This is a genomic window from Arthrobacter sp. TmtSoilC79 (assembly GCF_059739405.1).
On record NZ_AP046051.1, the window covers coordinates 1,299,791 to 1,356,426 of the forward strand.

47 protein-coding genes and 2 tRNA genes (1 of these 49 cut by a window edge) are annotated in these 56,636 nt (G+C 63.2%); 30 read left to right on the forward strand and 19 right to left on the reverse strand.

The genetic code is table 11. The annotated features are described in order from the left end of the window. Positions 1-192 carry the 5' end (the start) of a DNA-3-methyladenine glycosylase family protein gene (locus AC6JA3_RS06045; RefSeq protein WP_347782919.1) on the reverse strand. It extends 780 nt beyond the left edge of the window, so 192 of the gene's 972 nt are visible here — the first part of the coding sequence; its start codon is at positions 190-192; its stop codon lies beyond the left edge, outside the window. A 141-nt stretch (positions 193-333) separates the two neighbouring features. Here AC6JA3_RS06045 and AC6JA3_RS06050 point away from each other — a divergent pair, with 141 nt between their 5' ends. From AC6JA3_RS06050 to AC6JA3_RS06065, 4 genes are all read left to right on the forward strand, one after another. Beyond that, a complete protein-coding gene (locus AC6JA3_RS06050) occupies positions 334-726 on the forward strand; it encodes a VOC family protein (RefSeq protein WP_026539728.1) in 393 nt (130 codons plus the stop codon). Positions 727-777: 51 nt separating this feature from the next. Further along, positions 778-2,163 carry a cystathionine beta-synthase gene (locus AC6JA3_RS06055; RefSeq protein WP_347782921.1) on the forward strand — a complete coding sequence of 462 codons (1,386 nt, stop codon included), beginning with the start codon at positions 778-780 and terminating at the stop codon, positions 2,161-2,163. Between the two features lie 75 nt (positions 2,164-2,238). Continuing rightward, entirely contained in the window at positions 2,239-3,408 is a 1,170-nt protein-coding gene (locus AC6JA3_RS06060; RefSeq protein ID WP_347782922.1) for a cystathionine gamma-synthase, read from the forward strand. A gap of 4 nt (positions 3,409-3,412) precedes the next feature. Next, positions 3,413-4,675: a glycosyltransferase 87 family protein gene (locus AC6JA3_RS06065; RefSeq protein ID WP_347782924.1), complete on the forward strand. Its 1,263-nt coding sequence runs from the start codon at positions 3,413-3,415 to the stop codon at positions 4,673-4,675. An 87-nt stretch (positions 4,676-4,762) separates the two neighbouring features. On the opposite strand, the gene AC6JA3_RS06070 is transcribed toward AC6JA3_RS06065, so the two are convergent. After that, positions 4,763-6,880 carry a phosphocholine-specific phospholipase C gene (locus AC6JA3_RS06070; RefSeq protein ID WP_497920001.1) on the reverse strand — a complete coding sequence of 706 codons (2,118 nt, stop codon included), beginning with the start codon at positions 6,878-6,880 and terminating at the stop codon, positions 4,763-4,765. Positions 6,881-7,066: 186 nt separating this feature from the next. Here AC6JA3_RS06070 and AC6JA3_RS06075 point away from each other — a divergent pair, with 186 nt between their 5' ends. Together AC6JA3_RS06075 and AC6JA3_RS06080 are read left to right on the forward strand one after the other, a co-directional pair. Continuing rightward, positions 7,067-7,600 (forward strand): winged helix-turn-helix transcriptional regulator, encoded by a 534-nt coding sequence (locus tag AC6JA3_RS06075; RefSeq protein ID WP_347782927.1) that lies wholly within the window; start codon positions 7,067-7,069, stop codon positions 7,598-7,600. Next, positions 7,597-9,000 (forward strand): MFS transporter, encoded by a 1,404-nt coding sequence (locus tag AC6JA3_RS06080; RefSeq protein ID WP_026546342.1) that lies wholly within the window; start codon positions 7,597-7,599, stop codon positions 8,998-9,000. Before AC6JA3_RS06075 ends, AC6JA3_RS06080 begins: the two co-directional genes overlap by 4 nt. A 132-nt stretch (positions 9,001-9,132) precedes the next feature. On the opposite strand, the gene AC6JA3_RS06085 is transcribed toward AC6JA3_RS06080, so the two are convergent. From AC6JA3_RS06085 to AC6JA3_RS06100, 4 genes are read right to left on the reverse strand one after another with little or no spacing between them, the layout of a single operon-like run. Continuing rightward, complete coding sequence (locus AC6JA3_RS06085; RefSeq protein ID WP_347782930.1) at positions 9,133-12,219, reverse strand: glycoside hydrolase family 2 TIM barrel-domain containing protein; 3,087 nt, start codon at positions 12,217-12,219, stop codon at positions 9,133-9,135. Next, on the reverse strand, positions 12,219-13,133 hold the full coding sequence (locus AC6JA3_RS06090) for a carbohydrate ABC transporter permease (protein ID WP_026539736.1): 915 nt from the start codon (positions 13,131-13,133) through the stop codon (positions 12,219-12,221). The genes AC6JA3_RS06085 and AC6JA3_RS06090 overlap by 1 nt, the downstream gene beginning before the upstream one ends. Continuing rightward, the gene (locus AC6JA3_RS06095; protein WP_026539737.1) at positions 13,130-14,098 is read right to left on the reverse strand and encodes a carbohydrate ABC transporter permease; all 969 of its coding nucleotides are present in this window, start codon (positions 14,096-14,098) and stop codon (positions 13,130-13,132) included. The genes AC6JA3_RS06090 and AC6JA3_RS06095 overlap by 4 nt, the downstream gene beginning before the upstream one ends. Then, positions 14,095-15,429 carry an ABC transporter substrate-binding protein gene (locus tag AC6JA3_RS06100; protein ID WP_347782931.1) on the reverse strand — a complete coding sequence of 445 codons (1,335 nt, stop codon included), beginning with the start codon at positions 15,427-15,429 and terminating at the stop codon, positions 14,095-14,097. Before AC6JA3_RS06100 ends, AC6JA3_RS06095 begins: the two co-directional genes overlap by 4 nt. Before the next feature lie 149 nt (positions 15,430-15,578). Between AC6JA3_RS06100 and AC6JA3_RS06105 the strand changes: the two genes are divergently transcribed. Then, a complete protein-coding gene (locus AC6JA3_RS06105) occupies positions 15,579-16,190 on the forward strand; it encodes a TetR/AcrR family transcriptional regulator (RefSeq protein ID WP_026539739.1) in 612 nt (203 codons plus the stop codon). A gap of 263 nt (positions 16,191-16,453) precedes the next feature. Here AC6JA3_RS06105 and AC6JA3_RS06110 read toward each other — a convergent pair whose 3' ends face one another. The 3 genes from AC6JA3_RS06110 to AC6JA3_RS06120 all read right to left on the reverse strand — a co-directional run bounded on the left by AC6JA3_RS06110 (position 16,454) and on the right by AC6JA3_RS06120 (position 20,928). Further along, positions 16,454-18,808 (reverse strand): N,N-dimethylformamidase beta subunit family domain-containing protein, encoded by a 2,355-nt coding sequence (locus AC6JA3_RS06110; protein WP_026539740.1) that lies wholly within the window; start codon positions 18,806-18,808, stop codon positions 16,454-16,456. 4 nt (positions 18,809-18,812) lie between these two features. After that, complete coding sequence (locus AC6JA3_RS06115) at positions 18,813-19,160, reverse strand: N,N-dimethylformamidase alpha subunit family protein (protein ID WP_026539741.1); 348 nt, start codon at positions 19,158-19,160, stop codon at positions 18,813-18,815. A gap of 361 nt (positions 19,161-19,521) precedes the next feature. Next, positions 19,522-20,928, reverse strand: coding sequence for an APC family permease (locus AC6JA3_RS06120; protein ID WP_347782934.1), 1,407 nt, complete (start codon positions 20,926-20,928; stop codon positions 19,522-19,524). A gap of 776 nt (positions 20,929-21,704) precedes the next feature. Between AC6JA3_RS06120 and AC6JA3_RS06125 the strand changes: the two genes are divergently transcribed. Beyond that, on the forward strand, positions 21,705-22,715 hold the full coding sequence (locus tag AC6JA3_RS06125) for a helix-turn-helix transcriptional regulator (protein WP_026539743.1): 1,011 nt from the start codon (positions 21,705-21,707) through the stop codon (positions 22,713-22,715). Positions 22,716-22,928: 213 nt separating this feature from the next. Here the strand turns inward: AC6JA3_RS06125 and AC6JA3_RS06130 are convergent, their stop codons facing one another. Continuing rightward, complete coding sequence (locus AC6JA3_RS06130) at positions 22,929-24,104, reverse strand: acyl-CoA dehydrogenase family protein (protein ID WP_347782936.1); 1,176 nt, start codon at positions 24,102-24,104, stop codon at positions 22,929-22,931. Positions 24,105-24,236: 132 nt separating this feature from the next. On the opposite strand from AC6JA3_RS06130, the gene AC6JA3_RS06135 reads away from it, so the two are divergent. Beyond that, positions 24,237-25,616, forward strand: coding sequence for a glycosyltransferase 87 family protein (locus AC6JA3_RS06135; RefSeq protein WP_347782938.1), 1,380 nt, complete (start codon positions 24,237-24,239; stop codon positions 25,614-25,616). Between the two features lie 240 nt (positions 25,617-25,856). On the opposite strand, the gene AC6JA3_RS06140 is transcribed toward AC6JA3_RS06135, so the two are convergent. From AC6JA3_RS06140 to AC6JA3_RS06150, 3 genes are read right to left on the reverse strand one after another with little or no spacing between them, the layout of a single operon-like run. Continuing rightward, on the reverse strand, positions 25,857-27,383 hold the full coding sequence (locus tag AC6JA3_RS06140; protein ID WP_026539745.1) for an APC family permease: 1,527 nt from the start codon (positions 27,381-27,383) through the stop codon (positions 25,857-25,859). Beyond that, positions 27,380-28,585, reverse strand: a complete 1,206-nt coding sequence (locus AC6JA3_RS06145; protein WP_026539746.1) for a glutathionylspermidine synthase family protein — start codon at positions 28,583-28,585, stop codon at positions 27,380-27,382. Before AC6JA3_RS06145 ends, AC6JA3_RS06140 begins: the two co-directional genes overlap by 4 nt. A gap of 2 nt (positions 28,586-28,587) precedes the next feature. Then, the gene (locus tag AC6JA3_RS06150) at positions 28,588-29,367 is read right to left on the reverse strand and encodes a hypothetical protein (protein WP_026546335.1); all 780 of its coding nucleotides are present in this window, start codon (positions 29,365-29,367) and stop codon (positions 28,588-28,590) included. Positions 29,368-29,519: 152 nt separating this feature from the next. Between AC6JA3_RS06150 and AC6JA3_RS06155 the strand changes: the two genes are divergently transcribed. From AC6JA3_RS06155 to AC6JA3_RS06195, 9 genes are all read left to right on the forward strand, one after another. Beyond that, a complete protein-coding gene (locus AC6JA3_RS06155) occupies positions 29,520-31,034 on the forward strand; it encodes a sensor histidine kinase (RefSeq protein ID WP_223943490.1) in 1,515 nt (504 codons plus the stop codon). After that, positions 31,031-31,705, forward strand: coding sequence for a response regulator (locus AC6JA3_RS06160; RefSeq protein WP_026546333.1), 675 nt, complete (start codon positions 31,031-31,033; stop codon positions 31,703-31,705). The genes AC6JA3_RS06155 and AC6JA3_RS06160 overlap by 4 nt, the downstream gene beginning before the upstream one ends. 60 nt (positions 31,706-31,765) lie before the next feature. Next, complete coding sequence (locus tag AC6JA3_RS06165) at positions 31,766-32,419, forward strand: MOSC domain-containing protein (protein WP_347782939.1); 654 nt, start codon at positions 31,766-31,768, stop codon at positions 32,417-32,419. A gap of 392 nt (positions 32,420-32,811) precedes the next feature. After that, positions 32,812-35,031 (forward strand): DEAD/DEAH box helicase, encoded by a 2,220-nt coding sequence (locus AC6JA3_RS06170; protein WP_026546331.1) that lies wholly within the window; start codon positions 32,812-32,814, stop codon positions 35,029-35,031. 212 nt (positions 35,032-35,243) lie between these two features. After that, positions 35,244-35,762, forward strand: coding sequence for a LysM peptidoglycan-binding domain-containing protein (locus AC6JA3_RS06175; protein WP_026539752.1), 519 nt, complete (start codon positions 35,244-35,246; stop codon positions 35,760-35,762). A gap of 162 nt (positions 35,763-35,924) precedes the next feature. Then, a tRNA-Thr gene (locus AC6JA3_RS06180) sits at positions 35,925-35,996 on the forward strand. A 62-nt stretch (positions 35,997-36,058) separates the two neighbouring features. Beyond that, positions 36,059-36,132 (forward strand) — tRNA-Met (locus AC6JA3_RS06185). A 65-nt stretch (positions 36,133-36,197) separates the two neighbouring features. After that, positions 36,198-36,854: an SDR family oxidoreductase gene (locus tag AC6JA3_RS06190; protein WP_347782941.1), complete on the forward strand. Its 657-nt coding sequence runs from the start codon at positions 36,198-36,200 to the stop codon at positions 36,852-36,854. Positions 36,855-36,970: 116 nt separating this feature from the next. After that, positions 36,971-38,542 carry a Na+/H+ antiporter gene (locus tag AC6JA3_RS06195; RefSeq protein WP_026539754.1) on the forward strand — a complete coding sequence of 524 codons (1,572 nt, stop codon included), beginning with the start codon at positions 36,971-36,973 and terminating at the stop codon, positions 38,540-38,542. A gap of 35 nt (positions 38,543-38,577) precedes the next feature. Here the strand turns inward: AC6JA3_RS06195 and AC6JA3_RS06200 are convergent, their stop codons facing one another. Beyond that, positions 38,578-39,810, reverse strand: coding sequence for an ROK family protein (locus tag AC6JA3_RS06200; RefSeq protein WP_347782943.1), 1,233 nt, complete (start codon positions 39,808-39,810; stop codon positions 38,578-38,580). Between the two features lie 272 nt (positions 39,811-40,082). Here AC6JA3_RS06200 and AC6JA3_RS06205 point away from each other — a divergent pair, with 272 nt between their 5' ends. The 5 genes from AC6JA3_RS06205 to AC6JA3_RS06225 all read left to right on the forward strand — a co-directional run bounded on the left by AC6JA3_RS06205 (position 40,083) and on the right by AC6JA3_RS06225 (position 46,047). Continuing rightward, positions 40,083-41,360 (forward strand): ABC transporter substrate-binding protein, encoded by a 1,278-nt coding sequence (locus tag AC6JA3_RS06205; protein WP_347782945.1) that lies wholly within the window; start codon positions 40,083-40,085, stop codon positions 41,358-41,360. 23 nt (positions 41,361-41,383) lie between these two features. Beyond that, the gene (locus AC6JA3_RS06210; protein WP_347782947.1) at positions 41,384-42,358 is read left to right on the forward strand and encodes a carbohydrate ABC transporter permease; all 975 of its coding nucleotides are present in this window, start codon (positions 41,384-41,386) and stop codon (positions 42,356-42,358) included. Then, positions 42,358-43,233 (forward strand): carbohydrate ABC transporter permease, encoded by an 876-nt coding sequence (locus AC6JA3_RS06215; RefSeq protein ID WP_347782949.1) that lies wholly within the window; start codon positions 42,358-42,360, stop codon positions 43,231-43,233. Before AC6JA3_RS06210 ends, AC6JA3_RS06215 begins: the two co-directional genes overlap by 1 nt. A gap of 76 nt (positions 43,234-43,309) precedes the next feature. Further along, positions 43,310-45,064, forward strand: a complete 1,755-nt coding sequence (locus tag AC6JA3_RS06220; RefSeq protein ID WP_347782951.1) for a glycoside hydrolase family 13 protein — start codon at positions 43,310-43,312, stop codon at positions 45,062-45,064. A gap of 23 nt (positions 45,065-45,087) precedes the next feature. Beyond that, positions 45,088-46,047 (forward strand): aldo/keto reductase, encoded by a 960-nt coding sequence (locus tag AC6JA3_RS06225; RefSeq protein WP_347782952.1) that lies wholly within the window; start codon positions 45,088-45,090, stop codon positions 46,045-46,047. A gap of 96 nt (positions 46,048-46,143) precedes the next feature. On the opposite strand, the gene AC6JA3_RS06230 is transcribed toward AC6JA3_RS06225, so the two are convergent. The 4 genes from AC6JA3_RS06230 to AC6JA3_RS06245 form a co-directional block, all read right to left on the reverse strand. Further along, entirely contained in the window at positions 46,144-47,076 is a 933-nt protein-coding gene (locus AC6JA3_RS06230; protein ID WP_347782954.1) for a TauD/TfdA dioxygenase family protein, read from the reverse strand. An 87-nt stretch (positions 47,077-47,163) separates the two neighbouring features. Further along, complete coding sequence (locus AC6JA3_RS06235; protein WP_347782955.1) at positions 47,164-48,075, reverse strand: ABC transporter permease; 912 nt, start codon at positions 48,073-48,075, stop codon at positions 47,164-47,166. Next, positions 48,075-48,962: an ABC transporter ATP-binding protein gene (locus tag AC6JA3_RS06240; RefSeq protein WP_026539763.1), complete on the reverse strand. Its 888-nt coding sequence runs from the start codon at positions 48,960-48,962 to the stop codon at positions 48,075-48,077. Before AC6JA3_RS06240 ends, AC6JA3_RS06235 begins: the two co-directional genes overlap by 1 nt. Before the next feature lie 2 nt (positions 48,963-48,964). Then, positions 48,965-49,990, reverse strand: a complete 1,026-nt coding sequence (locus AC6JA3_RS06245) for an ABC transporter substrate-binding protein (protein WP_223943482.1) — start codon at positions 49,988-49,990, stop codon at positions 48,965-48,967. Positions 49,991-50,360: 370 nt separating this feature from the next. On the opposite strand from AC6JA3_RS06245, the gene AC6JA3_RS06250 reads away from it, so the two are divergent. The 7 genes from AC6JA3_RS06250 (at position 50,361) to AC6JA3_RS06280 (ending at position 55,930) form a co-directional block, all read left to right on the forward strand. Further along, positions 50,361-51,224: an HpcH/HpaI aldolase/citrate lyase family protein gene (locus tag AC6JA3_RS06250; RefSeq protein WP_026546322.1), complete on the forward strand. Its 864-nt coding sequence runs from the start codon at positions 50,361-50,363 to the stop codon at positions 51,222-51,224. Between the two features lie 2 nt (positions 51,225-51,226). After that, positions 51,227-52,138 carry a DUF2797 domain-containing protein gene (locus AC6JA3_RS06255; protein ID WP_026546321.1) on the forward strand — a complete coding sequence of 304 codons (912 nt, stop codon included), beginning with the start codon at positions 51,227-51,229 and terminating at the stop codon, positions 52,136-52,138. A gap of 159 nt (positions 52,139-52,297) precedes the next feature. Then, positions 52,298-52,522, forward strand: coding sequence for a DUF3188 domain-containing protein (locus AC6JA3_RS06260; RefSeq protein WP_091549890.1), 225 nt, complete (start codon positions 52,298-52,300; stop codon positions 52,520-52,522). A gap of 74 nt (positions 52,523-52,596) precedes the next feature. After that, positions 52,597-53,046 carry an FAS1-like dehydratase domain-containing protein gene (locus AC6JA3_RS06265; protein ID WP_026539768.1) on the forward strand — a complete coding sequence of 150 codons (450 nt, stop codon included), beginning with the start codon at positions 52,597-52,599 and terminating at the stop codon, positions 53,044-53,046. 2 nt (positions 53,047-53,048) lie between these two features. After that, positions 53,049-53,486, forward strand: coding sequence for a MaoC family dehydratase (locus AC6JA3_RS06270; protein WP_026539769.1), 438 nt, complete (start codon positions 53,049-53,051; stop codon positions 53,484-53,486). Continuing rightward, the gene (locus tag AC6JA3_RS06275) at positions 53,483-54,853 is read left to right on the forward strand and encodes an MFS transporter (RefSeq protein ID WP_223943481.1); all 1,371 of its coding nucleotides are present in this window, start codon (positions 53,483-53,485) and stop codon (positions 54,851-54,853) included. Before AC6JA3_RS06270 ends, AC6JA3_RS06275 begins: the two co-directional genes overlap by 4 nt. A gap of 9 nt (positions 54,854-54,862) precedes the next feature. Next, on the forward strand, positions 54,863-55,930 hold the full coding sequence (locus tag AC6JA3_RS06280; protein WP_026546318.1) for a UDP-N-acetylmuramate dehydrogenase: 1,068 nt from the start codon (positions 54,863-54,865) through the stop codon (positions 55,928-55,930). A 177-nt stretch (positions 55,931-56,107) separates the two neighbouring features. Here AC6JA3_RS06280 and AC6JA3_RS06285 read toward each other — a convergent pair whose 3' ends face one another. Next, on the reverse strand, positions 56,108-56,587 hold the full coding sequence (locus AC6JA3_RS06285; RefSeq protein ID WP_026539772.1) for a hypothetical protein: 480 nt from the start codon (positions 56,585-56,587) through the stop codon (positions 56,108-56,110). Positions 56,588-56,636: the final 49 nt, after the last annotated feature.

The window sequence follows — 56,636 nt, forward strand, 5'->3', positions numbered from 1 at the left end:
CAGCGAGACCGGCCCGGAATCCGCGGTGAACGCCATCCAGAAGCCGTTGGACTGCGCGGCGAAGGACGGGTCCCCGTTGCCCCGCATGAGCGGAAACATGGTCTGGTCCAAGCGGAAGGCGCCGCCCGGATGCCACCTGACGGCTGCGTCCGCCGCGGCCGCAACAACGGGCGGGGCGTCTGCGATGGTCATGTTTTTATGGTCCCACGTCCGGCTGACAATCTGCTGTCCGGACCCCTTACGGCAGGCATCCGCCCGGGTCTAGACTCCCTGGTGTGGCGTGGGTGGGCCGCGCCATACGCCATGAAAAACCAGGTACAAGGAGCGCGAACCATGGCCGCTATAGTGCACTTCGAGATTCCTACCGACAACACAGACCGGGCAAACACCTTCTACCAAAGTGCCTTCGGCTGGAACCTGAGCCCCATGCAGGGGATGGATTACACGATCGCCATTACGGCACCCTCCGATGAACAAACAGGTACGCCAACGGAGCCGGGGGCCATCAACGGGGCACTCTTTCCCCGGACGGACGCGCTTAAGACCCCGATCCTGACCATCGACGTTGAGGACATCGATGCAGCGCTGGCACACGTGGAATCAGCCGGCGGCACCGTGGTCCAAGCCAAGGACGCGGTGCCCACCATGGGCTGGTATGCCTACTTCAAGGACACTGAGGGCAATGTCCTGGGTGTGTGGCAGACCGACACGTCCGCAGGCACCTAGCCAACGGGGCGAAAGCAAGCCGGGCACCGGGCAGGCGGTAACTTTGTACTTATGAAGTACGCCCAGTCCGTGTTGGACCTCATCGGCAATACGCCCCTCATCAAACTCAACCACGTTACGGAGGGCATCAAAGCCACCGTCCTGGTGAAGCTCGAGTACGTCAATCCCGGCGGATCCATCAAGGACCGGATCGCCGTGAGGATGATCGAGGATGCGGAAAAGGACGGCCGGCTCCAGCCGGGCGGAACCATAGTTGAGCCGACGTCGGGAAACACTGGAGTGGGCTTGGCGCTGGTAGCCCAGCAAAAAGGCTACAAGTGCATTTTCGTGGTGCCTGACAAGGTGGGCGAGGACAAACGCGCCGTCCTGCAGGCGTACGGCGCCGAGGTCGTGGTGACGCCCACGGCAGTGGCTCCGGACAGCCCGCAAAGCTACTACGGCGTTTCAGACCGCCTGGTCAGCGAAATCCCCGGGGCTTTCAAACCTGACCAATTCTCCAACCCTGCCGCCCCCGGCAGCCACTACGAGTCCACGGGCCCGGAAATCTGGCAGGACACTGACGGCCGGGTCACGCACGTGGTCATCGGCGCCGGAACCGGCGGCACCATCACCGGCACTGGCCGCTACCTCAAGGAAGTCTCCGCCGACCGTGCGGAGTCCGACGGCGGCCCGGTCAGGATCATCGGCGCGGATCCGGAAGGTTCGGTCTATTCCGGCGGCACCGGCCGTCCCTACTTTGTGGAGGGCGTGGGCGAGGACATGTGGCCCGCCAACTACGATCCCTCCGTTGCCGATGATGTGATCGCAGTTTCCGATGCCGACTCGTTCTCCATGACCCGCCGCCTTGCCCGGGAAGAGGGCCTGTTAGTTGGCGGTTCCTCCGGCATGGCCGTCGTAGCAGCACTGCAGGCCGCCAAAGACCTGGACGAGTCCGCTCTTGTAGTGGTGATCCTGCCGGATTCCGGCCGCGGCTACCTGGCCAAGATCTTCAACGACCAGTGGATGCGCTCCTACGGCTTCCTCTCCGGCGGGGAAGAGTCCTCGGTGGGGGAGGTCCTCAAATCCAAGACGGGCGAAATGCCCGACCTCGTCCACATCCACCCCAACGAGTCCGTCCGTGACGTCATCAACATCATGAACGAGTTCGGCGTCTCCCACATCCCGGTCCTGTCGCAGGAACCGCCGGTGGTCATGGGTGAGGTCTTGGGGGCCGTGGATGAGCGCAGCCTCACCAGCAAACTGTTCCGTGGTGAAGCGAAGCTGATGGACAAGATCTCCGAACACATGGGTGCACGCCTTCCGGTAATAGGCTCCCTGGAAACCATTTCGGCAGCGCGCGAGCTGCTGTCCGACGTCGATACCGTCATGGTGACGTTCGCGGGTGCCCCGGTGGGCATCCTGACCCGCCATGACCTCCTGGCCTACCTGAGCAACTAGGCGCAACCCACGCCAAGGCGTCCGGTCCCAGCCGGCGCCGTGAACCATCCGTCCCACGAACCACGAGGAGCTTCCATGTCTGCCACCAACAACGCCGGGTTCAACACGCGCGCCGTCCACGCCGGACAGGCCTTCGAGCCCAGGACCGGTGCTGTGGTGCCTCCGCTGCACTTCAGTTCCACCTATGCCCAGGACGGGATCGGCAACCTGCGGTCCGGTTACGAGTACGGCCGCGGCGGGAACCCGACCCGCGATGCCCTGCAGGAGCAGCTGGCCGCGTTGGAAGGTGGCACGGCCGCATTCTCGTTCGGCTCCGGCCTGGCGGCCGAGGACTCATTGATCCGTGCCGTGGCGCGCCCTGGAGACCACATCGTCCTGGGCAACGACGCCTACGGGGGCACGTACCGCCTCATTAACCGGGTCCTGGGTGACTGGGGCATCGGCAACACCCCGGTGGACATGTCGGATCTCGACGCCGTCGCGGCCGCCGTTGCTGCCAACAACACCAGGATCGTCTGGGTGGAGACGCCATCCAACCCCATGATGAAGATCACCGACATTGAAGCGCTCGCCGCTGTAGCGCACGACGCCGGTGCCCTCCTGGTGGTGGACAACACCTTCGCATCCCCCTACTTGCAGACCCCGCTCGCCCTGGGTGCCGACGTGGTTGTCCACTCCACCACGAAGTACATCGGCGGCCACTCCGACGTGGTGGGCGGTGCCATTGTGGTCAAGGACGCCGGGCTCGCGGAGAAGCTCGGTTTTATCCAGTTCGCCGTGGGCGCGGTCTCGGGTCCCATGGATGCGTTTCTCACCACCCGTGGGCTGAAGACTTTGGGCGTTCGCATGGACCGCCACAGCGATAACGGCCAGGCAGTGGCCGAGTGGCTGCTGCAGCGCCCCGAGGTGGAAGCAGTGCTCTACCCGGGACTGCCTGACCACCCCGGCCACGAGCTCGCTGCCAAGCAGATGAAGAAGTTCGGCGGCATGGTCTCCGTGCAGTTCAAGGGCGGCGAGGCAGCGGCACGCACGGTGGCCGAATCAACCTCGGTATTCACGCTGGCCGAGTCCCTGGGCGGCATCGAGTCCCTGATGAACTACCCGTCGGAGATGACCCACGCCTCGGTGAAGGGCACCGAGTTGGCCGTACCCGTCAATCTCCTGCGCCTGTCCTGCGGGATCGAGGAAGCCGAGGACCTGATCGCTGACCTTGAACAGGCCTTTGCCAAGATCAGCAACGGCTGACACTGTGGCTTCTCCTTCACAAACGGTGGCTTCCACCACGCAGCGGGGCTGGATCCTCACTGTGGCCGGTGCCCTGACCCTCGCCGTGGCTGTGTGGTTCCTCTATACGGACTACGAGCCTGCGCTGAATGACTTCGAGGTCTACTTTTACGGCGGTGGCAAGGTCCTGGAAGGCGGCGACCTTTACGCGTTCCGGGAGGGGCTGCCGTTCACCTATCCGCCGTTCGCAGCGTTGCTCTTTACGGTGTTGGCGGCAATGGGCTTCTTTGGGGGCAGCATGGTGTTCATCCTTGCTGCCTTGGTGGGCGCCGCTGTGGTTGCCGCCTGGCTGGCGCGGCACTACTTCGGCGTGAAGACCTGGCGTGAGGCGTTTGCCGACTACCGCTTCCGGACCACGGCTTTGGTGGGGGCAGGTGCCATCCTGCTGTTGGGACCTTGGCGGGATACTTTTGTCTTCGGGCAGATCAATATCATCCTGATGGGCGTGATCCTGGTTGATTTCGCCCTCCACGGCAAGGTCCGCGCAGGTGAAATCCGGTGGCCCGCAGGCTTGTTGATTGGCCTGGCGGCAGGAGTGAAGCTGACTCCTTTGGCCTTTGGACTGTATTTCCTGGTGCGCCGCGACTTCAAGGCCCTGGGGTGGATGGCTGCGGGTTTCTTTGGCTCCATCGCCCTCGCCTGGGCTGTGCTGCCCCAGGCCTCCGTGGACTTCTGGACCAAGATCCTGCCCGACACCGGCCGTATTGGCGGACCGGCGTACGTTGACAACCTTTCGGTCAAGGGACTCCTGCTGCACTTTGGAATGCCGGACTCTACCCTCACCAACGTGGTGTGGATGGTCCTGTCCCTCGGGCTGGTGGTCCTTGCCGGCCTCATCATCAAGTGGGCGGTGGACGCTGAGGAGAACTTCATTGCAGTATCGGCAACCGCCATTTTGATGCTCCTGATCAGCCCTGTCTCCTGGTCCCACCACTGGGTCTGGGTTGCTGTCGCCCTGCCCAGCATGGCTTTCGCCATGCACCGGGTACCGTCACGATCGGGCCGGATGCGCACCGCCGGATGGGTGATCGTGGCGTGCTCCACGGTGGCTTTCTTCATGACGCCCAAGAACCTTGCCGTATGGGCGGGCGCTGCCGAGTGGGGCAAGGACCCGCAGACCCAATGGCAGCTCATGATTTCCAGCCTGGGTGTGGTGTGCGGAATTGCCATGCTGGTCTATTGGGCTGTGGCATATCATCCCTCGCGGACGCGAAAGCCCGTAGCCTAGCCCTGCATCCGGCCCCTGTCCGCCCGCCCCACCCGGGGCAAAATGTGCGGTTTGCGCGGCGAACAAGGGGCGGAGCAGTTGGAGCCCCTAGCCTGAGATGCCGTCCCGGCCGTCTTCCTCACGCCCGGTCAGGCGCCTCCTGAACGAGGCGTCATCGGCCGAGGTGAGCTGGAGGTCGTACCAACCCTCCACGGTGTCCCAGCCAATCTTCCTGGATTGTCCGGGCTTGAGCTTCACGGTCTGGTGGTCCTCGGCGTACTGAAGGGATTCCATCTTCACGGTCACCGGTACCGTCCCGTTGTTGCCCAGCTCCAGTTCCACGGCTTTCCTGCCGCGGCGACCGGTCACGGTGACGTCGACGCCGGACGCGGCGCCCGCCGTCGTGCCTTTCAGTTCGTACTGGTACCGGTTGGGGCCGGTGACGACGACGTCGAACGCGCCGGCGGTGACGGGGAGTTCCACCTTCTGGCTTCCAAGCACGTCCACGTGCCGGGGTTCTGTGACCTCGCCGGCGTAGCCGTACACCGTGAAGTGGGTGGAGCGGGTTCCTTGGTTGGTCAGTGTCAGGGCCAGGGCTCCGGTTTGGACGGTGGCCGAAACCCGGGGCCGGTAGGGGAGCGGGCGGGCCGGGCGGCTGCCCGTTTCCTGGACGGGGGCTACCTGCTCGGAAGGGGGATTCGGGCGCCAGCGGCTGATCTTGGCAGGCACTGCCGCTGGGTGGTCAAGGACGGGGGGAGTACCGGGGGACGTGAAGTTGAAAACGCCGGTCAGGTCACCGCAGACCTCGCGGCGCCAGGGCGAGATATTCGGTTCCGCAACGCCGGTCCAGCGTTCCAGGAAGCGGAGCACCGAGGTGTGGTCGAAGATTTCCGAACTGACGTAACCGCCAACGGTCCACGGCGAAACCACGGTCATGGGTACGCGGGGTCCCAACCCGATGGGCCGGGCGGTGGTCCAGTCCGTGGACTCGCCCGACGCCGGTCGCGGCTGGACGGGAGGCGGGACGTGGTCAAAGTAGCCGTCGTTTTCGTCGAAGTTCAGGAAAATTGCCGTGCTGTCCCAGGTGTCCGGGTTGTTGGCCACGATGTCCAGCAGGCGGTACACAAAGTTTGCGCTGCCCACAGGAGTGGAAGCGCCCGGGTGCTCGGAATCGGCTGCCGAGGGCACCAGCCAGCTGACCTGAGGCAACGTTCCATCGGAAATGTCCGTGCCGAGGCGTTCCAGAAGGGTGTTGGGACGGCCACGCCACATGGCTTTGTCGAACAGTGCGCGCTCGGCATCCGTGAGGGCGGCGCGGCCCTTCTCCAATTGCGCGAGGAGCCGGTCCTGCTCGGCGGGTGTTTTGTCCTGGAGCCGGTCATAGAACTCCTCGGTGGTGCGAAGGTTTCCGTCCACTTGGGCAAGCATCTTTCGGCCGATTGCCTTGAAGGTCTGGAAGTACTCGACCGCGTTGTCCGTGAAATTGTCCCAATCCTGGTAAATCTTCCACCCGACCCCTTGCTGCTCAAGGCGTTCAGGGTAAGTGGTCCAGTCATAGCCACCGTGGTCGTAGCCGTAGGCCGCATTGGTGACGGCTCGTTTGGAGCTGCCTGGCTCAGTGCCCGTGGTGCCGCTCCAGAGGAAGTTGCGGTTGGGGTTGGTGGAGCCGTTGACGGAGCAGTGGTAGGCATCGCAGATGGTGAAGGTGTCGGCGAGCTCGTATTGCAGTGGAATGTCCTGGCGTTCGTAGAACGTCATGGTGGAAGCGCTCTTGGCTGGAACCCACTGATCGCACCAGCCGTTGTTCCACGCCGTCGTGGTTCCGTTGAAGGAGTGGTCCAGATCGCCCAGGTACTGGATGTCCGTACCGGGCCTGCCGGCGAGTTCGGCGGCCTTCCGCAGGGAAAAGGGCAGCACGTCCCCGCCGGTGGCACGTGGCTGTTCGAACATGGACTTGCCGCTGCGCAGGCGGGTGACGGCGTGGTCCCCATAGCCCCGCACGCCACGCAACGAGCCGAAGTAGTGATCAAAGGAGCGGTTCTCCTGCATCAGGATGATGACGTGCTTGATGGACTGGAGGCTCCCCGGCGGGGTTGGTTTGGCCATGGCAGCCTGGACCGATGGCGGCAGGAGGGAACCGGTGGCTGCGAGCGCCGTCGCTGCAGCTGCGGTGCCGAGGAAGCTGCGGCGGGACAGTCCGGACGCATCGGTTGAACGATTAACCATTTCAGGGTTGTTCGAGGACATTCAGGGGTGCCTTTCGTGGTCAGAGGTGACCGGGCCAGCCTAATCAGCGCTGGTGAACCCGAGGTGAAAGCGGAGCAAACCGGCGGGGTGTGTCGCGTACGTCACATTCGGGGAGGGGCTCTGGATACCTTGGCTTTCTTGAGAGAAGTCAGCTACTTTGGCCTCATGCCTCTTCGTTCTGACTGGTCAGCACGCCCGTGCAGCCTGGCCCGTGGCCTCGATGTCCTTGGCGACCCCTGGGGAAGCCTGGTCCTGCGTGAGGTCTTCTTGGGCAACGGCCGGTACGAGGCCATCAAGCAACAGCTGGAGGTTGCGGACAACGTCCTGAGCAAGAGGCTCGGCTGGCTTGTCGAGTCAGGCCTGCTGGCCCAGCACCCTTATCATGACGGCACCCGCACCCGGCAGGAATATGTCCTCACGCCCAAGGGCGAGGACGCCCTGCCCGTCCTGAACGCCATTATCATCTGGGCCGGGAAGAATCTGGACGCACCACATGATGGGCCGCACATGAAGGTCATCCACACAGACTGCGGGGAGGCAACAACGTCAGCTGACACGTGCACCCACTGTGGTGTCCACCTGACTGCAGCCAACACCAGCTGGCACAGCTTCAAGCGCAGCAACCATCCCTTGCCACTGGCCGTGGCACCACAAGAAAACCACACGAGCGATTCCCCTGAAACGGAGATCCCCGCATGACAGCTCCCGACGTCACCGGGGCACCGCCGGAAAAGAAGGCATCCACCAGCAAGCGCCGTCGGCTCCACCCGGCCTGGTTCGTGGCCGCAGTGGCATTCCTCGCTTTGGTGGGAGCTGCGGGTTTCCGTGCAGCGCCGGGCGTGCTGATGGTCCCGCTGCAGGAGGAATTCGGCTGGTCCACCACGGTGTTGTCGCTGGCGGTCAGCATCAATCTGGTCCTCTTCGGGCTGACGGCACCTTTCGCTGCAGCGCTGATGGAGCGCTTCGGCATCCGCCGGGTCACCTCGTTGGCGCTGTGCCTCATCGGCCTGGGCTCGGCGCTCACGGTGTTCGTGAACCAGTCCTGGCAGATCCTGCTCACCTGGGGGTTGCTGATCGGCCTCGGCACAGGCTCCATGGCACTGGTGTTCGCGGCCACCATCGCCAACACGTGGTTCGCCAAGAGCAGGGGACTGGTGATCGGTATCCTGACCGCAGGCAGTGCCGCCGGGCAGCTGGTGTTCCTGCCCTTCATCGCTGCGCTGGCCCAGAACCCGGGCTGGCGGGGAGCCTCACTGCTCATCGCCGCCGGTGCGCTCGCCGTGGTCCCGCTGGTGCTGCGGTGGCTGCGTAACTCACCCGCCGACGTCGGGGTCCTGCCGTACGGGGCGGAGGAACCCGGTTTGAGCAAAGCCGGGGGCAACCACGGCGACGCCGGATCCACCCCGGCGCCAGCTGGCACGCCGGCCGCTGTGGCTGCGTCGCCGGTACCGGTCCCGCCGAAGGACTCCGCCAATGCCGCCGTCCGGGCCCTGCAAGTCCTGAAGCGGGCCAGCAAGGTGCGCACTTTCTGGGCTCTGGCTGCCGGGTTCGCTATCTGCGGAGCAACCACCAACGGACTGATCGGCACGCACTTCATCCCTTCGGCGCACGATCACGGCATGCCCGAGACCACTGCTGCCGGTTTGTTGGCCGTCGTCGGGATTTTCGACATCGTGGGGACCATCGCCTCAGGGTGGCTGACCGATCGCTTCAATCCCAAGATCCTGCTGGCCGTGTACTACCAGTTCCGCGGGATCGGGCTGCTGGTGTTGCCGCTGCTCCTGGGCTCCTCTGTTGAGCCGAGCATGATCATCTTCGTGGTGGTTTATGGGCTCGACTGGGTGGCCACTGTGCCTCCCACCGCTGCGATCTGCCGCTCGGTGTTCGGCGCGGACGGCTCGGTTGTTTTTGGTTGGGTGTTCGCCGCCCACCAACTCGGTGCAGCCGTGGCCGCCTTGATGGCCGGCTTCATCAGGGATGCCACCGGGCACTACAACTACGCCTGGATGGGAGCAGCTGCCATGTGCACCGTGGCCGCGGTCATCAGTGCCACCATCCGGAAGGACGCCGTGAAGAAGGAACCCGCCGCGGTTGCCTGACCTGCCTGGATCCTCGGTTGCCTGACCCGCCGCGGTTGCCTGACTTGCCCGGTGCCCGAATGCCGTTGTGAGGCCCGCTCTGCGCGCTATTCGCTCGATAAACCATGCAGAGCGGGCCTCACAACAGGGGTTTTAGCCGGTCGCGGTGATACGGAACGTCAAGGTCCGCGCTTCCGGACGCAACGCGTAGTCCGGCCACACATCCGGCCCGCAAGCCCTGGACCCAAGGCCGTGCTGGGCAGCATCCAGGTAGAGGTAGCTGTGGTGGCTTCCCGGCAACTCGTGCGGGTGATCCGCCGCTGAGACTTCCTGCGCAGTGTGCCGGGTGAGCGTAAAACCGGGCAAGCGGCCGCGGGAGTCCGGGACGGCGTCGAGTTTCAGCCACGGGGAACCTGCCTGCTGCAGGTCAAGCGACCGGACAGCACTGCGGTGTCCCGATTCCTGCGGTTTGGCGTAAGGCACCGTGAGCTCGTCAATGCCCGCTGAGTACCGTCCCACCAGGGTGGCGTGCATGCTGTCGGGGTACGATTCCCGAGGTCCCGTGCCGAACCAGGATGCCCCGTCAACGGATGCAGGAAGCTCAAAACGGAGCCCCACGCGAGGCCAAATGATGTCCCAGCCAGTGCTGGGGACGATGTCCACGCGCAGGAACAGTTCCCCGCCGGAGAGCTGCCAGTTTTCCTCGACCGTGACCCATTGGGAAGCATCGGCGGCGGCGTAGCGGGTCTGGACCACCACCTCGGATCCGCCGGCTGAAACCTTCTCCACCCTTGCCGTGAGCCGGTCCAGGCCGGCAGCACGCCAGACGGTTTCCATGGATGGGGCAGCAGTGCCGTTTCCGTTGTTGAGCCACGGATCGGCGTGGTCGTAGCTCCCGCGACCGGCGCCGGCGTCGTTGTCCGTAGGGGCACGCCACAGTTCCAGCCGTGGTCCGGACACGGGCAGCCCTGCGAGGGAGGCCAGCCGGCCCGCCTCGAAGACGGCCGGGCCCAAGGAAAGGGTCCCTTCCACGTCCACGTCCGCACGCGCCGCGGATGTCCCGGGACGCGGAACCCTCAATGCTGCAGGGGCTTCGGTCATCTCCAGCTGCGCCGCCGAGACGACGTGCCCGGCCTCAGCCCAGCCTGTGTCCTTGCGGAGGACAGCCTCCACAGTCAGCCAGTACTCACCCGCTTCCACGGCAGCGAAATCCGGGAGCTCAATCCGTGCAGTGCTGCCGGGGGCAAGCTGGCCGCCTTCCTGTGTGAGGACGTCCAGTTCGCCGGAATCAAGCCGGACACCATCCAGCTCAGTGCGCCAACGCAGGACTACGTCCGATGCATCTGCCGTATGCCGCAGGTTGGCGACGGAGACGAAACGGCGGGTACCGGCGTCGGACGCTTCCGTGGAGAAGCCCAACCGCAGGGGAGCGACGATCTGTTTGTATTCATGGAGGCCAGGGCTGGGCGCCGAATCGGAGAGGACCATGCCGTCCATGACGAAGTTGCCGTCGTGGACAACCTCGCCGAAGTCCCCGCCGTAGGCGAAGAATTCAGTGCCACCGGCCGTGGTGGTGCGGATGCCGTGATCACGCCATTCCCACACGAACCCGCCATGAAGCCGCGGGAAGCGGTCCACCAGGTCCTCGTACTGGTCGATCGCACCCGGACCGTTTCCCATGGCATGGACGTACTCGCACAGGATGAACGGTTTGGTACGCTGCCGGGCGGACTCCGCCGCGGAACACCCGAGCAGGAGTGATCGGGAGTCATCCCGGCCGATCGCCTCAGTTTCCGGAACCGAAGAGTACATCCGCGAGTAAACGTCCGTGTACGCACCGGTGTAGTCACCTTCGTAGTGGACGGGCCTGCCGGTGTCCCGGGCATGGGCCCACGCGGACATCGCTGCCAGGTTGGCGCCGGTCCCGGACTCGTTGCCCAAGGACCACATGATGATTGAGGGGTGGTTCTTGTCCCGCTCCACCGTGCGTTCCATCCGGTCCACGTACGCCTCACGCCACGCCGGATCGTCGCTGGGATTGCCCACCCAGCCATGCCGTTCAAAGCCGTGCGTCTCCAGGTCGCATTCGAGGATCACCCAGAATCCCATCTCGTCGGCGATGTCCAGCAAGCGCGGGTGCGGTGGGTAGTGGCTGGTGCGGATCGCATTGACATTGAACTGCTTCATCAGGGCGAGGTCGGCACGGGCAAAGTCTTCGTCAAACACGCGGCCGCGGTCGGGATGGGTTTCATGGCGGTTCACACCGTGGAACACCACACGCCGTCCATTTACCAGGAACCGGTCACCCTTGATCTCCACTGTGCGGAAGCCGAGCCGAAGCGAGATGGTCTCACCCTCGCTGTGCACGGTTGCGTTATAGAGGCGCGGAACCTCGGCGGACCAAGGTTCGACGGCGGTGATCGCCACCGGGGCGACGTCGGCCGGGGAGTTCCAGACGACGTCGACGTCCAGTTCCGGAACGGACAGCCGGACCGGGTAGGCGGCCTCGTCCGCAGTGATCTCCGGGTCGATGACCCCGGCACCCGCGGTGTAGGAGGTCCGGAGCCAGACGTCGTCGATGCCCTTGTTGGGGCGGACCTGGAGTGTGACGTCGCGGAAGATGCCGGGCATCCACCACTGGTCCTGGTCCTCAACGTAGCTCGATGCCGACCATTGGTGGACGCGGACCGCAATCACGTTATGCCCGGTGCGAAGGGCCCCGGTCACATCGAATTCCTGGGCCAGCCTGCTGCCGGTGCCTACACCGACTTCGATGCCGTTGAGCCACACCTTGTAACGGGATTCGACGCCGTCAAAACGCAGCACCGTCTTCTGGGCGTTGTTCCAGCCTTCCGGCACTTCGAACGAGCGGCGGTAGTCACCAGTCGGGTTCTCATCCGGGACGTGCGGGGCATTGGTGGGGAAGGGGAACTGCACGTTTGTGTAGATCGGGCGCCCGTAAGCACCCTCGCCCTCCAGGACCCAGTGCGCGGGAACCGGGATCCGGTCCCAGCCGGAGTCGTCCAGGGTTTCCTTGCCGATTCCTTCGACGGCCTCGCCCGGGGGAAGGACGCCACGCCCGCCTGCTGTGCCGGGAGCCCCGGGGAGAAGCCGGAACCGCCACTGGCCGTTGAGGGACAGGGTGGGGGCGTCAGTGTGCAGCCAGGAGCGGGCCGGGATCCTGTTCCCGGTACCCGGACCGGTATCGGTGATGTAGTGGACCTCGGGTGACGGGATCATTACTTGACGGCTCCTTCTGTCAGCCCACCGCGCCAGAAGCGCTGCAGGACGATCATGGCGATGCTGAGGGGAATGATGGAGAGCAGCACTCCGCCGGTGGTCAGTTCATAGAATTCAGGCAAACGGTCAACCTGGCTCAGCCAGTTGTTCAGTCCGAGCGTGATGGGGTAGAGCTCCGAGTCGGACAACATGACCAGGGGAAGGAAATAGTTGTTCCAAATGCCCACCAACTGGAACAGGAAAACGGTGACCAAGGCGGGGGTCAGTACCTTGAGCCCGATGGTGTGGAAAATCCGGAGTTCTCCGGCGCCGTCAATCCTGGCCGCCTCGATCAGCGAAGTATCCACGGTGGCCTGGGCATAGATCCTGCACAGGAACAGGCCGAAGGGGGAGACCAGCGAGGGCAGCAAGACACTCCAGTAGGTGTTCGCCAGGCCCATCTGGCTGAACAGCAGGAAGAGCGGCAAGGCAGTGGCCGTGCCGGGCACCAGCACGCCGCCCAGGATGGTGCCGAAGACCAGGTTCCGTCCCCGGAACTGGTACTTGGCCAGCGCGTAGCCACCAGCGGCAGCAAAATAGGTGGCCAGGAGTGCTCCGACGCCTGCGTAGATCGCGGAGTTCAGGAACCAGCGGCCAAAAATGCCGTTGTCGTAGCTGACCACGCGGCCTATGTTCTCCCACAAGGAGAACGTCGGGGCGAACCAGAAACCGTTGGTGGAGAAGAGATCGGCCGTGGACTTCGTGGAGGCCACGAAGACCCAGTACACGGGAATGAGGAAGTACAAGGCCACCACCACCAGAAGTGAAGTGACAATGATGGTCGATGACCGGCGTCGTCCGGCGGAGCGGTCAGGGCCTGCGGAAGGTTTGCTGCGGACGGCGGTGGAGGTGGGCTTCGTGGCGGTGGCGGTCATGAGGACTTCCTGTTCGTCAGTGCGAGGAAGGCGAAGGACAGGGCAAAGGCGGCCACGGCGATGATGACCGACTGGGCTGCGGCGACGTTGTAGTCGTTGTAGGCAAAGGCCGTGGTGTAAGCACTGAGGTTTGGCGTGTACTGGCTGTCGATGGCCGGAGCCACAGTCTTGAGTACCTGTGCCTCCGCGAAGAGCTGCAGGGTTCCGATGATGGAGAACACTGTGGTGAGCATGAGCGCGGGACGAATGAGGGGCAGCTGGATGCTGCGCGCCACGCGCCAGGTGGAAGCACCGTCCACCTTGGCTGCCTCATAGAGTTCCACCGGAATGGCCTTCAGCTGCGCCACGATGATCAGCATGTTGTAGCCCGTGTAGCTCCACGTGACGATGTTGGCGATGGACCACAGCACACTGTTCGCACCGAGGAAATCGGGAGTCAGGCCCACCACTTTGGCGGCATCGAAAAGAGGACTGAGGCCGGGGACATACAGGAAGGACCACAGGATGGTCGCGATGACACCGGGGACGCCGTAAGGCAGGAAGTAGGCGGCACGGAAGAACCCAGGCCATTTTGCCGAGGCCGACTCGAGCATGAGGGCCAACGCGGTGCACAGGACGATCATGACCGGCACCTGGACAACTCCGAACAGGAGCATCCTGCCAATTGAGGCAACGAAGCTGCCGTCAGCCAGGGCCTGGGCATAGTTGCTGAAACCGGCAAACTCACTGCTCACGCCTGCTTCGCCGAAGAGCCCGCTGCGGGTCACTTTGGTGAAACTGGACATAATGGCCACCACGATGGGCAGCAGGAACGTGAGGACGAAGAGGGCCAGGAATGGTGCCAGCAGCACCCAGGGAGCCCGGGCGGCGGCGCCGTTCCGCTTGCCGGCCTGTTTGATCTGTTTGCCTGAGCGGTTTGCGGTGGCGGGACGCTGCACGGTAGGTGAAGTGCGGGTGGTCGTCATGCCGTTTCCTTCCGGATGGTAAGGCCCTTGTTCTTGAAAACGCTGATGATCTGCTGCTCCGAAGCGGCAACGGAATCCACCAATGACGTCCCAAACGCCTTCTTGCGGAAACCGTCGCTCAGGATGTTGAAGGACTGCTGGGTAACCGGCCACCAGGACCAGTCCGGGTTCTGCTGCTTGGTGGCAGGGACGAATACTTCCTCGTTGTAGCGTTGGCCACCGAAGAACGCCGAGGGCTGTTGGCGATCGGTACCGATGAAGTCGGGGTTGGGGGACCAACCAATGCCGCTGTTCTTGATCTGGGCGTCGATGCCTTCCTTGGACGTGGTCAGCCACACCGCGAACTCAAGTGCTTCCTTGGGGTGCTTGCTGTTGGCCAGGACCGCCGCCGTGGAACCGCCGAGGTAACTTGAGCCGAAGCCCGTATCGCCCCACGTGGGCATCGGGGCGGCCCGCCACTTTCCTTCGGCACCACTGACTCCCTGGACCAGGGCATCGCCCCAGCTGCCGGTGATGGTAGAGGCAATGCCACCCTTGGCCGCGGCCGCGAACCACCCCGGTGAGAAGGCGCCGTACGCGGTAGTGACGAGGTCGGCGTCGATCGCTTTATCGAAGAAGCGCGCCGTGTTGAGCGTCGCCTCATCGGTCATGTTAATGACCCACCCGTCCTCCTCCGGGCGCAGCCACTGCGCGCCGGCCTGTCCGGCGAAGGAAGCAAACGGGGAGGCGTCACTGATGGGAAAGCAGTCCAGGTAGCTGTCCACGGAACGAAGTTCAGCGGCCAACGCGGCCCACTCGTCCCAGGTTTTCGGGTTGCTGCCGCCTACCTTGTCCAGGATTGCCGGCTGGTAGAACATGCCCATGGGGCCGGCGTCCTGGGGGATGCCATAGACGCCTCCGGTGTAGCTGACCTGCTTCCACAAGGTGGGGTCGTAGAGGTGGGCATGTTCGTTGGCGCCGTAGCGGGAGATATCCACCAGGCCATTGACCAGAATGAACTCGGGGATGGACCGGAATTCGACCTGCGCAAGATCAGGCCCACCCCCTGCTGCCAGGGCAGAGTAAAGCTTCTGGTATCCGCCGGAGTTGCCGCCGGGGATCCACACCACATCCACCTGGATGTTCGAATGCGCAGCGTTCCAGACGTCGGCGACCTTTTGGAAATCCTTGAGCCAGGCCCAGTAGGTGAGCCGGACGGGCTCTCCTGCTGCGGGGATAGTGGGCGCGGCGTTGACGGACTGCGTTCCAGGAGTTGCGCATCCGGCCAGCAGGCCCATGGCTGCTGTGCCCAGGCCTGCGCCCAGGAGTTGTCTTCGCGTGAATGGGGTCATGAGCCTTCACCTCTTCGTGTCAGGTTGACGATGACGCAGGCCTGGATCCGAGGGTCCCGCCGCGGCAAGTGTGACCACGGTAACAGAAAATTCGAGTAGCTACTCGAATTTCATTTTCGACCCGTAACACGCATGTACACTGGCTAGCCATGACCACAAAGGACGTGGGCCGCGCAGCGCGGCGGGGCCCCTACGCAAAATCCGAAGAACGGCGCCGCACCATCCTGGACGCTGCCCACGAGGTGTTTGCTGCCCACGGGTACCGTGGCGGATCGTTGCAGGATGTCGCTGACAAGGTGGGTCTGAGCCAAACCAGCCTGCTGCACTATTTCCCGTCAAAACGCGATCTGCTGATGGCAGTCCTTGAGCGCCGCGATGAAATCACCGGCGACGCTTTCCCCGACGACATGGAAGAGGGCCTGGTTGACTCGGTCATCCGAACGGCGCTCTTCAACGAAAACATTCCGGGCGTGGTGGAGCTCTACATCGTCCTCTGCGCGGAGTCCGTCACCGATTCCCACCCCGGGCGGGTGTACTTCACCGAACGGTTCGACCGCCTGCGCAAGAGTTACGCGCTGCGCTTTGCCGAACTCGCCGCCCAGGGCAGGCTCCGTCCCGGAGTTGATCCTGATGAAGCTGCCATGTCCCTGGTTGCACTCTGGGACGGGCTCCAGACCCAGTGGTTGCTGGCCCCTGACGAGGTAGACGTGGCGAAGGGCTTGCGCGGCTACTTCAACCTGGTGGTCCTCCCCGAACCCTGACCCAACCCAGCTGTGAGTCTTGACAGTGGCTGGTCTGGGACAGGCTGGCAGGATGTGCGGAGGCCGTTCTGCCCATCTGATGTGACTCACACACAACTGACCCGCACGGTGGACTTAAACAGATTTGCCGGGTCTCTTCAGCTCAGACGGGGAAAGCTGGCTGACTATTCGCGCCTGAGGGCGGCGCATTCGAAGAAGGAGCCGCCCTCAGGCGTCGCGTTGCTGTCCTGTTAGGGCAGTAGAGATTCTCTCTGGTGGACGGGTTAGCTGCCGGTTCCCTGAAGCGTTTTTGTTTCGTTGAGTTCTACATCAAGTGGCTGAGCACGACGGAACCGCCTCAGAACATTCCCTGTCATCCTGGCTACGTTGTTGTCGTAGTTGTTGTGGGAGAGGGACGCCGTGTAGGCGATGGACCCGACAGAGAAAAATCCGCCGCCCCCTTCCAAGGAGCAATAGACGATGTCTGACCTAACGCCTGGTTGTTCGGTCGCGCCGATTCCGGGAATGGATTCGTACACTTCCTCTGCGGCCAGGAGGTACGCGTCCGACAGTGGGCCTGATGTTGCGAGGACCAGTGTTCCGGGGGGCGATCCAAGGCCGGGCTGGTAGCAGTCGACTTCGGCGCCGGCGGCGCCGCCTCCCATGATCCCGAACTCGCCGATGCGCTCGTCTGCGCCGATTCCGTCGAAGATGAATGCTGCCGATGGGTTGTGGCTGTCTTCAAGTCGTTCGTAGTAAGTGCAGCGGTCAAAGCCCTGCGCAGCGAAACCCACCCCGGCGAGCTTCTGCGGAGGAAGGCCTTTGTTCCTCCAGATGCCGGCGAGTTCCCCGGACGTGGCGTGGCGTTTGTCCCCATAAGGTGACTGGTGGGGGCGGGTGCCACCGTCGGAGCGTCGGAGTTCCATCAGGTATGGCTTGTCAGGGTCGAAGGAGACGGTGGCATAGAACCCGTTGCCTCCCAGGTACATCAGCCTTCCGCCGTTGGAGGTGAATTCCTCCAGGGCGGTGAGTTCGTTGCGTGTGACGTACTCTGGGTGGCTGCCGGTGATGACTACCCGGTAGTCGCTGAGAAGGCTGTAACCTTCGCGGTCGAGGTCTTCATCGGTGATGGCGTCGTAGTGGCAGTTCTCGGTTTCGAGCCAGTGAACGATGCACAGGTCTGCGGGCAGTCCCCATACGCCTTCGGCTTGGAACCAGGCCCGGTGTTTGGGTTGGAGGGTGAGGATGGGTTTGCGGACGCTTCCGAAGACAACTCCCGTGCCGTCGTTGTGGATTTCATAGCAGGAGCGGCCGAACTCGGGATGGTCCTGGAGGGTGAGGTCTTCGCGGTCCAGTATGGGCGTGCGGCTCACAATGATCTCGGCGCCGTCGGCTTCGAAGGCAATGCGGTCGTTGGCGTACGCGAGGTATGTTGCTGTGGAGAACAGCACGGCGACGTCGTTCTTCTTTTCGCCTGCCCGGACGAAGAAGGGAAGGTACTGTTCTGCGCCTTCGGCGGTGAGTTTGGCTGCGTATACGCCGCTTGGCAGGTTATGGGGAACGTCGAGTGTGAATGCTGTGGGCCAGCCAGCGTCGGTGATGTCGTCGTCGTGGAAGTGGATTGCGTCGTATTCATCGGGGGCAAGCCGGAAGTCGTCCACCAGTCCCGTGAAGGAGTGTCCTGCGACGGCCCGGGTTGGCGCGTTGTGACATGTTCCGTGGAGCTGGTTTGGTGATTCGTCGATTACATCCCACAGGAGCAGTCCGTCGTCACGGCGGCTGCGTCCAAAGTGCCAGTCCGCAAGGGTCTCGGTTCGGGTGGGCGTGCGTCGTTGGATGGAGACGTCGCCGATCTTGCCGTTGAAGCCGTTGGCTGCAAGCCATCGTTCGCCGTCTCGACGCGCTCCGGCGCCGATCCGGAACGGGGCTTTGGGTGCGGTGGCTGCGGGGGTGGCGTCTGCGACCTTGTCGTCGGCCGCCAGAGGCAGTGCTTGGTCGGTGTACCGGTTCATGATGTTGGACAACGGTGCCTGGGTCAGGCGGATCTGCCCAGCTGCGGTGTCCACCTCGACGCGGAGGCTGTACCAGTGGTGCCCTTCCAAGGGGTTCTCAAGAGCCACTGACTTCACGGCTCCCTGTTCGCTCCAGAGGAAGGTGGGCCGGCCGGCGTCCAGAACAAGTGCGTAGCCATTGGAAGATTCTTCATCCCAGTTGCCCAGGATGACCTGCCGGTCGCTGCCTCCTCCGAATGAGTTCTGAGTGACGTGGTAGGCGCCGTAATTGCCCGAGCGCGAGCTCAGGGGCAAGGTGGGGTACACCTTGGCTTTGATGACCAATCCGTTCAGGTCTGTCACCAGCGAGGACGGGTCCGCCACCTCGACATAGGATCCGGGCTGGCACGCGTATTGCGTGCCCTGTTTTTCACCATCGAATTCTGATGCCACCGGCGTCTCCAGGAAGCCAGGCCCGGCTTCCCCGGTGAACCCGTGCCGTAGACGGACAAGTGAGGCTTGGTACGCGGAGGGTCCCTCGCAGCTGACGTGGAAGGAAATGCTTTCACCCGGGCGGGCGGCGAAGCGGTCGGTGTACCCGAAGATTTTCGGTTCGACGCGGATCTCGGTTGTGGCTCCGGCAGTCATGATTTCAGCTCTCCAAAAAGTTCTTGCGGCGCAACGCGAACACTCCGCGCAACGCGTTTTCATAGGTGTGGAAGGTTGAGGGCAGGAGAACGAGGTTTCCGGGGGCTCCCACTGTGATCCTGCCGATTCCCCACGGACCATTGGGCCCGAGGTTCAGGATGATCTCTTTATCGGTGACCGGCGCGTTGCCCAAGGCCCGCACGACACGTGCGGTCTTGTCGTCATGAGGTCCCAGCGGGGAACGGTCGTATGCCGCTGATACTTCATCGGTGAAGTCGCCGCGAAGCCGCGCGGAGAACCGCTGTTCAAAAATGCTCATAAGTTCGGATGAGCGGTCCGCGCTGGTACGCATCAGTTCGCTCCCCTCCGGCAACAATTTGCTTGGCCACTTGGTGGGCTGGTCCGCGGATTCAAGAGGGTTCTCGCTTTCGTTCGGAGTTGGGATTGCTGGAGCGGGTTGGCTTCGGGAACTCCCCGGTTACCATCGCTGGAGCGTTGTGTGTTCTAGGTAACTTCAACGTTAGGACCGGGGTGGCGGGATGAATATCGGTAGTTTTGCGTAGTCCAGAGCCTCGTTTTGAGGTGGAGGAGCCCTGGTTCTGAAGGGAACTTGGGGCAATCGACGCCCCGACATGCCCGAAGGCACCGGGGCTGCCAAGGCGGCAGCCCCGGTGCTTTCACCCCTTCGGTGAACGGCAATCGCCACGTGGGGTCTAGAGACCGTCCTCGGTTGCGAGGGTGCGGCCGGTGCGCTTCAGAATGAGGGCGACGATCGTTCCTATGATCAGCCAGGAGATGCCAATGACTTTGGCCAGGACGTTGGTGCTGTAGAGGGCGTATCCGAGCACGGCAATGCCAAGGATGGGTGAGATCCAGTGGATGAAGTACTTCTTGCTGGACCGCCGGATTCCGAAGTGAATGATGACGCTGATGTGCAGCAGGATGTAGGCCGTGAGGGCCCCGAAAGTGACCATCGTGACGATGAGTTCGATCTGGCCTACGGCCAGGACCCCGATAACGGCGGTGAGGATGGTTACGACGATCATTGCAGCGGCCGGAACTTTGTGTTTCTGGGTTACCACTGCCAAACGTCGGGGCAGCTGCCCGTCGCGGGCCATGGCGAAAATCATCTTTGAGGTGGTCGCGTGGGATACCAGCACGTTGGCAAAGAGCGCTATCAAGGCTGTGATCAGCGTGAAGACGATCTTGAACCAAGGTGCCACTACTGTTTCGCTGATGTAGTAGAAGGCGTTGTTCACAGCGTCACCCTCGGCGAAGGGTTCGTTGGTCGGAACGAAAAGGGCCGCGAAATAGACCTGCGCGACGAACATGGCGATGACTAGCCAGAGCACGATCATGGTCGCTTTCGAGACCGCTTTTCCGCCGCCCTTGGCTTCTTCGTTGAGCGTCGAGATCGCATCAAAGCCGATGTAGCTAAGGGCAGCGACCGGGATGGCCGTGAACACGAGCTCCCAGGAGAAGAATTCAGGCTGATAGAAGGGTGCGAGGCTGAACTGCGCCCGCCCTTGGGTAATCGCTATCAGGGCTCCGGCCACGAACACTGCGAGAGCGGCTCCTTGAATGATCAAAAAGATCATGTTCATCCGTGCCGTGACGACGATGCCGCGGAGGTTGATGAAGGCCACCACGGCGATAAAGCCGATGACCCAGACCCAGCCTGGAACTTCAGGCATGAGTGCTCCCATGGCGGATGCAGCCAGGATGCACAGCAGCGCCGGTAGAAGGAGATAGTCAAGGAGGATGGCCCATCCAGAGAGGAAGCCAACGAATTTGGTGGTCCCCAAGCGCACATAGGAGTACACGGACCCTGCCACGGGGTATTCCTTGGCCATTTCTTTATAGCTGACGGCGCTAAAGAACATGGCGATACCGGCGACCAGGTAAACCAAGGCGGCCATGCCGTGGGAGAAGTTGAAGATGGTACCGAAAACGGCCACGGGGGCCAACGGCACCATGAAGATGAGCCCATAGACAACGACGTCCGTGAGGGTCATGGTGCGATTGAGCTCTTGCTTGTAGCCAAGAGCCCCTAGTTTCTGCTGCTCGACGTCGCTGATCCCGGCGTCACTTGCCGGGGTAGCGTGACTGTCAGTTTTCATGGGCTATCTGTGCCTCTCGGAAGAAATCCTAGCCGCAAATTCGGCTATGCGGATTCTGTGGGTGGATCGGTGAAACGAGCGATGGATGGGCGCTCTGTGCTGTGCTGCGTCCTCGTGGGCCGAGGGTGGGGATTGGAACTGTGTTTGCTGCAGTGGGTCGTCTGATTCCGTTGCGGGTGGGACGACTAAGGGAACAAATTCTTCGATGTTGGAGGACTTAGCCGCAGGGCGTAGAGTCCTGCCTGCGGTGTTGCGGTAAGGGAGGACGATCCGGGATTTCCATCGCTCTGGATCTGAACGGCGGTCGAGCAGGTGGATGGCACCGCTCCGTGGTGGTTCCGATGCCGCCGGCTGTGCATCTGTGGTGATCAGGCACGGACGTTGAAACGGTCCGCTTGCCCGTGGATCTCAAGGCAGGACACTTGCTGTCCCCTTCGTGCCTGGTCCGTCGCCGGCATTGCTTCTGCCACTGCAGCGGACCTGCCGCGTTAGCCTACTAAGGGGGCACTCCAGCTCACACCCGCTGTGGGTTTCAAGAAGGAGTTTTGGCTCATTGCTTGTCACTTTGTACTCTTTCATGACTCGGGTGACACTCATCACTCCGTACAATCAAGCCTAGGAATACAGAGTCCTTGGCAACATCGGTATTTGTACGTACGCGCTACAACGCCAGGCAGCCTTGGAATCGCAGATGCTGAACAGATCAGCTATTTAAGAGACGGCCGTATAATTGACCCGTACCCGGAGGACAGGATCCTCCCGTCTTGGAGGCGTCCATGGTCAGCGGAAAGTCCCACATTCTTCTTAGGGCAGCTTTCGCTGCCGGCGCAGCCCAATACCAGCGAGATGGCGCCGATGAGATCCTGCACGTTCTGGCCGACGGAACCAAGCATGACGCCGCCGCCCTCATCTTCTGGAACCGTGTGCTGTCTAAACACGACGTACTGGCCAACAATGGTTATCAGCCAGAAACTCTTACCGCACTGGGTGACCCCTATGCTTCAACCAAAGCCCACAGAAAGCTGCTTAAGCTTCACCAACCGCTACGTATCGATGATCTGAATTACGACTACCGTGGGACCCAGCTCTACCGAAACGTGCTGGCACCGGCGGGCTTCGCGGATGGCATGAGTGCCTGCCTTATTTCCGACGATGGCCAATATGCCGGGATGCTTCACCTTTCCGCCTCCCATTTTCACGGTTTCGACGATGATGCCCGCGACCTTATCGGCGCCCTGTCCCCGATCGTCGCAGAGCTATGCCGAAAGCAATCGTCCGGCTACCCAATTCTGCGACTCCCCGAAGACTGCAAAGCAGCGCTCTTTGACGGCCAGGATGGACCAAGGCCCGTAATTTCCCGAGAGATGAGCGCCGTCGTATTTGACACCCACTTCAAGGACTTCGCCTCCAATTTCCTAGCCGGGCCGGCAGCCACCGTCTCCGGGCTCTGGACCTCAGAGCGCGGGACTGTGGCACTGGAGATCACTCGCACTGCCGGCGTGGCATCCGGCAAGGGTGACGTCGCTTTGATCGTTGAAACTCCAATGGAGCTTCCCTTCGGGCTGACAACACGTGAAGCCGAGGTTACCGATCGCATTGCTTGGGGTCGCTCCAACCAACAGATCGCATCAGAACTGGGCATCTCCATTCGTACCGTTACGACTCACGTGGAGAACATCCTCGTGAAGATGGCCCAGGAATCCCGATCCGGTGTCGCTGCAGCAGCGATTAGCGCCGGCATCCGGAGGCTTGACTCACACAGTACCCACCCCGTGACGATCAACTGACCGACGCAGATCAGTGTGTGCGCGGACTCCTGGCCGGGATGCCGACGCCCATTTCCGGGCGAGGGGCGCGGACGCACCTCGCACGCCATATCTACTGCACGCTCAGGGGCTCAGCGTTAGCAACACCAACGCCTTGACAGACATACAAGAGTCTGGGTCGCCGACGCCGTTTGAGGGCTCAGAACGGCCTCAGCTGCCACTTACTTGAGTGGGTCAGCCGCGGAAGGCCCCGATGCCGGTGATGTGCTGGCCCAGGATCAAGGTGTGCACTTCATCCGTGCCCTCATAGGTCCGCACGGATTCCAGGTTGTTGGCGTGCCGCAGGGGAGAGTAATCGAGCGTGACACCGTTGCCGCCAAGAATAGTGCGGGCTTCCCGGGCGATCTTGATGGCCTCGCGGACGTTGTTCAACTTGCCCAGGGAAATCTGCTGGGGTTCGAGGCGGCCGGCGTCCTTCAGGCGGCCCAGGTGCAGCGCAAGCATGGTGCCCTTCTGGATCTCCACGAGCATGTTCACCAGCTTCTCCTGGGTGAGCTGGTAGCCGGCCAGCGGTCGGCCGAACTGTAGCCGGGTTCCGGCGTATTCCAACGCGGCTTCGTACGAGTCGCGGGCAGCCCCCATCGCACCCCAGGCAATCCCGTAACGGGCCTCGTTCAGGCAGGTGAATGGTCCGCGAAGTCCAGCGGCACCCGGGAGGATGGCCTCCGGACCCAGCTCGACGCCGTCGAACGTTACGTCGCATTGAACCGAAGCCCGCATGGAGAGTTTGGGTTCGATCGGCGTCGCTGCGACCCCGGCAGTTCCGGCGGGCACAAGGAAGCCACGGATGCCCTCGCCAGTGTTCGCCCAGACCACCATGATGTCCGCGATCGAGGCGAGCCCGATCCAACGCTTTGCACCATCCAGGACCCAGCCGTCAGTCGTTTCACGGGCGAAGGTGGTCATGGATGACGGGTCGGAGCCCGCGCTGGGTTCGGTCAGCGCGAAGCACCCGATCAGTTCGCCGGCGGCCATCCGCGGCAGCCACTGCTCCTTCTGTTCCTCGGAGCCCCACCGATGAATGGCCGTCATGGCGAGGGAACCCTGCACTGAGACGAACGTACGGATCCCCGAATCCCCGGCCTCCAGTTCCATGGCGGCCAGGCCATAGTCGACGGCGGTCCGGCCCGGGCAGCCGTAACCCTCCAGATGCATGCCCAGGACGCCGAGCTCGCCCAACTCCGGGGCGATCTCGCGGGGAAAATGGGCGTCCTCGTACCAGCGCGCGATGTTCGGACGGATGCGCTGCGCGGTGAAATCACGGACTTTTTCACGAAGAGCCAGCTCGTCCGCGGTCAGCAGTGAGTCCAGGGCCAGGACGTCGGAGGTGTTCGTCGTTGAATCGCTCATTCCAGCATCCTAGGGTGCCGGCCGGCGCAGTGGGTCATGGCAAGCCGCCGGCACACGGAGCCCCTTCAGTAGTATGGAGGCGGGGGCAGCACACTTCCCCCGTTGCGCTTTGGTTAACTTGGGGGATTTTGCATGACACTGCCTGACGTCGATTTAAGGTCCAAGGCGGAAGCCGCACCACCGCGCACCGGGGCTTCGCGGTCCTCTGTTGCCCTTCGCCTGCTGCCGCTGGTTGTCTTGGCGATCCCGGTCTGGATGATGCTCGCGGACTGGGCCAAACAAGGCCTGGACTTCAGTGTCTACTGGTTCGGTGGAAGTATCCTCAACCAGTCAGGAACCTCTCCTTCGGACCTTTACGGTCCAACCGTCGCCTCGGCAGGAGGCCCGCAACTGCCGTTCACGTATCCGCCGTTCGCCGCACTGGTCTTCGGTTTGCTGGCACGGTTGCCACAAGCGTCGGCACTGCTGGTGTTCAACGTCGCCGGTGTGGCCCTGGCTGCCTGGGTGGCGGTCACGATCGTCCGGTACTGGTCTTCCAAACCCGATCTGCGCAGCGCCCTGTCCTCGACCAAGAGCTGCTGGATTGCAGCCGGACTGTTCCTCGCGGTCCTGCTCCTGGGACCTTGGCGCGAAACCCTGGCGTTCGGACAGATCAACATCATCCTTATGGGCATGATGGTGATCGACCTCCTGGGCGGGTTGTCCAAACGGCTGCCAAAGAGGCTTTCCACTGGGTGGGGGTTCCGGGGTACAGGCTTCCTGGTGGGGGTCGCCGCGGGCATCAAGCTGACGCCGTTGGTTTTCGGCCTGTACTTCCTGATGCGCAAGGACTGGCGCGGGTTGGCGAACATGGCTGTGGGTTTCGCCGGCACGGTGTTGCTCGGCTGGTTGCTGAGGCCCGCTGAATCCCTGCAGTTCTGGCTGGAAATCCTTCCCGACACTTCCAGGATTGGCGGCGCCGGCTACGTGGACAACCTTTCGATCAAAGGCGCCCTCCTGCATTTCGGTGTCCCGCACGACGCCGTCAACCTTCCGTGGATGGCATTGAGCCTGGCCACGGTAGTCCTGGCGGCGGTGTTGGTCAGGACGGCCAGCGCCCAGGGCGCCCGCGTTATCGCCATTTCGACGACGGCACTTGCCATGCTGCTCATCAGCCCGGTCTCGTGGTCCCACCACTGGGTTTGGATGGCCATTGTCCTGCCGGCGTTCGCCTGGACCATCAAGGAGACGCCCGCCCGCTACAAGGTCCAACGCGCAGTGATGGGTGCCGTGCTGGCCGTTTCAACGCTGGTGTTCTTCTTCTCACCCAAAACCATCGGCACCGTCCTGGGTTCCCCCGACCTGAATGTCCAGACGCCCGGTCTGTGGATCATGGCCTCGAGTGCGGGCGTATTCTGTGCCGTGGCCATCCTGGTGTGCTGGTTCGTGGTGCTGCGGCGCCACGCCGTCAGGATCGAGGATGTCCCGGATGTGCCCACCCGGCTGCGTCAGTGGGCCTCGCGGCAACGCTGAGCCTGCCCGCCTTCGGAAACGAATGCTAAGCCTGCTCTCGTTCAGGAACGGAAGCAATCGCACGGCAGGGAGTACGGAACGGTAGGGAGTACAGAGGAGTACAGAAAGGGCCGGAAACCACGCAATGCGGTTTCCGGCCCTTCTTGTCTAAAGCGGCCCGGTCTGTTGAGGATGCCCAGGCCCTCCGGGATGTCCGGGCCATCCATGATGTCCGGGCAGGTGCAGCCCGTAGAGAAACGGCTACTCGCCGCGGACCACCGCAACCTCGGGACGCTCACCGGTGAAGTAGCCGCGGGTGGACGGAGCGAAGCGGCAGACAACGGCCAGCACCACGCCCAGGGCCAGCAGCAGTACGCCGCTGACGAACGCTCCACCGATGCCGAAGATCTGCGTATCCCCGTAAGCGGGGTCCCACATCTGCACGGCCGAGATGAAGAACGCAGCGGTCAAGGACAGCGCGCCCAGGAACGGCAGGATGCCACGGAACCAGAGGTTGCGGGCAGAGTCCCGGAGCGTGGAGCGGAAGAACCACACGCAGGAGAACCCGGTCAGGGCGTAGTAGAACGCGATGAACAAGCTGATGGCGCTGATGGAATCGGACAGCAGGTTTTCGCTGAGGAAGCTCATGGCCACGTAGTACACCACGGCCACCGCTCCCATGACCTGAGTGGAGAAGCCCGGGGTCATGAAACGCTCGTGGACTTTGCCAAAACGGGCCGGCAGCGCACCGTGCACTCCCATGGACAACGTTCCGCGCGCGGTGGGCAAAATGGTGGTTTGGGTGGAGGACAGGACCGACGCCAGCACAGCCACAACAATCAGCCAGCCCCACGGGCCCAGCACGACGTCCTTCATGGCCAGGAAGACGTCGTCCTGGTTGGCCTCGTTGCCCAGGCCAATGCCGTCGGTACCGATCGTGGCGTACATCATGACCAGCAGGGCCACGGAAACGTAGATCGCCACGAGCACCGATGCTGAGATAACAGCGCCACGGCCGGGCGTCTTGGCAGGGTTTTCCGTCTCTTCATTTAGCGCCAGGCAGGTATCCCAGCCCCAGTAGATGAAGAGGGCCAGCAGGACCCCGTGGACTACGGCACCGGGATCGGCAAATGCGCCGGCCGGGTTGAACCATTCGAAGTCGAAGGCCTGTCCCTCAGGGGCGCCACCGGCGATCCTGAAGACGATGGCCACCGCGAAGATGCCCAGCGAAATGTACTGGATGTAGGTCAGGGTGCGCTGTACGTGTTCGCCCAGCCGGATGCCGCGGTGGTTCACGTACGTCATGAACACGATGAACAACACCCCTGTGGCTGTAACCAGCCAGGTGTTATCGGCCAGGGAACCGTCACCGATCAGCAGCCACAGGTACTTGCCGGCAATTTGCGCCAGGTTGGCCAGAACCACGATTCCGGCAAGGGCCACGCCCCAGCCGCCAAGCCAGCCGGCCCAGGGGCCGAACGCTTTGCGGGCCCAGAAAAACGTGGTGCCGCAGTCAGGCATGGCACTGTTGAGTTCGCGGAAGGCATAGGCGATGAACAGGACCGGGATGAAACCGAGGATCAGGATCAACGGAGTGTAGTTACCGTTGACGGCAACGATGAGGCCAAGGGTAGCCGCCAGGGAATAGACCGGCGCCGTGGAGGCCAGCCCCAGCATGACGGAGTCTCCAAGGTCAAGGATCCCGGCGTGGAGGCCTTTGGAAGGTACGACGGCGGTACGGTCGCCGCCCGCTGGGCCGCCACCCGGCGTCGAGGTTTCAGTGCTCATAGTGCAGCTCCGTAGGAAGTAGCAGTGGGCGCGATGGGCGCCGGGGCGTCGATGGTATTGGGGACAAAGCGGCAGAAGTAATCCGTAATGGGGCCATCCGATTCGCGGATGCCGCAGCCGACGGACTCGCCATCCACCACCCAGAGACCCAGGACGGGATGGTTGCCATCGAAGTCAGGCAGGGAGTGGTACTGCTGGAAGCACCAGCCTTCACGTCCGTAACCGCCGGGCTGCTGGATCTCTATGCCCGGGGCGTGGATGCGGATGTTGTCGCCCTCGCGTCCGTGCAGCGGCTTGGCCACCCATTCCTTGAGGGGACCGGGATCGCCAAGGTAGGCGGGCAGCAGGTTCTCGTGGTCAGGGTAGAGATGCCACAAAGCCGCCAGCAGCGCCTTGTTGGACAGCAGCATCTTCCATGCCGGCTCCACCCAGCGCGGATTGTGGGCGCGCTGCAGGAGGCGCTGGCCGAATGGCTCCTTCATCATCAGTTCCCATGGGTACAGCTTGAACATGGTGCTGATCATGAAGTTATCCAGGTCCACAAACCGGTTCAGGTTGGGGTCCCAGCCGATGTCGGACATGTTGATGCCGATGGTGGTCCAGCCACCCTGGCTTGCCACGTCGCGCATATAGGCAGCCGTCATCCAGTCCTCGCCGGATTCCTCAGCCTCCGAGTGCGCAACATGGAGGGTGCTCATGCCGGTGCGGAACTGCAGTTTCTTCCATTGCCGGATCAAGGCCTCGTGGATACCGTTCCACTGGTCCTTTTCCGGGAAGACGTCCTGGAGCCAGAACCACTGGGCCACGGAGGCCTCGATCAGCCCGGTAGGGGTATCGGCGTTGTATTCCAGCATTTTGGCCGGACCGCCTTTGCCGTCGTAGATGAAGTCGAAACGACCGTAGACATCCACGTCGGCAGCCAGGAGGGACTCACCGGCCAGCTCCAGCGCCTGCTGCCCGATGCCGAGATCGCCCATGGCTCCGGTTGCCAGGTACTTGGCAGCTTCCAGGCACATGATGTGCATGTCTTCCGCGGTTTTCTCGAGGGTCTCCACCTCGTCCACGGTGAATTCGTAGTATGCCGATTCGTTCCAGTATTCGATCTTCCGGCCATTGGGCATGGTGGTAGTGGAAAATACCAGGCCCTGTTCTTCGATCTTTTGCTTCCAGTCCGGCCTGGGCGCGGAGGGCAGTCGACGCACGCCTAGCCTCCCGAGCTTCCGCCGCTTTTGGAACTGCTGCCAAAGCCGCCGCGGCTGACCGTGCCGCCCTTGGTGCTGTAGCCCGTGGAGGACTTGGCTCCCGTGGGGACGTTCTTGGTGTAACTGGGGTAGGCGGTGCGGTTCTGCCCCACAGCAGGCACGCTGGCGCCCCGGGAGTAGAAGTACCAGGCGTAGACACCGGAGCTTCGGCCTGCCGAGCTGCTGTTGTCACACTGGTTGTCGTCAACGCGCTCGCCGGTTTCCTCATTGAAACAAACCTGCGCGTAGTCAGCTTCCTGCTCGTTGCTGGCAACGATTGCGGTGATGGTTCCGGCCAGCAGCGCTGTCACGCCGAGGCCGACCACCACGGTACGGCGCTGCGAGCGCTTCTTCTTCTTGGCAGCCTCGGCCTCGCCGCGTTCGCGTTCCCGGGCGAAGGGATCCACCACGGGCAGTGGCTGGCCCGGCTGGGGTTGGCCCGGCCGGGGTGCTGCGCCGGAGGGGGCTCCCGCAGGCACCTTCTTGTTCTTCGCGGCCTTGCCCTGGCGGGTTGGCGGCTGGTTTCCCTGCTGGTTGCCCTGCTGATTGCCCGCTTGGCTGGGTTGCTGGTTTCCCTCTTGTCCGCCGTCCTGGACGGGGGTGAACAGCTCCGGGTGGAGGTCGGGTTTGGGCACCTGCCAGGGTGGGGGCTTGGGCGGGTTGTTGCCCGCTCCAAAGTCCGGGTTGTTGTCCCTGCTGCCGCCATTATTGCCGGATGCGTCAGGGCTGTCTTTCGGGCCCATATATATCCCCCTGGATAGACCGATGATGTGCCCGGCGCCACGCCGGACCAGAATGCTCAGAGCAAGCCTAGTCCTTGGAAGCGGCGCAGGCACGGCTGACAGCCGCAATTGGGGACAACTCCCCATTGTGGCAAGCGTGTAAGGATGGAGCCATGGCGGCACCAACTGCGGAGAGCAACGGCGACGACGGCGTGTTGCTTCGGCTCCCGCCGGTGCACGGCATTGGCCGGAACCGGGTCATCGCCGGCCTGGTGCTGGCATTGCTGCTGCCGCCCGCCGTCGAAATTCTGGTGACGGTCTTTGGCTTCCGCAACTTTTCCATGATCATGCTGCTCCAACTTGCCGTGGCGGTGGCTGTTGCCGCGATCGGTGGGTTGTGGCCGGCAGTGGTGGCCGCCGTCCTGGGCAGCTTCCTGCTCAACTATTTCTCTGCCGATCCGGTGGGCTCATTGTCCATTGCCGATCCCACGACGTTGTTCACATTAGTGGTCTTCCTTGCGGTGGCCTGTGGCGTTGCCCTTGCCGTGGGCCTGGCTACCAGGCGCGCGCAGGAAGCGGCGCGTTCGGAAGCCGAAGCCACTGCCTTGAGCGGGTTGGCCCTGCGGATCCTGAGTTCGGACGGAAGCCTGGAAACGTTCCTGGAGAAGGTCAGGGCCAACCTCGGGATGGAAGCGGTGACGCTGTTGGGCACTGCAGCAGCGGGGGCGCCCTCCCTTCCGGGTGCATCTCCGGTCTCGCAGGTCCTGGCCAGCGCCGGCCCGAATCCGCCGGTGACCCATGCCGCGGCCGATCATGCCGCCGTCGTTGATCCCCAGTACACGCTGTTGCTGCGCGGGGGAGCGTTGTCCCCGCAACGCCAGCGGCTGCTGGCAGCGTTCGGTGCCTTGGTGGTGGCTGTCCGGGAGCGGCAGCAGTTGGTGAAGAGCCGCCGGGACAACGTCCGGCTGTCCGAGGGCAACAAGATGCGGACATCGATCCTGCGGGCGGTGTCCCATGACCTGCGGACACCCCTGGCCGGCATCAAGCTCGCCGTCAGCAGCCTACGGCAGGAGGACGTGGATTTTCCTCCGGACGTGGAGCGGGAGCTGTTGGAGACCATCGAGGACTATGCGGACCGCCTTGACCACCTGGTGGACAATCTCCTGGACATGTCCCGGATCACCGCTGATGCGGTGAATCCGCTGCTGGGCGGCATCGTCTGGGCCGAGGTACTGCCGCAGGCGTTGCGCGGAGTTCCAGCACGGCATCTCCGCAATGAACTTCCGCCCAATCTTCCCCCGGTCCAGGCCGATGCGGGCATGCTGGAGCGCGTGGTGGCCAACATCGTGGAGAACGCCGTAAAGTACGCGCCGGACTCGGATGTGGTCCTGACGGCGAGAACCGGAGCCGGAATTACCGTGGGAGACAGGCCGGCCGGTGAACTGCGGATCGTTGATCATGGCAGGGGAGTGGGCCGGGAAGACGTCCTCACCATGTTCCAGCCGTTCCAGCGCTTCGGCGACTCCGGGGGACCAGGGCAAAGCAGCGGCGGCGGGATCGGCTTGGGACTGGCCGTGGCCAAGGGGTTCTGTGAGGCCATGGGCGGCAGGCTCGATGCTGAGCCGACGCCGGGTGGCGGCTTGACCATGGTGGTCACGCTTCCGCTGTGGACCGGTGGCCCGCAATGACACTGGTGCTGATCGTTGAGGACGAGGCCCGGATTGCCCGCGCCATGCAGATCACCCTCCAGGCCCATGGCTACCAGGCGTTGTCCGTGGGGAGCGGCGCCGAGGCCCTGCAGGCTGTCGCCAAGCAACCCGTGGAGATCGTGGTGCTGGACCTTGGGCTGCCGGATATGGACGGCGTGGAGATCATCCGCCGCATTCGCGGGTGGAGCAGCATGCCCATCATTGTGCTGTCTGCCAGGCACGCCTCCGAGGACAAGGTCGAAGCGCTCGACGCCGGTGCGGACGACTACGTGACCAAGCCCTTCGGTCTGGATGAGCTGCTGGCCAGGCTCCGGGTGGCCTCACGCCGTGTGGTCACGGGCCAGGAAGAACCAACGCTGGCCACCGCCGATTTCATGGTGGATTTGGCCGGCAGGAAAATCGTAAAGGACGGCGCGGAAGTCCGGTTGACGCCCACGGAATGGAACATCCTGGAGCTCCTGGTCCGCAACAAGGGGAAGCTGGTGAGCCAGCAGCAAATCCTCACGCAGGTCTGGGGGCAGGCCTATGCCAAGGAAACCCAATACCTGCGGGTCTACATTGCCCAGTTGCGCCGGAAGCTGGAGCGCGATCCTGCAGAGCCACGCCATCTGCACACCGAAGCCGGCATGGGCTACCGTTTTGATCCCTGAACTTTGATCCCTGAACCGACAACCCGCACTTTGGCTTGGGACCGTCCGTAGACTGTTGCCATGAACGCTGCTTCCCTCCTGGCCATCTGCCGTGTCCACCAGCTGCTCCCTGATACCGGCAACGTGGGAGTCACGGCCATGGACAAGCGTCCGGTGGAAGGGCCGGTCAAGGTCCACAAGCTGGGGCTGCACGGTGACGTCCAAGCCAACCGGGTGGACCACGGCGGCGAAGACCAGGCACTGTACGCCTACTCCCAGGCGGATGCGGACTTCTGGGCAGCCGAACTGCAGCGGGAAGTACCGGCAGGCCTCTTTGGCGAGAACCTGCGGGTGTCCGGCATCGAGACCACCGGAGCAGTGATCGGTGAACGGTGGAAGATCGGCCTGGACGTGGAGGTTGAGGTCACGTCCCCGCGCGTGCCCTGCGCTACCTTCCAACGGGTACTGGACGAGCCGCAGTGGGTCAAGCGGTTCACGCAGGCGGGCCGGGTCGGCACGTACCTGAGGGTGATCAGGACCGGGACCATTTCTGCCGGGGACCATATCCACCGTACGTTCGTTCCCAAGCACGGCATCACCGTTGGCCAATGGTTCAGCGAACCTGATCCTGAACTGGTGCAGATCCTGTTGGACGCCGAGGCTGACGGGGAAATCCGATTGCAGGAGGACTACCACCCGGTCTTTGAAAAAGTACTCCGGAGGAACGGACTCTAGGGCCGCATGGATGCCCCCGGCCGGGGTGTGTGAACAAGCTCACCAGGAATTCGCGGACTCTGGAGTCGCGGTGACAGGTACCTGTGCCCTACACTTGAAACATCCCCCACTCCGGAAATCCCTTTCTCCTGCCCAATTCTTGAGGCAGGACTGGTAAGTGTTGGGGCCCGCAATTGTGTGCGGGCATTTTCATAGGGAGAGCCGGCTAAAGAAAACGCTGTACAGACTGCTGGGATAGCAGCCAAGAGATGCAGCGGGAAGTCCTGCCATGGGATTGCGATAGCGCCGGACTTCTTGCGAGAGCAGGGCACTTTGCCTGTTTTCGCGACGAGTACTGCGGCCAAGCCCAACCGGGCCGCGCCGACTGCCCTATGGATGAGGAATTTCCCCCTATGACCGAAAATCTCAACGAAAACTTCGACGCCCAGACCACTGAGTCCGCAGAGTCCGCTGTTGCAGCAGAGACTACCGCCGAAGCTGAAGCACCGGCTGCTGCCGCTGCCCCCGTCGAGAACGCTGCACCTGAGTCCGCAGCCCCCACTTTCACCGAAGCTCCTGCCTTCACTGAGGCTCCTGCCGCCAAGGCAGAAGCAACCGAGCCTGCTGCCCCCAAGGCAGAAGACGAGGAAGAAGAAGGCGTCCGCTTCGTCGATCTTGGCATTGATGGCCGCGTCCTGGCCGCCCTGCAGGATGTCGGCTACGAGAAGCCGTCACCCATCCAGGCAGCCACCATTCCGCTGCTCCTGGAAGGCCGCGACGTCGTCGGCCTCGCCCAGACCGGTACCGGCAAGACCGCAGCATTCGCTGTTCCTGCCCTGTCGCGCCTGGCCGAACTCCATGACCTCAACGGCCCCTCACGCAAGACCCAGGCACTGGTCCTGGCCCCGACGCGTGAACTCGCCCTCCAGGTTGCCGAGGCTTTCACCTCCTACGCCAAGCACATTGACGACTTCACCGTCCTCCCCGTCTACGGTGGCTCGGCTTACGGCCCGCAGCTGGCCGGCCTGCGCCGCGGTGCACAGGTTGTTGTCGGTACCCCGGGCCGTGTGATCGACCACATCGCCAAGGGTTCCCTGGACCTCTCCGAACTCCAGTACCTGGTGCTGGATGAAGCCGACGAGATGCTGCGCATGGGCTTTGCCGATGACGTTGAGCAGATCTTCCAGCAGACCCCGGAGAGCCGCCAGGTTGCCCTGTTCTCTGCCACCATGCCGGGCCAGATCCGCCGCATGTCCAAGCAGTACCTGAACAACCCTGCTGAAATCTCCGTGAAGTCCAAGACCACCACGGGTGCCAACACCAAGCAGCGTTACCTCCAGGTCATGGGCCCGCACAAGCTGGACGCACTGACCCGCATCCTCGAGGTTGAAGAGTTCGACGGCGTCATCGCCTTCGTGCGCACCAAGATGGCTACCGAGGACCTCGCCGACAAGCTGAAGTCCCGCGGTTTCCAGGCTGCCGCCATCAACGGCGACATCCCGCAGCAGCAGCGCGAGCGCACTGTTGACGCGCTGAAGGAAGGCCGCATCGACATCCTCGTGGCCACCGACGTCGCTGCCCGTGGCCTTGACGTTGAGCGCATCAGCCACGTCATCAACTACGACATCCCGCACGACACCGAGTCCTACGTGCACCGCATCGGCCGCACCGGCCGTGCAGGCCGTTCCGGTGACGCCATCCTCTTCATGACGCCGCGCGAGAAGTACCTGCTGCGTTCGATCGAGAAGGCAACCCGCCAGCCGGTGGAGCAGATGCACCTGCCCACCGCCGAGACCGTGAACACGCTGCGCCTGGGCAAGTTCGCCGAGCGCATCACCGAGACCCTCGCGTCCGAGGATGTAGCAGCGTTCCGCGACCTCATCTCCTCCTACGAGGAAGAGCACAACGTTCCGGCAGCTGAGATCGCTGCTGCCCTGGCCGTGATGGCGCAGGGTGGACAGCCCTTGCTGGTCAAGGAACTGCCTGCAGCTCCCGAGTACCAGAAGCGTGAGCGCTCCAAGGACGGCTTCGGCTCCCGTGGCCCGACCCGCGCACTCACCGAGGGCAATGCCACCTACAGGATCGCCGTCGGACGCCGCCAGCGCGTCATGCCGGGTTCCATCGTGGGCGCCATTGCCAACGAAGGCGGCATTTCCTCCGCACAGATCGGCGGGATCGACATCCGCTCGGACCACTCCCTGGTGGAGCTTCCGGCAGACCTCAGCCCCGAGCAGTTGCGTGCACTGTCCCGCACCCGCATCGGTGGCGAGTTGATCCACCTCGAACTGGACAACGGACGCAAGCCCAGCGGCGACCGTGGCAGCTACCAAGGTGGCGGCGGCGGTGGACGTGGCGGCTATGGCGACCGCGAGAACCGTGGCGGCGGCAACTTCAAGGGCAACGGCGGCTTCAAGAAGGACTTCCGCAAGTCCGAAGGCGGCGAGCGTACCTCCGCTGACCGTGGTGGCCGCTCTTACAGCGACCGCTCTGAGCGCACGGCAGGCAGCTTCGGCGACCGCGACCGCGGCCAGGCCAGCGGCTCCCGCTTCGGCGGTCACGGTGACGGCGCCCGCAAGCCCCGCAGTGGCGGCGAAGGCGGACACCGCGATTTCAACCGCAAGGGCAAGTGGTAAAAACCTGCGAGTGGTAAACACTTCCAAGTGGTAAACACCTCCAAGTGGTAAACACTTTCTTGGTGATCATCACCCAGTAGTTCCCGTCAGGGGGCCGGCTTTCGAGCCGGCCCCCTGACGCGTTTAACCCCTGTTTCCGGGTTCCATGGGACGGTGCTCCGCCGTACGATCGAGTCACGGCTGAACATACGCAGAACGCAGGAGGATGCTCCATGGGATTGCTGGACAACGTGAAGAAGAACCTGGGATTCGGCGGAAAGCAGCCAGGTGAAAAGGATCACAGGGAGCACGCTGCGCCCGTTGCCCCCGAAACGGCAGGGGAGGATGCAGCAGCCCAAACGGCCGTGAACCAGGCCGCCGAGGATGCTGCCGCCGTCGAGGTTTCAACCGCGGACCGGGAGGCTGCGGAGGCTGCCGCAGCCCAAGCTGCTGAACAACAGGCGGCAGCGAATGCCGCAGCAGCCCAGGAGGCGCGTCAGGAGGGCTTGGAGCCCGAGGCCCCGGAAGTCCAGCCGCAGGCGCAGGAAGCAGCCGCAGAAGCCGCAGCAGGGGCCGGACAGCAGGGGCCGGTGGCTCCACGCGTCACGGAGGTGGTTGTGGAGCAGGGAGACACCATGAGCGGGATCGCGGCGCAGTTCGGGGTGGATCTCGGAGCGCTGATTGCCACCAACGCCGACACCGTTCCCAACCCGGACCGGATCTACCCGGGGCAGGTGTTGCGACTGCCCTGACTGGACCAATCAAAGAGCCGGTGGCAGGTGCAGCGGCACTACCAAAGGCGCGAAAAATAGATCAACAAAACCTCGTCTTCGCAAATTGTGTCGGCGCTGATTTTCCGCGTTCTTTCGCCGATTTGTAGCTTCTGAAAACGTCCGGTAGAGTATTTACTCGTTGCCCCCCTAGCTCAGTGGTAGAGCGCGTTCTTGGTAAGAACGAGGTCACCGGATCGATTCCGGTGGGGGGCTCTGAATGAGGGCCTGTGTCAAGGCGGTTTTTGACCGGCTTGGCACAGGTTTTTCTCATTCGTGGCGGTGTAGCTCAGTTGGTTAGAGCGCACGACTCATAATCGTGAGGTCGGGAGATCGAGCCTCCCCACCGCTACAGAGCAAGACCCCGCAGCTTTCGCCTGCGGGGTCTTTTTTCGTTCCGTGGGACAGAATGGGTCCATGAGCCGAATCGCAATTATTGGTGGCCACGGGAAAGTGGCCCTGCATCTGTCCCGCATCCTCAGTGGCGAAGGTCACGAAGTCACGTCGTTCATCCGAAATCCCGACCATGTGGCCGATGTCACCGAAACCGGCGCCAACGCCCAGGTGCTGGACGTGGAAAACTCGACGACGGCGGAACTCGCCCAGGCGTTCGAGGGCCAGGACGCCGTGGTCTGGTCGGCAGGAGCCGGCGGGGGCAATCCGGACAGGACGTACGCCGTGGATCGGGACGCGGCCATCCGCTCGATGGACGCGGCCGCCACGGCCGGGGTCCAGCGGTACGTGATGGTGTCCTACATCGGCGCCGCAAAGGACCACGGAGTCCCCGCGGACAACCCGTTCTTTGCCTACGCGGAGGCCAAAGCGGCCGCGGATGACTACCTGCGCGCCACCGACCTTGACTGGACCGTCCTGGGCCCGGGAAGCCTCACCGACGAGCCCGCCACAGGCCTGATCCAGACTGACCCGGAGAACCCCGGCAACGGCACTCAGACCTCCCGGGCCAACGTTGCTTTGGTGGCCGCGGCAGTCCTGGAACTTCCCGGCACCATCCACCGGACCATCGCGTTCAAGGATGGAAGCAACGACGTTGTGGATGCTCTCACCGAAGGCTGACCCGGCCCTGGAGGCGCCACCCCGCGTGGACTGTCCGCACCGGCGGGATATGTTTGTAGGGAACTTTTTCGGCTTCGCCCGGGGGAGGGCCTTACAACGTCTGGGGAAGCAGGAATATGGATCAGTTGGCGCTCATTGTCGGGTTGCTGCTTGCGACGGTGGTGGCAGTGGGCCTGGGGGATCGGCTCAGGCTGCCGTATCCGGTCCTGATGCTCCTGCTGGCTGTTGCGCTCACCTTCATCCCGGGCTTTCCCGAGTTTGAAATCTCGCCCGAGCTGATCCTGCCGATCTTCCTTCCGCCGCTCTTGTTTGCCACTGCCCAGAAGAGTTCCTGGGCTGTGTTCCGGGTCAGGTGGCGGACGCTGTTGCTGCTGGCCGTAGCCCTCGTGGTGGTGTCCACCGCTGTAGTCGCCGGTGCCGCCTGGCTCATGATTCCGGGCATCGGTATCCCGGCGGCGATTGCCCTGGGCGCCATGGTGGCACCTCCAGACCCCGTGGCCGTCGAGTCAGTGGCAGGCCGCGTGCACATGCCGCGCCGGCTCACCACCGTCCTCCAGAGTGAGGGGCTCTTCAACGACGCCGCGGCAATCGTTATCTTCCAGGCGGCCGTGGCAGCCACTGTATCCGGGAAGGAAGTGGGCCCCGAGGTCATCCCGCAGTTTGTCATCGGAGCCGCTTTGGCCGTCCTGATCGGCATCGCGATGGGTTGGCTGACCAAGGTCATCACCAAGCTGGTGACGTCCATGGTGGCCCGCAGCGCCGTCACCTTGGTGGTGCCGTTCGCGGCTTACATCCTGGCCGAAGAGCTGCACGCCTCAGGTGTGGTGGCCGTCGTCGTGACTGCCCTGGAACTCCAGCGCCATGCACGTCCGCAGGACGCCGCCGAGCGCGTCACCAGGACAGCGTTCTGGGATGTCGTGGAACTGCTGGCCACCGGGCTGGCCTTCGGGTTGGTGGGGCTCGAGATCCGCCACGTCATCCGGGACGAGGGGACGGCGATCTTCGGGATGATCGGCATGGCTGTGATCATCTGCATCCTGGTATTCGTGGTCCGCTTCCTCTGGCTTGGCCTGCTTGCCTTGACGGCCCGCAGGCGCAGGAACCTCCTGCAGCCCACGTCCCCCAAGGAAGTGCTGATCCTGACCTGGTGCGGCATGCGCGGCCTGGCTACCCTCGCCTTGGCGTTGGCTTTGCCCCTGACATTGCCTGACGGCAGCGAATTCCCCGCGCGGCACGAGATCCTGGTCATTGCCTGCGCCGTCCTGCTGGCCACGCTGGTGCTCCCAGGCCTGACCCTTCCGTGGCTCATGCGGGTACTGAAAGCTACCGAAGACGGTTCACACGAGCAGGATGCTGCAAAGGTCCTGGCCAAACGGGCCCAGTCCGCGGCCGTTGCGGCGCTGAAGGACCACGACCTGATGAAGGAACTCCCGGCGGAGAAGGTGGCGCTGGTCAAGGAGAAGATGCGCCGGCTCCATGCCGAGCTCCTGGACGGCACGCTGCAGAACGAGTCGGTTGCCGAGAAGCGGAAGCGCGGACGTGAGCTCTCCATCGCAGTGCAGACCATCGCGTTGGATGCTGCCCGCCAGGAAGTGGTGGCTGCCCGGAACGAGCTGGGTACTGATCCGGAAGTGGCAGACCGCGTGCTCAGGCAACTGGACCTGCGGACGATGTCGATGCCGGAGTAGGCCTGGGCCGGGGCGGGCCTTCACCGGTAGCAGGCCTATACCGGACTCGCCGCTGCCGCGTGCTGGGGCAATGAAGCGGGGTAGAGGTCCAAAGCGTGGTCTTCCACGTAGTCCAGGGCGTGACGTACCGCTCCCAGCGAGACGATGCCCTCGCCCAGGGTGGAAGTGGCAAGGCGCGGGGGAGTGAAGGTGAAGTCCGGCAATTGCTTTTCCATGCCGGGGATCAGGGCATGGGCGGAGGCCGCGACGGCGCCTGCGATCACCACCAGTTCGGGGTTGACCAAGGTGCTGATCGAGCCGACTGCCCGGGCCATGCGATGCGCCAGGCGTTCGAGGGTGTCCAGGGCGGCGGTGTCACTGTCGGCTGCGGCATTGAACACCATCTCTGCTGTCAGCGCTTCAGGATCATTGCCACAGAGTTCCCGCAGCTTGGAGGTTGAGGCTGAGCCCATGGCTTCCTGGCCCCAGAGGACTGCATAGTGGGCTATCCCGTAGGTGTCGCCCACGCCGTCAACGTTGTCCAGGTAGCCAAGTTCTCCAAAGCCACCGAGCTGGCCATGGAGCAGCCGGCCGGATTCGAGGATTCCGGCTCCCAATCGGTCCCCGGCGAGCATGACCACGAGGTTGTCCACTCCTTGGGCTGTGCCCAGCCAGCGTTCTGCGAGGGCAGCGAGGTTGGCGTCATTTTCCAGGAGCACATGCCAGCCATGCCGCTCGGAGACGATCCTGCGGACGTCGAAGGATTTCCAGAATTCCTGGACCGTGAGCACCTCTCCCTCGCGGCTGACAGGGGCGGCCACTCCCGCGGAAACGGCAAGAACGGTGTCGGCGGAGACCCCTGCTTTCTCCAAAGCATCAGCGGCGATCCTGTCCAGTACGTCGGCGCGTTCCTTGGCTGGGACGTTGTAGGTGCGGAAAGGCATTGTGACCTGGGAGAGTGGGGTCCCTGCCATGTCGGCCACAATCGCCGTGATCTTGTGCGCGCCAATGTCGATCCCCAGGACACTGGCTGCGCTGTCGTCGAAGATGAAGCGCCGGGCCGGCCTGCCCTTGACGTAGTCGCCGGCGCCCCGCTGGTTTTCGAGCTCCTGAAGCCATCCCAGGCGGACCAGTTCGTCGCAGATTGAGATGACCGTGGCGCGCGAGAGCCCGGTGCTGTCCATCAGTTCCGTGCCGGTAAGGACTCCGGCTCCCCGCATTGCCTTGAGCATTGCGCTGGCGTTCACTCTGCGTACCAGTTGTGTTGACGGTGCCGTCCCGGTCTGCATTCGGCGCTCCCACTTTCCCAGCCGCTCGATCTGTCTGATAGAGCGGTCTCTCTAAATTTAGTGCATAAATTTAGAGAGACCGGGCATCTCGGCAAATGACGTCAAATATCGGCAGAAGCTTGACCCTGTGGCGCCCATCACTCACCATGGTTAGCGATAGGTCATAAATTTACATCCTATCTAAACTTCCCGCGGTGCTGTTCAGGAGTGCCGCGCGATGTCATAGCGGCCACTGAGGTCCGCAAGACGAAAGGGCTACGGTGTCGGTGAAGATGACACGCAGGAAACACTTCGCGGTGATGGGAACGGGGCTGGCACTCATAGCCGGTCTCCTCTCCGGCTGTTCCGGGGCCTCGTCCCACGAACACGAATCGGGCAGGGAAACAATCCGTTTCACGTTCAGCAAGCGGGAAGCAATTGGTTTCATGACCAAACTGGTTGCCGACTACAACGCCTCCCAAGGCGGGACGAAAGTGGTACTGGACACGTCCGGCGTCGACGTCGTTTCCGCAAGTTTCGTTCGCGGCAATCCACCGGATATCGCCCTTGCCAACTACAACATGGAGACGTCCCGCTTTGTTCAACGTGGTGCGTTGAGTGACTTGTCCGGGACGGATGCCGCCTCCCGCATCCGCGGTGACCTCAAACCCCTGATGGAACAGTACGGTTCCTACCAGGATCGGACCAGTGCCCTACCGTACTCCGTGATGGCCTCCTCGGTGATCTACAACAAGGAGATCTTCGCAGCCAACAACATCAAGGTGCCCACCACCTGGAGCGAACTGATCGCGGCATGCGAGAAGTTGAAAGCTGCGGGAGTAACGCCGTTCTATGCCACATGGAAGGACGATTGGACCATCGCACAGGGATGGTTCGACTACTCCGCGGGCGGCCAGATGGACACCTTGGACTTCTTCGACAAACTCGCTGACGAAGGCGCGGATGTGGGCCCCGGGTCTTCTGTCTCGTTCCAAAAGGACTTTGGGCAGCCCGTTGAGAAGATGTTGACCCTTGCGAAGAACTACGTCAACAAGGATGCTGCCAGCCGGGCCTACGGTGACGGGAACCTGGCTTTCTCCCAAGGCAAAGCCGCCATGTACCTGCAGGGTCCCTGGGCCTTCAGCGAGATCGCCAAAACGGCCCCTGACCTGGAGCTTGGAACCTTTCCCCTGCCGATGACAGAAGACCCGCGGGACCTGCGCGTCCGTGTGAACGTGGACCTGGCGGCCTGGATACCCGAGGCGTCCAAACACAAGGAAGCGGCGCGGGACTTCCTGGAGTACCTGTACCGGCCGGAAATCATCGAGGCCTACAACAAATCCCAGTTGGGCTTCAGTCCTACCAAGGACTCCGCCGTAGTCCCCGATCCCCGGATTGAGGGGATGGTGCAGTACTACGACGCGGCCCAGGTGTACCAGGGACCGTCGGTGTTGGTGCCCCGCACCATCCCGATCATGAACTACACCCAAGCACTCGTATTCGGCGCAAATCCGGCATCCACCCTCAGCACACTCGACGCAGATTGGGCGCGCCTGGCGTTCCGCCAGTAGTGCCGGACCAGGGAGTCAACATCATGTCCATCATCACCACCTCCACGACGCCCGGGAAGGGCGGCCCGCGCCAGTCGGGCCTACAGCGCGGCAGCCGGAAGCGCGGTCACTCACACCCAAATCCCCGGCGGGGAGGCAGCAAGCGCCGGGTCGAGCCCATCTTCTACATCTTCCTGCTGCCCAGCCTGATCCTGTTCACTTTGGCCATCACCGTTCCGGGCATCATCGGAATCTTCTTCAGCTTCACCAACTCGATCGGCATTGGCGATTGGGACTTCGTAGGCCTGACCAACTACATCGCGATCTTCAGTGATCCCGCCATCCTGCAGAGCTACCTCTTCACCTTCGGCTTCTCGATCGTTACGGTCATTGCCGTCAATCTGGTGGCCTTTCTTCTGGCTGTGGGTCTCACTGCGCGAATCCGGATGAAGACGGCGTTGCGGACGGTCTTCGTGATCCCCATGGTGGTCTCGGGCATCATCATCGCCTACGTCTTCAATTTCCTGTTCTCCAACTCGCTGCCCTCGCTCGGTGCCGCGGCCGGGATCCCCTGGCTGGAAAGCAGCCTGCTGGCCAATCCGGACTTTGCATGGGTAGCAGTTGTGCTGGTGACGGCCTGGCAGGCTGTGCCTGGCGCGCTGCTCATCTATATTGCGGGCCTTGTGGCAGTGCCTGGAGACGTCTACGAGGCCGCTGAAATTGATGGCGCGAGCAAATTCCAGCAATTGGTGAAGATCACTCTTCCTTTGGTGGCCGGTTACGTGGTCATCAATATCATTCTGGGGTTCAAGGGCTTCCTCAACGCCTACGACATCATCGTGGGGCTGACAAACGGAGGCCCGGGAACCTCAACCAGAAGCATCGCGATGACTGTCATCTCGGGCTTCAACGGCGGTGACTACGCCTACCAGATGGCCAACGCCACGATCTTCTTCGTGGTGGCCATCGTGATCTCTCTCGTACAGCTTTCGCTGACCCGTGGACGGAATGCACTGTAATGACCAACGAATCGATGACCACTAAACAAGCCTCAAGCAAATCCGGCTCTGCGATGGAGCGGGTGAACTGGCCGGCCACCACCGTGCTGGTCCTGTGCGCGGTGACCGTGCTTCTGCCCCTCTACGTCACGGTCTCCATGGCGTTCAAGACGCAGGGCCAGGCTGTGGATGGCAACGCCTTCTCGTTCCCGGCCCCCATCAGCATCGATGGCTTTGTGCAGGCCTGGACACTGACCGACTTCCCTGTGGGTGCTGCCGTGTCCTTGCTTGTGACTGCGGGGACGGTGCTGGCCACCATCATCCTGGCGGCCTTTGCCTCCTACGCGATCGTACGGAACTGGGAACGCCGCCTGTTCCGGTACTCGTTTTTCTATCTGCTGGGGGCAATGTTCATTCCGTTCCCGGTGGTGGCACTGCCCCAGATCCAGCTCACGGGCCGCCTGGGGCTGGACAATCCGTTGGGAGTGATCCTGCTGGCCACCATGTTCCAGTTGAGTTTCAGCGTTTTGCTTTTCACCGCTTTTCTACGCTCCATCCCGATGGAACTGGAGGAAAGTGCCAGGATCGACGGTGCCACCACCTGGCAGACCTTCTGGAAGCTGATCTTCCCGCTGCTTGCGCCGATGAGCGCCACGGTGGGGATCTTCGCATTCCTCTATGCATGGAACGACTTCATGATGCCCTCGCTGATCATCTCCGATCCGTCCCTGCAGACGCTTCCCGTGCGGCAGAACCTTTTCCAAACGCAGTTCAGCAACAATTACCACGTGTCCTTCGCCTCCTACCTGATGGCGATGGCCCCGGCGATCATTGCCTACCTCTTCACGCAGCGGTGGGTGATGGCAGGCGTGACCCAGGGCGCTGTGAAGGGTTAGGCCTGTTGACCTGCAACGTCCGGCCGTTTCATACTGGTCCGGGATATAAATTTAGATACTAAATCAAAGGAGTTTCGTGAGCACCTCGGCCACTCAGGCACACCGTACCGAAGCAGACCGCATGACCGACCCCCATTGGTGGCGCCAGGCCGCGGTCTACCAGATCTATCCCCGCAGCTTCCACGACGCCAACGGAGACGGACTAGGAGACATCAAGGGCATCACTGCCAAGGTTCCCTACCTCAAGGAACTTGGCATCGACGCCGTATGGCTGAGCCCGTTCTACCCCTCGGCGCTCGCCGACGGCGGCTACGACGTCGATGACTACCGCAACGTGGATCCGAAGCTGGGAACCCTTGAGGACTTCGACGAAATGGTCGAGGCCCTGCATGCGGCGGGTATCAAGATCGTGGCGGACATCGTCCCCAACCACTCCTCGGACCGCCATGAGTGGTTCAAGGAAGCGCTGGCATCCCCCAAGGGATCGGCCGCCCGTGAACGTTACATCTTCCGCGATGGAAGGGGAGAGAACGGTGAGCTGCCGCCCTCGGACTGGGACTCCGTCTTCGGTGGACCCATCTGGGACCGGATCACCGAGCCCGACGGCACGCCCGGACAGTGGTACATGCACATCTTTGCCAAGGAGCAGCCGGACTTCAACTGGGAAAACCCGGAGGTTCGTGAGGACTTCCTGAAGACCCTGCGATTCTGGTCCGACCGCGGCGTTGACGGTTTCCGCATCGACGTAGCCCATGGCATGGCCAAGGACCTTTCCGAGCCGTTGCCCATGAAGGCGGATCTGGAAGCCAAAGCACATGGCACGGATGGTTTCACCGACGGTTCCCACCCGTTCTGGGATCGTGATGAAGTGCACGAGGTCTATGCCGAGTGGCGCAAGCTCTTCAACGAGTACAACCCGCCCCGCACCGCCGTCGCCGAGGCTTGGGTCCATGAGTCCCGCCGTGCCCGCTATGCAAGCCCCGAAGGGCTGGGGCAGGCGTTCAACTTCGACCTCCTGCAGTCCGACTACGACGCTGCCGCCTTCCGGAAGATCATCACCGACAACCTGGTGGCGGCCAAGGAATCAGGGGCATCGTCCACCTGGGTCTTTTCCAACCACGACGTCGTCCGCCACGCCACCCGCTACGGCCTGCCCAAGGGTGGTTCCGTTGCCCAGGGAACCAATGCTGCCCAGGACATCACTGGCGGCGAGCCCAAGGGCCAGGACGGCAAGGGATGGTTGTTGGCCGGCGCACCGGCCGAAGAGCTCGACGTCGAACTTGGCTTGCGTCGTGCACGCGCCGCGACGCTGTTGCTGCTTGCCCTCCCCGGTTCTGCCTACCTCTACCAGGGTGAAGAGCTCGGCCTGCGTGAAGTCGCGGAGATTCCGGACTCAGAACGCCAGGACCCGTCCTTCTTCCGCAACCCGGGAGTGGAGATCGGGCGCGATGGTTGCCGTGTGCCGCTGCCCTGGACCGTAGAGGGCCCGTCCTTCGGCTTCGGTGCAGGCAAAGCGCATCTTCCCCAGCCGGAGTGGTTCAAGGATTACGCAGTATCTACGCAGGAAGGCGTGGAAGGTTCCACGCTGGAGCTCTATAAGAAGGCACTGCACCTGCGCAGCAAGCTCCAGACAGCGGAGGAACTTCAGTGGGTGGAAACCGGCAACCCGGACGTCCTGCACTTCAGCCGCCCGGGTGGCTGGCACGCCGTCACCAACTTCGGCACTGAACCGGTTGAACTGCCTGAAGGTGACGTAGTGGTAACCAGTGAACCCCTGGAGGATGGCAAGCTGCCTTCAGATACCACCGCGTGGATTGTCAGCAGCGACTAAGCGCTGAGGACAATACTGAAACCATGACGAATGCGAACGGGCGGGGACGCCTCATATACGGCTGCATGGGACTCGGCGGCCCCTGGGACGGCACATCCTACGGCGCCGCGGAGATCGATCAGGCCGCTGCGGTGGTTGAAGATGCCCAGGGGATTGGTGTTGGACTTTTCGACCACGCGGATATCTATCGCAGCGGAAAGTCCGAGGCCGTCTTTGGTGAAGTCCTTGCCCGTTCGCAAGGTCTGCGGGAAAAGATCCAGCTGCAGACCAAATGCGGAATCAGGCTGGGGGAGCGCGGACTCCAGACTCATTATGACCTCAGCCGGGAAGCCATTCTGGAACGGGTCAACGGGAGCCTCAAACGACTCCAGACAGATTACGTGGACGTGCTGTTGCTGCACCGGCCCGATCCCTTGATGGACCCCCGTGAGGTGGCGGACGCCGTCGGGCAGTTAATGTCCGAAGGCAAGGTGCGGCAGCTGGGCGTGTCCAACATGTCCGGTGCGCAAATCGCGTTCCTGCAGGACCAGTTGGAGACCCCGATAGTGGCGAACCAGCTGGAAATGAGCCTGCTCCGCCGGGATTGGCTGGAGAGCACTGTGCTGGTCAACCACGCAGACGGGATGGGGTTCAGCTTCCCGCACGGAACCCTGGAACACTGCATGGCTAAAGGAATCGAACTTCAGGCGTACGGTTCCCTGGCCCAGGGGCGATATACGGGTGCACCGGCTGCGGAGTTGTCGCCTGCGGAGTCGGCGGCCACGGAGATGCTTGAAATATTGGCGGGGGAGAAGAACACCACGCCGGAGTCAGTGCTGCTGGGCTGGCTGATGAAGCACCCCGCCGGGATCTCGCCGGTAATCGGCACTACCAATCCCGGGCGCATCAAGGCATGCGCCGATGCCGCCTCAGTTGCCGCCACCATGACCCGTGCCCAGTGGTACGGATTGTGGGTGGCAGCCCGGGGGAGCAACATCCCCTAACCCCGGTTTTAACCCAACTGAGTCGCAGTTGTGCGCGTTATGACCTCTCAAAACGCGCTCACTGCGACTCAGTTGGGTGGGGACAGCAACACATGGCTACGAGGCGCTGCTGATCGGAGCCACCACGGAGTAGGTGCTCGAATCACCCTGCAACGCCTGGCTGGGCGTGCCATCGATACCCACCGGGATGTCGCCTGCGATGGTCACGCGGTTGAGCTTGCGCGGCTGGCCGTCGTAGTTGTCCGGGGCGTAGTGCTGGGTGATGCGGTTATCGAACAGGACAACCTGGTTGGGCTCCCAGTTCACCCGGACCACGTTCTCCGGACGCGTCACGTACGCCTGCAGCAGGCGGATGATGTCCTTTGATTCCGTATTGGACAAGCCCACAATCCGGAGCCGCTGCGCGAAGCCCCCAATGAACAATCCGCGCTCGCCGGTCAGGGGGTGGACCCGCACCACGGGGTGGGCGGTTTCGAACTTCAGGCGGGTGAACTCCTTGCGGCGCTCTTCGGCGTTGGAGTGCTCCAGGTTCTTCGGGACGGAGTAGTCGTAGTCGTTGGTGTGGATGGCCCACAGGTTGTCCGCGAAGCTCCGCAACTCCTCCGGGAGGTCCTGGTAAGCGCCGGCCGAGGAAGCAATCAGCGTCTCGCCGCCATAGGCAGGGAGATCGATGCTGCGCAGAGTTGAAGCCTGCGGCGGGTTCACCACGAAGGTGACGTCCGTGTGCCAGTTGTTGGCTGAGCCGTTCTCACTGTCAACCGGCAGGACATTTTCCTCGCCCTCCACCGAGGCCACCGTGGGGTGCGCTTTGGTCAGTGGCCCGAAGTGCGAGGCGAACTTCACCTGGGCCTCGTCACTGAAGATGTTGGCCTCCCGGAACACCAGTGCCTTGTGCTCGTTGAGCGCGGTCCTGATCTGCGCGACGGTGTCCTCACTGAGGTCTCCGCTGATATCCAGGCCACGGATTTCGGCGCCGATGCGGGAGCCCAGCTTGGCGAACCCGAGTTTGGTTTCGGTAATGACAGTCATGGTTCATTCCTTACTTGTTGTGACGGTTGCGGCAGATGCCGCGGGTTGGTTCCAGGAAGCCGGTTGCTTCCGGGATGCGGGTGGGTTTCAGGAGGCAGCACCAACAGCAGTGCGCCAGCGGGAGAAATGGCGTTCAAGGGCCACCAGCAGGAAGTTCACGCCGAGGCCCAGCAAGGACACCGTAAGGATGCCGGCGTACATGTCCGGGATGAGGAAGCTGCTCTGGGCGTTGACGATCAGATAACCCAGCCCTGCCTTGGCTCCCACCATTTCCGCGGCGATCAACACCAGGATGGAGGCCGTGCCGGCCATCCGGATACCGGTGAAGATCGTGGGAACCGCGGAGGGCAGGATGACCTTCTGGAAAAGCCTGAAGCTGTTCAGTCCCAAGGAACGGGCTGCCCTGATCAGGAGCGGATCCACGGTCTTCACGCCGGCGATGGTGTTCAGCAGCACCGGGAAGAACGCGGCGTACGCCACGATGCTGATCTTCGACTCCTCGCCGATTCCCAGCAACAGCGTGAAGACCGGCAGCAGTGCAAGCGCAGCTGTGTTGCGGAACAGTTCCAGCAAGGGGTTCAGGACCGAGTTCAGCCGCCCGTACCAAGCAATGAGCAGCCCCAGGGAGACACCCGCCACCAGGGCTGCGCCAAAGCCGGCCACCGAACGGGTGAGGCTGGCCGCGATGTGCCCCTGGATGGTGCCGGCTTCGAAGAGCTTGCCCCATGCCAGCAGCACCTCGTGCAACGGCGGCAGGAACACCCGGGTGGAAGGACTCGCCAAGTAGGTCGGGCCAAGCTCCCACAGTGCCAGGAACGCCAAGACGGCTGCGGATTTCCAGGCGGCTGAACCGGCCGCAGCGGCCAAGCGTCGCACTTTGCCAGGCGCCGGCGTCGTGCGTTCCGCTCCATCCTGCGGTGAAGGTTCGACGGCGGCCGTTGGGTCGGCCGGGGAACCCGCCTTGGGCGGGGCTTCTTTTTGAATGAGCGTGGTGGTCATCAGGCCGCGCTCCTTTCCGGGGTGGTTACGGGCTCGTCGGGTGCACTGCCGTCCGGCAGGATTTTTCGGTGGCCGGCGTCCTGGGCACGGCGGACTTCGTCGTGCAAAAGGGTCCAGACCTGGTGGCGGTGTTTGACGAAGGAGGGGTTGGAACGGATGTCCTCCTCGCCGTCACGGTCCGGGATTCTGATGTCCACGATTTCCTTGAGCCGGCCTGGCCTGGCGCTGAGGACAGCAACGCGCTCGCCGAGGTAGACGGCCTCATCGATCCCGTGGGTGATGAAGACGATGGTCTTGCCCGTGGTTTTCCAGATCCTGAGGAGTTCGTCCTGCAGTTGCTCGCGGGTCTGGGCGTCCAGGGCGGCGAACGGCTCGTCCATCAGCAGGACGTCCGGCTCATAGGCCAGGCTCCGGGCGATGGCTACGCGTTGCTTCATCCCGCCGGAGAGTTCGTGCGGGTAGCGGTCCTCGAAACCGGCCAGGCCTACAAGTGCCAGGTATTCGCTGGCTTTCGCAGCCCGTTCACGGCGGTTCAGTTTCTTGCCGTCCGGCCCTGCGCCTTCCAGGCCAATGGAGACGTTGGCCGATGCCGTCCGCCAGGGAAACAACGCGTACTGCTGGAAAACGACCGCACGGTCCTTGCCCGGTCCTGTGACAGGTTTGCCATCCACCAGCACCTCGCCGGAGGTCGGTGTTGAAAGACCGGCCAGCAGGTCCAGCAAAGTGGTCTTGCCCGAACCGCTGGGTCCTACCAGGGTGAGGAATTCACCCTCGCGGACATCCAGGCTCAGGGAGTCGATGGCGGTGAGGCGGGTGGCACTCGTGGTTTTGGTGGCCCGGACCGTGAATTCCTTGGTGACGTTCCGGAGGCTGATTTTCGCGGTCATGGCTATCCCTTCTTTGCTGCGAGATCGTTGAATTCGTTGGTGTAGTACTTCGATGGCGTGAGTTTGTCCTTCACGATTCCCGACGCGTTCAGCCACGCCTCCCAGCGGGTGAAGTCCTCGTCCTTGATCACGCCCGCGTCCGGGACTCCCGGGCTCTTCCAGAACTTAAGGTTCGCGGTGCTCTCATTGCGGCCGCGGCTTTCGATGATCTTGGTAAAGCGGGCAACTACCTCGTCCCGAGGGGTTTCAGCAGCCCACTTGATCGCTTTGGCAACGCCGGTGGTGAACGTGCGGGTGGTGTTCGGGTTCTTGGCGATGAAGTCGTTCCGGAACACGATCTGTCCGCCGGCGAAGGTGCCGAACAGCTCAACATCGCTGAAGAGGGACCTCAGTCCGCCGGCTTCGATGGCCCGGTCCTGCAGCACACCGCCGAGGGTTCCGGCGTCCACCTGTCCGCGGCGGATGGCTTCTTCGGTGTCGTTCGGGGCCAGCGGGACCAGTTGGACCTGCTTGATCTCCTCGGAGCTGAGCCCGTTCTTGGTCAGCCAGGTGTTGATGACGGCCTCATGGTGCGCGCCCAGGGTGTTGACGGCGATCTTCTTGCCGATCAGGTCGCGGGGCTCTTTGATGGTGCTGTCGGCCTTCACGTAGTACCCGCTGAACGTTTTTTCGTCCGAGCCGTAGTAGTTGGTGACGGCTTTGACGGGTGCACCGGCTTCGATGAGCTTTACCACCGCTCCGGAGAACGCGCCGCCGAAATCAGTCTGGTTGGTCGCCGCCGACTGGATGTCCTGCGGTCCGCTGGTGGTGTTGCCAACCCAGTTCAGTTTGAGGTCGCCCAGGTATCCGAGGTCAGCGGCAAGTTCGGGGAACGTCACGTTGTTGGCCGAGCCTTGGTAGCGGAGTTCCTTCACTTCGTTTCCGGCCTGGTTGGCTTGTCCGGCTTCGGCCGCGCCGCCGCAGCCGCTGACCGTCAGCGCTAGTACGACGGCGGCCGCGACGCTCAGCAGGGGCAGGTGCAGTTTCATGGGAGCTACTTTCGATGGATTGCAGGTGTTGGGCGGGCCGGTTTGCTGGGGAACGTCTGCAACGGCTTGGGAACGATGAAAGCCCATTTCGACGGCGGGTGGGAAGTGTCCGGGTAACGGCCGGAAACGCTGCGAAACAGCCCGAAACAGGACGAAATCCTGGGCCTTCCCTGGCAACCCGGGGACACAAAGACGCTGCGTTGAGCCCTGTGAACAACAGCGACAAGTGAGCTGTGCATGACTGGCGCGTACCGCCGTCGTGCGTTCATACTGCGGGACTCCACAGTCATATGGGGTTTAGTTCGTATTGATCCTCACAACCGGGCTGATTTCTTCGCTCTGTGAGCCGCCGGGCGGATACGGTAGATACATGACGTCTAGCATCGCCGCCGAATCAGTTCGGCCTACCCGCAATATTCCCGCCGACATTGCCCGTTCATGGCTCCTGGTGAACGCCATGAAAACGGAACTTTTTGACGAATCCGCGGGTTCACGGGCAGACGCCATCATCCTTGACATCGAAGACGCTGTTGACCCTTCCCAGAAGGACGCTGCACGCGAAAACGTGGTCAACTGGCTGACTGCCGGTGGTCAGGCCTGGGTCCGCATCAACGATGCCACCAGCCCCTTCTGGGCCGACGACCTCGCCGGACTGCGCGGCACCCCGGGCTTGCTCGGCGTGATGCTGGCCAAGACTGAATCCGCAGACCAGGTCACTGAGTCCTACCACCGCATGGACGGAAAGACTCCCGTGGTCGCCTTGGTTGAATCCGCCCTCGGCATCGAGGAAGCCAACCACATTGCCCGAGCCCAGGGTGCGTTCCGCCTCGCTTTCGGCTCCGGCGATTTCCGTCGCGACACCGGCATGGCAGCAACCCCCGAAGCCATGGCCTACCCGCGCGCCAAACTGGTTGTCGCCAGCCGCGTGGGCAACCTGCCGGGCCCCATTGACGGCCCCACGGTGGGCACTAACCACCCGATCCTGCGTGAGCAAACCGGTATCACTGTGACCATGGGCATGACCGGCAAACTGTGCCTGGCCATTGACCAGACCACCGTGATCAACGAGGTCATCAGCCCCACACCGTCGGACGTCGCCTGGGCCACGGACTTCATGAACGACTTCGAAGCCAACGGCCGAGTCATCCGCGACGGCTCCGACCTCCCGCGTTTGGGCCGTGCCGAGAAGATCATGAAGCTGGCAGTGGCATTCGGAGTCCAGCCCTCCCTGTAACCATGCTGGTTCATGGAGTCGCATGGGACTCCCCGTCGCCGGCATTGCGTTTGTTCGCGCCCGCGGGGGAGTTCACTGATGTTGCGTTGGCCCGGGGCTCAGCCCTGGGCCTGCGCGTTTTTCCGGGTCTGTGGTGCCTGGGCCACACCAAGGTCCACGGGCCGGGGGATCGCACGCACGTTCCTTGCCGCGCTAGTTCCCCAGCAGAACGTGGGAAACAATGCGGGGCCTGTTTTGCCCGGGACGACTCCCGGCTGATGCACGATTTCCACCGTGGCAACCCCGTTCCTGCTGGCCTTCGCGCCTATTTGATGCAGCCGCACTGGCTCTACGTGGCCACCTTCGCCAACGGTGCCACCAAGGTGGGGACAGCCTCGGCCCCGCGTAAATGGAACAGGCTTGCCGAGCAGGGTGCCGTGCATGCTTCCTATGTGGCCCACACCGGGGATGGCCGCGTTGTCCGCATTCTCGAGGACATGGTTACGCACGAGCTCGGCCTCGTTCAGCAGGTCCGGTCGGCCGCCAAAGTGGCGGGTTTGGTGGAGCCGCGTGCCGCCGTCGAGCTTTTGGCGTTGAACCGCCGGCACGCCGGACGTGTTCGCGAGCTCCTGGCAGGCCTCACGATGACCGGCTACTCCGTTGTGGAGGAAGAGTGGGAACGGCCTGGGCTGGCAGGGCCGCTCTGTACCGCAGGTGCGGGCCGCCACCCCTACCCGGCAACGTTCGACGCCGGCGGGCACGGGCTGCGGGTCCAAGCGTTGTCCGGTGCGATCGCCCTGGCCGGTCTTCCTGACGTTTCAGGGAACGAGGTGGAAGGCAGCTTCGTGGCGGATCTTGGCGCGTTGAAGGGCCGGAAAATTGAGTTTGGCCCGTACCTCACCGAAATCCCGGCGCTGCAGGACTCCTTGTTCTAGTTCCCCCGCCGAGGGGCGACATCTCTGTCCACCCAGGGGCGTCATCTCTGCCCGCCGAGGGGCGACATCTCTGCCCGCCGAGGGGCGAGCTCTCGGCTCTATGGGCCCCTCTTTCCCTTGAGAGCCAACCCCTCGGCAACCCACCGGTAGACTTGGACGGTGCTGGAACAATTTTGGGCTACGGCCTCTACGTCTTACAAAGTGCTGGTTTTCAGCGCCATGGGGCTGATCGCGGTCGGGCTCATCCTCTCCATTGTTGGGAACACCTCCGGCAACCAAGGGCTGGCGTTGGCCTCACTGCCCGTGATCGGTGCGGGCCTGCTCCTTCACGTCACAGGACTGGTTATCCGGGGCCAGAAGATCCGCAAGAGCTACAAGAAATAACCCGTTCGTCGAACTTCACGTTCCCCGTATCCACGATCTGCGCCCAAGCTCCCTTGGCCCGATAGGGTTGGAACATGAGTATCAATCCGGACCTGCAGGGCCGAAGCTACCCTGCCGCAGAGGTATACGACGTCGGTCGTGAAAAAATCCGCGAGTTCGCCAAGGCTGTCAAAGCCGGCAATCCCGCGCACTTCGATGTCGAGGCAGCCAGGGCCTTGGGGCACAGCGACCTCGTAGCCCCGCCAACATTCGCCATCATCGTCGCCCAGCGTGCTGACGCCCAACTGGTGGAGGACCCGGAATCGGGGATCGATTTCTCCCGCGTGGTTCATGCTGACCAGCGCTTCACGCACCACCGGGCCATTGTTGCCGGCGACCAGCTGGTGGCCGAACTCCATGTCGATGGCGTCCGGGCCATGGGCGGGGGAGCGATGATTACCACGCGCTCGGAGATTTCAACGGTGGACGGCGAGAAGGTCGCCACTACCACCTCATCCATCCTGGTCCGCGGAGAGGGACAGTAACCATGAGCCCCACATTCGAAGAACTGACGGTCGGCCAGGAAATCGGCAGCCGCAGCATTGACGTCACCCGCCAGGACCTGGTCAAGTACGCAGGAGCCTCCGGCGACTTCAACCCCATCCACTGGAACGAAGCCTTCGCCACCTCGGTGGAGCTGCCGGGCGTCATCGCGCACGGAATGTTCACCATGGGTGCGGCCGTGCAGCTGGTGAGCGACTGGGCAGGCGACCCCGCCGCCGTCGTCGATTACCAGACCCGCTTCACCAAGCCCGTCCTCGTAACCGACACGACCGGAACCGATGACGCCGGCGCTGTCATCGACGTCACCGGTGTTGTGGGAGCGCTCGACGCCGATGCCCGCACCGCGCGTATCGACCTCACCGTGGTTGCGGCGGGACTGAAGGTCCTCATGAAGTCACAGGCGGTTGTGAAGGTCTCTTGAATCAACAGAACACCTCGCAACACCGCAGCAAACCGCGCGCCACATCGACTGAAATGTCGCGGTGGCGCGCCGCTGTTCTTGCCTCCTACGCGGCCAGCGGCATCGCCTTTGCCACGTGGGTCTCCCGCCTGCCCGCCATTCGTGATGGATTGAACCTGACGCCGGGCGGCATTGGCCTCTTGCTCATGTGCATGACGGTGGCCTCGTTCATCTCCATCTCCGCCTCCGGCCTCATCGTGCTGCGGCTTGGCCCCAAGCTGACCACGAGGATTGGCAGCTGCATGGTGGGTGCCGGCCTTGTCACCGTGGGTGTCGGCACCTCCATTGCGGCAAACCCCTTGGTGGTGGCAGCAGGCCTGGTAATCCTTGGTTTGGGGACGGCCAGTTGGAACACCGCATCCAACGTGGAAGGTGCTTCGCTTGAGCGCGAGCTGCAGCGCCACATCATGCCCCACCTGCATGGTGCGTTCAGCTTGGGAACCGTCGCCGCTGCTGGTTTCGGTGCCTGGGCCGCGGCCATCCACATGCCGGTGTTCTGGCATTTCCTGATCTCGGGCCTGGTAGTGACGACGTCGGTGGTGACGGCAACTTTCTGGTTCCGCGCAGAAAAGACCGCTGCAGCTACGCAGACGTTCCGCCCTGAGGAAACCGACACTTTCCAGGATCCGTCAACGGGACCTCTGCCTATCATTTCCCGGAATCCGGGTGACACCTCCCGGAACCCGGACACTGGGCGGGAAGACCGCAAAGCCCCGGTTCCACTGGACAGCAAGAGGCTGGTGGCCCTTGCCTGGCGTGACCGCCGGACGCTGCTGATCGGCGTCCTGGTCCTTGGCTTGGCCTTGGCCGAAGGAGCTGCCGGGGATTGGGTGGCGCTGGCACTGGCTGACGGCTACGGTCAGACCGACGCCGCAGGTGCTGTAGGTTATGGACTGTTCGTCACGTTCATGACCATCGGCCGTTTCACGGGCACAGTGATCCTTGACCGTTTTGGCCGGGTAGTGGTGATGCGCTGGTGCTCGGCGACCGCCGTCGTGGGTTTGGCGCTTTTTGTCTTCTCGCCCGTTCCCTGGCTCGCGTTCGTTGCCTTGGCCATCTGGGGGCTTGGAGCCTCGCTGGGGTTCCCCGTGGGGATGTCGGCTGCGGCAGATGACCCCGTCCACGCCGCTGCCCGGGTCTCAGTGGTCTCCACCATTGGTTACGGCGCCTTCTTGTGCGGCCCTCCGCTGCTGGGACTGTTGGCTGAACATTTCGGCATCCTGCATTCACTGCTGGCCCCGTTGGTGTTGCTGGTGGTCAGTTTCTTCCTGGCGCCCCTGGCCGGTCAACAGGCGGCAAAGTCCGCGGAGCCCAAGGAAGCCCGTTAGGCTTGATTGGTGACCCAAACGCTGCTTTCTGAATTGACCACTGCTGCCGTTGGTGGCCCCGCGGGCACCTTTATTGAGGCCCGCACTGAGGCTGAAATTATCGACGCCGTCCGGTCGGCCGACGCTGCAGGTGAAAGACTCCTCATCATCGGTGGCGGCTCCAATTTGTTGATCTCCGACGACGGTTACCCCGGTACGGTGCTGAAGATCGCCTCGGAGGGGTTCACAGTGAATTCCGAAGACAGTTGCGGTGGCGTGTCGGTGGTTGTGCAGGCCGGACACAACTGGGACGCCCTGGTTGAACATTCCGTGCTGCATGCCTGGTCCGGACTGGAGGCATTGTCCGGTATTCCGGGATCAACTGGCGCAACCCCCGTGCAGAATGTGGGTGCCTACGGTGCTGACGTTTCACAGACCATCGCTGCTGTCCGCACCTGGGACCGCGAACGCAACGCAGTCCAGACGTTCACCAGCTCCGAACTCAAGTTCGGATACCGCGACTCCATCCTGAAGCAGACCACGGTTGAAGGATCACCGCGCTACGTGGTGCTGACCGTGGAGTTCCAGTTGCCGCTGGGCCGGATGAGCGCCCCCATCCGCTACGCCGAGTTGGCCCGGGTTCTGGGCGTGGAGCCGGGCAAGCGTGCCTACTCCAACGATGTCCGCAGGGAAGTCCTTCGGCTCCGCGCGTCCAAGGGCATGGTCCTTGATGCAGCAGATCGTGACACCTATTCCACCGGCTCGTTCTTCACCAACCCGATCGTGCCGGCAGAACGGGCCGCTGAACTGCCGGAGAACGCACCCAGGTACCCTGCCGGTGACGACGGACAGGTGAAGCTCTCCGCCGCGTGGCTGATCGACCAGGCAGGGTTCGGCAAGGGCTTTGGCCTGGAGGAAGCGAGCGTTTCGGGCGGCCGGGCGTCCCTGTCCACCAAGCACACCCTCGCCATCACCAACAGGGGGACAGCTTCGGCCGCGGACATGGTGGCCATCGCGCGGGAGGTGAGGTCCGGCGTCGTCGGGCGTTTTGGTATTGAACTCCACCCGGAACCATTGCTGATCGGCCTCTCCCTCTAAAGCGCCGCCCGCGAGGGGTTGGATCTCGGGGGAATAAGGCGATTTTTCGGTTGAGATCCCGCCCCTCGCCGCACGCCGCCCCTCGGCGCACGCCGCCCCTCGGCGCACGCCGCCCCTCGGCGCACGCCGCCCCTCGGCGCACGCCGCAGCGCGGCCAAGTGCGCGACGCCGGCGACCCTAGCGCGTCCGCCGCTCGGCGATCGGCAGGATCTTGTTGAGCAACAGGAACGTGAGGCCGCAACTGACGGAGCCCAGCAAGAAGATCTGGCTGAACGCGATACTTTGCGGCGATGGTCCACTGGGCATGAACAGGCCGGCGGCTGCGAAACCCACCAGGCCCAGGAGCATGACAATGGCTCCCAGCAGGAAGCTGCGGACCTGGGCGGCGGCGGTTGGGTAGAACCACGGCTCGGGGGCGTCGTCGTCGCGGTCGGAGACGGGTTGGCAGATCGCTGCGGTGCCGATGAGCAGGGCAGCTGCCGCGGTTGCTACGAGGCTGACTGTCTGGATGGCCTGCATCGAGGGGGAAAGGCTGACGCCCGTTCCCACCGCGACCACCAGGCCCGCACCAAGCCCCGCGAGCGTGCAGAACCAGCCGGCGGTAGCCAACCACCGGCTCATCGGCCGCACAAACGGGGCAAGATCTCCGAAAAGCATGAATCCATCCTAGGATCCGCTGCTGGGTAGGGGCTGGGAGGCGCGGCAA

What these genes read in the sequence shown, in the direction of transcription:
- AC6JA3_RS06160 (WP_026546333.1), top strand. Translation starts at nt 31,031, where the DNA reads ATGACACTGGTGCTGATCGTTGAGGACGAGGCCCGGATTGCCCGCGCC.
- AC6JA3_RS06155 (WP_223943490.1), top strand. Translation starts at nt 29,520, where the DNA reads ATGGCGGCACCAACTGCGGAGAGCAACGGCGACGACGGCGTGTTGCTT.
- AC6JA3_RS06165 (WP_347782939.1), top strand. Translation starts at nt 31,766, where the DNA reads ATGAACGCTGCTTCCCTCCTGGCCATCTGCCGTGTCCACCAGCTGCTC.
- AC6JA3_RS06060 (WP_347782922.1), top strand. Translation starts at nt 2,239, where the DNA reads ATGTCTGCCACCAACAACGCCGGGTTCAACACGCGCGCCGTCCACGCC.
- AC6JA3_RS06210 (WP_347782947.1), top strand. Translation starts at nt 41,384, where the DNA reads ATGTCCATCATCACCACCTCCACGACGCCCGGGAAGGGCGGCCCGCGC.
- AC6JA3_RS06195 (WP_026539754.1), top strand. Translation starts at nt 36,971, where the DNA reads ATGGATCAGTTGGCGCTCATTGTCGGGTTGCTGCTTGCGACGGTGGTG.
- AC6JA3_RS06270 (WP_026539769.1), top strand. Translation starts at nt 53,049, where the DNA reads ATGAGCCCCACATTCGAAGAACTGACGGTCGGCCAGGAAATCGGCAGC.
- AC6JA3_RS06285 (WP_026539772.1), bottom strand. Translation starts at nt 56,587, where the DNA reads ATGCTTTTCGGAGATCTTGCCCCGTTTGTGCGGCCGATGAGCCGGTGG.
- AC6JA3_RS06125 (WP_026539743.1), top strand. Translation starts at nt 21,705, where the DNA reads ATGGTCAGCGGAAAGTCCCACATTCTTCTTAGGGCAGCTTTCGCTGCC.
- AC6JA3_RS06255 (WP_026546321.1), top strand. Translation starts at nt 51,227, where the DNA reads ATGCTGGTTCATGGAGTCGCATGGGACTCCCCGTCGCCGGCATTGCGT.
- AC6JA3_RS06080 (WP_026546342.1), top strand. Translation starts at nt 7,597, where the DNA reads ATGACAGCTCCCGACGTCACCGGGGCACCGCCGGAAAAGAAGGCATCC.
- AC6JA3_RS06055 (WP_347782921.1), top strand. Translation starts at nt 778, where the DNA reads ATGAAGTACGCCCAGTCCGTGTTGGACCTCATCGGCAATACGCCCCTC.
- AC6JA3_RS06190 (WP_347782941.1), top strand. Translation starts at nt 36,198, where the DNA reads ATGAGCCGAATCGCAATTATTGGTGGCCACGGGAAAGTGGCCCTGCAT.
- AC6JA3_RS06230 (WP_347782954.1), bottom strand. Translation starts at nt 47,076, where the DNA reads ATGACTGTCATTACCGAAACCAAACTCGGGTTCGCCAAGCTGGGCTCC.
- AC6JA3_RS06110 (WP_026539740.1), bottom strand. Translation starts at nt 18,808, where the DNA reads ATGACTGCCGGAGCCACAACCGAGATCCGCGTCGAACCGAAAATCTTC.
- AC6JA3_RS06170 (WP_026546331.1), top strand. Translation starts at nt 32,812, where the DNA reads ATGACCGAAAATCTCAACGAAAACTTCGACGCCCAGACCACTGAGTCC.
- AC6JA3_RS06175 (WP_026539752.1), top strand. Translation starts at nt 35,244, where the DNA reads ATGGGATTGCTGGACAACGTGAAGAAGAACCTGGGATTCGGCGGAAAG.
- AC6JA3_RS06090 (WP_026539736.1), bottom strand. Translation starts at nt 13,133, where the DNA reads ATGACCGCCACCGCCACGAAGCCCACCTCCACCGCCGTCCGCAGCAAA.
- AC6JA3_RS06085 (WP_347782930.1), bottom strand. Translation starts at nt 12,219, where the DNA reads ATGATCCCGTCACCCGAGGTCCACTACATCACCGATACCGGTCCGGGT.
- AC6JA3_RS06205 (WP_347782945.1), top strand. Translation starts at nt 40,083, where the DNA reads ATGACACGCAGGAAACACTTCGCGGTGATGGGAACGGGGCTGGCACTC.
- AC6JA3_RS06095 (WP_026539737.1), bottom strand. Translation starts at nt 14,098, where the DNA reads ATGACGACCACCCGCACTTCACCTACCGTGCAGCGTCCCGCCACCGCA.
- AC6JA3_RS06200 (WP_347782943.1), bottom strand. Translation starts at nt 39,810, where the DNA reads ATGCAGACCGGGACGGCACCGTCAACACAACTGGTACGCAGAGTGAAC.
- AC6JA3_RS06265 (WP_026539768.1), top strand. Translation starts at nt 52,597, where the DNA reads ATGAGTATCAATCCGGACCTGCAGGGCCGAAGCTACCCTGCCGCAGAG.
- AC6JA3_RS06130 (WP_347782936.1), bottom strand. Translation starts at nt 24,104, where the DNA reads ATGAGCGATTCAACGACGAACACCTCCGACGTCCTGGCCCTGGACTCA.
- AC6JA3_RS06225 (WP_347782952.1), top strand. Translation starts at nt 45,088, where the DNA reads ATGACGAATGCGAACGGGCGGGGACGCCTCATATACGGCTGCATGGGA.
- AC6JA3_RS06105 (WP_026539739.1), top strand. Translation starts at nt 15,579, where the DNA reads ATGACCACAAAGGACGTGGGCCGCGCAGCGCGGCGGGGCCCCTACGCA.
- AC6JA3_RS06215 (WP_347782949.1), top strand. Translation starts at nt 42,358, where the DNA reads ATGACCAACGAATCGATGACCACTAAACAAGCCTCAAGCAAATCCGGC.
- AC6JA3_RS06240 (WP_026539763.1), bottom strand. Translation starts at nt 48,962, where the DNA reads ATGACCGCGAAAATCAGCCTCCGGAACGTCACCAAGGAATTCACGGTC.
- AC6JA3_RS06135 (WP_347782938.1), top strand. Translation starts at nt 24,237, where the DNA reads ATGACACTGCCTGACGTCGATTTAAGGTCCAAGGCGGAAGCCGCACCA.
- AC6JA3_RS06140 (WP_026539745.1), bottom strand. Translation starts at nt 27,383, where the DNA reads ATGAGCACTGAAACCTCGACGCCGGGTGGCGGCCCAGCGGGCGGCGAC.
- AC6JA3_RS06070 (WP_497920001.1), bottom strand. Translation starts at nt 6,880, where the DNA reads ATGGTTAATCGTTCAACCGATGCGTCCGGACTGTCCCGCCGCAGCTTC.
- AC6JA3_RS06075 (WP_347782927.1), top strand. Translation starts at nt 7,067, where the DNA reads ATGCCTCTTCGTTCTGACTGGTCAGCACGCCCGTGCAGCCTGGCCCGT.
- AC6JA3_RS06150 (WP_026546335.1), bottom strand. Translation starts at nt 29,367, where the DNA reads ATGGGCCCGAAAGACAGCCCTGACGCATCCGGCAATAATGGCGGCAGC.
- AC6JA3_RS06245 (WP_223943482.1), bottom strand. Translation starts at nt 49,990, where the DNA reads ATGAAACTGCACCTGCCCCTGCTGAGCGTCGCGGCCGCCGTCGTACTA.
- AC6JA3_RS06120 (WP_347782934.1), bottom strand. Translation starts at nt 20,928, where the DNA reads ATGAAAACTGACAGTCACGCTACCCCGGCAAGTGACGCCGGGATCAGC.
- AC6JA3_RS06115 (WP_026539741.1), bottom strand. Translation starts at nt 19,160, where the DNA reads ATGCGTACCAGCGCGGACCGCTCATCCGAACTTATGAGCATTTTTGAA.
- AC6JA3_RS06235 (WP_347782955.1), bottom strand. Translation starts at nt 48,075, where the DNA reads ATGACCACCACGCTCATTCAAAAAGAAGCCCCGCCCAAGGCGGGTTCC.
- AC6JA3_RS06100 (WP_347782931.1), bottom strand. Translation starts at nt 15,429, where the DNA reads ATGACCCCATTCACGCGAAGACAACTCCTGGGCGCAGGCCTGGGCACA.
- AC6JA3_RS06250 (WP_026546322.1), top strand. Translation starts at nt 50,361, where the DNA reads ATGACGTCTAGCATCGCCGCCGAATCAGTTCGGCCTACCCGCAATATT.
- AC6JA3_RS06050 (WP_026539728.1), top strand. Translation starts at nt 334, where the DNA reads ATGGCCGCTATAGTGCACTTCGAGATTCCTACCGACAACACAGACCGG.